Origin of the sequence: Methylobacterium sp. J-067 (assembly GCF_022829465.1) — a bacterium.
Lineage (GTDB): Bacteria > Pseudomonadota > Alphaproteobacteria > Rhizobiales > Beijerinckiaceae > Methylobacterium > Methylobacterium litchii.
Map to the genome: position 1 here is coordinate 112023 of NZ_JAKSXZ010000133.1, position 50696 is coordinate 162718.

42 protein-coding genes (1 of these 42 only partly in view) are annotated in these 50696 nt (G+C 68.8%); 20 read left to right on the top strand and 22 right to left on the bottom strand.

Features of this window, described 5'->3' with window-relative positions; all coding sequences use genetic code 11:
- Nucleotides 1–157, bottom strand: the beginning of a protein-coding gene (locus MKK52_RS19655) for a fumarylacetoacetate hydrolase family protein (RefSeq protein WP_243956654.1). 704 nt of this gene lie to the left of the window's left edge; 157 of the gene's 861 nt are visible here — the first part of the coding sequence; its start codon is at nt 155–157; its stop codon lies off the left edge, out of view.
- 91 nt (nt 158–248) lie between these two features.
- Here MKK52_RS19655 and MKK52_RS19660 point away from each other — a divergent pair, with 91 nt between their 5' ends.
- Nucleotides 249–1004 carry an IclR family transcriptional regulator gene (locus tag MKK52_RS19660; RefSeq protein ID WP_243956655.1) on the top strand — a complete coding sequence of 252 codons (756 nt, stop codon included), beginning with the start codon at nt 249–251 and terminating at the stop codon, nt 1002–1004.
- Between the two features lie 4 nt (nt 1005–1008).
- Here MKK52_RS19660 and MKK52_RS19665 read toward each other — a convergent pair whose 3' ends face one another.
- A complete protein-coding gene (locus MKK52_RS19665) occupies nt 1009–2082 on the bottom strand; it encodes a catalase family protein (protein ID WP_243956656.1) in 1074 nt (357 codons plus the stop codon).
- A gap of 157 nt (nt 2083–2239) precedes the next feature.
- Between MKK52_RS19665 and MKK52_RS19670 the strand changes: the two genes are divergently transcribed.
- The gene (locus MKK52_RS19670; RefSeq protein WP_243956657.1) at nt 2240–3322 is read left to right on the top strand and encodes a catalase family protein; all 1083 of its coding nucleotides are present in this window, start codon (nt 2240–2242) and stop codon (nt 3320–3322) included.
- A 6-nt stretch (nt 3323–3328) separates the two neighbouring features.
- Here the strand turns inward: MKK52_RS19670 and MKK52_RS19675 are convergent, their stop codons facing one another.
- Both MKK52_RS19675 and MKK52_RS19680 read right to left on the bottom strand, forming a co-directional pair.
- On the bottom strand, nt 3329–4669 hold the full coding sequence (locus MKK52_RS19675; RefSeq protein WP_243956658.1) for a sigma-54-dependent transcriptional regulator: 1341 nt from the start codon (nt 4667–4669) through the stop codon (nt 3329–3331).
- Nucleotides 4666–6483, bottom strand: a complete 1818-nt coding sequence (locus MKK52_RS19680) for an ATP-binding protein (RefSeq protein ID WP_243956660.1) — start codon at nt 6481–6483, stop codon at nt 4666–4668. Before MKK52_RS19680 ends, MKK52_RS19675 begins: the two co-directional genes overlap by 4 nt.
- A 299-nt stretch (nt 6484–6782) precedes the next feature.
- Here MKK52_RS19680 and MKK52_RS19685 point away from each other — a divergent pair, with 299 nt between their 5' ends.
- Entirely contained in the window at nt 6783–8120 is a 1338-nt protein-coding gene (locus MKK52_RS19685) for a dicarboxylate/amino acid:cation symporter (protein WP_243956662.1), read from the top strand.
- A 67-nt stretch (nt 8121–8187) separates the two neighbouring features.
- Here MKK52_RS19685 and MKK52_RS19690 read toward each other — a convergent pair whose 3' ends face one another.
- Both MKK52_RS19690 and MKK52_RS19695 read right to left on the bottom strand, forming a co-directional pair.
- Entirely contained in the window at nt 8188–8622 is a 435-nt protein-coding gene (locus MKK52_RS19690) for a BON domain-containing protein (protein ID WP_243956664.1), read from the bottom strand.
- Between the two features lie 87 nt (nt 8623–8709).
- A complete protein-coding gene (locus MKK52_RS19695) occupies nt 8710–8952 on the bottom strand; it encodes a hypothetical protein (protein WP_243956666.1) in 243 nt (80 codons plus the stop codon).
- A gap of 427 nt (nt 8953–9379) precedes the next feature.
- On the opposite strand from MKK52_RS19695, the gene MKK52_RS19700 reads away from it, so the two are divergent.
- Nucleotides 9380–9814, top strand: a complete 435-nt coding sequence (locus MKK52_RS19700; RefSeq protein ID WP_243956668.1) for a GlcG/HbpS family heme-binding protein — start codon at nt 9380–9382, stop codon at nt 9812–9814.
- A gap of 62 nt (nt 9815–9876) precedes the next feature.
- Here the strand turns inward: MKK52_RS19700 and MKK52_RS19705 are convergent, their stop codons facing one another.
- Nucleotides 9877–11040 carry an MFS transporter gene (locus MKK52_RS19705; RefSeq protein ID WP_243956728.1) on the bottom strand — a complete coding sequence of 388 codons (1164 nt, stop codon included), beginning with the start codon at nt 11038–11040 and terminating at the stop codon, nt 9877–9879.
- 383 nt (nt 11041–11423) lie between these two features.
- Between MKK52_RS19705 and oxlT the strand changes: the two genes are divergently transcribed.
- From oxlT to MKK52_RS19730, 5 genes are all read left to right on the top strand, one after another.
- Nucleotides 11424–12734 carry an oxalate/formate MFS antiporter gene (gene oxlT, locus MKK52_RS19710; RefSeq protein ID WP_243956670.1) on the top strand — a complete coding sequence of 437 codons (1311 nt, stop codon included), beginning with the start codon at nt 11424–11426 and terminating at the stop codon, nt 12732–12734.
- A gap of 96 nt (nt 12735–12830) precedes the next feature.
- Nucleotides 12831–13838 (top strand): 2-dehydropantoate 2-reductase, encoded by a 1008-nt coding sequence (locus MKK52_RS19715; RefSeq protein ID WP_243956671.1) that lies wholly within the window; start codon nt 12831–12833, stop codon nt 13836–13838.
- An 18-nt stretch (nt 13839–13856) separates the two neighbouring features.
- Nucleotides 13857–15389: an acyl--CoA ligase gene (locus MKK52_RS19720; RefSeq protein WP_243956672.1), complete on the top strand. Its 1533-nt coding sequence runs from the start codon at nt 13857–13859 to the stop codon at nt 15387–15389.
- A 143-nt stretch (nt 15390–15532) separates the two neighbouring features.
- On the top strand, nt 15533–18988 hold the full coding sequence (locus MKK52_RS19725) for a PAS domain-containing hybrid sensor histidine kinase/response regulator (protein ID WP_243956673.1): 3456 nt from the start codon (nt 15533–15535) through the stop codon (nt 18986–18988).
- 72 nt (nt 18989–19060) lie between these two features.
- A complete protein-coding gene (locus MKK52_RS19730; protein WP_243956674.1) occupies nt 19061–19801 on the top strand; it encodes a FadR/GntR family transcriptional regulator in 741 nt (246 codons plus the stop codon).
- Nucleotides 19802–19810: 9 nt separating this feature from the next.
- On the opposite strand, the gene MKK52_RS19735 is transcribed toward MKK52_RS19730, so the two are convergent.
- Together MKK52_RS19735 and MKK52_RS19740 are read right to left on the bottom strand one after the other, a co-directional pair.
- On the bottom strand, nt 19811–21604 hold the full coding sequence (locus MKK52_RS19735) for an IlvD/Edd family dehydratase (RefSeq protein WP_243956675.1): 1794 nt from the start codon (nt 21602–21604) through the stop codon (nt 19811–19813).
- Complete coding sequence (locus tag MKK52_RS19740) at nt 21601–22734, bottom strand: aldose epimerase family protein (protein ID WP_243956676.1); 1134 nt, start codon at nt 22732–22734, stop codon at nt 21601–21603. Before MKK52_RS19740 ends, MKK52_RS19735 begins: the two co-directional genes overlap by 4 nt.
- A 344-nt stretch (nt 22735–23078) precedes the next feature.
- On the opposite strand from MKK52_RS19740, the gene MKK52_RS19745 reads away from it, so the two are divergent.
- On the top strand, nt 23079–23738 hold the full coding sequence (locus MKK52_RS19745) for a hypothetical protein (protein ID WP_243956677.1): 660 nt from the start codon (nt 23079–23081) through the stop codon (nt 23736–23738).
- A 33-nt stretch (nt 23739–23771) separates the two neighbouring features.
- On the opposite strand, the gene MKK52_RS19750 is transcribed toward MKK52_RS19745, so the two are convergent.
- From MKK52_RS19750 to MKK52_RS19785, 8 genes are all read right to left on the bottom strand, one after another.
- Nucleotides 23772–25655 (bottom strand): TniQ family protein, encoded by a 1884-nt coding sequence (locus tag MKK52_RS19750; RefSeq protein ID WP_243956679.1) that lies wholly within the window; start codon nt 25653–25655, stop codon nt 23772–23774.
- Complete coding sequence (locus MKK52_RS19755; protein WP_243956681.1) at nt 25652–26722, bottom strand: ATP-binding protein; 1071 nt, start codon at nt 26720–26722, stop codon at nt 25652–25654. Before MKK52_RS19755 ends, MKK52_RS19750 begins: the two co-directional genes overlap by 4 nt.
- A complete protein-coding gene (locus MKK52_RS19760; protein WP_243956683.1) occupies nt 26719–28962 on the bottom strand; it encodes a hypothetical protein in 2244 nt (747 codons plus the stop codon). The genes MKK52_RS19755 and MKK52_RS19760 overlap by 4 nt, the downstream gene beginning before the upstream one ends.
- Nucleotides 28963–29049: 87 nt before the next feature.
- On the bottom strand, nt 29050–29775 hold the full coding sequence (locus MKK52_RS19765; protein WP_243956684.1) for a hypothetical protein: 726 nt from the start codon (nt 29773–29775) through the stop codon (nt 29050–29052).
- Entirely contained in the window at nt 29768–29938 is a 171-nt protein-coding gene (locus tag MKK52_RS19770; protein WP_243956685.1) for a hypothetical protein, read from the bottom strand. The genes MKK52_RS19765 and MKK52_RS19770 overlap by 8 nt, the downstream gene beginning before the upstream one ends.
- Nucleotides 29939–30195: 257 nt before the next feature.
- Nucleotides 30196–30426: a hypothetical protein gene (locus MKK52_RS19775; protein ID WP_243956686.1), complete on the bottom strand. Its 231-nt coding sequence runs from the start codon at nt 30424–30426 to the stop codon at nt 30196–30198.
- Nucleotides 30419–32401, bottom strand: coding sequence for an AAA family ATPase (locus tag MKK52_RS19780; protein ID WP_243956687.1), 1983 nt, complete (start codon nt 32399–32401; stop codon nt 30419–30421). Before MKK52_RS19780 ends, MKK52_RS19775 begins: the two co-directional genes overlap by 8 nt.
- A gap of 139 nt (nt 32402–32540) precedes the next feature.
- Nucleotides 32541–32828 carry a hypothetical protein gene (locus tag MKK52_RS19785; RefSeq protein ID WP_243956688.1) on the bottom strand — a complete coding sequence of 96 codons (288 nt, stop codon included), beginning with the start codon at nt 32826–32828 and terminating at the stop codon, nt 32541–32543.
- A 582-nt stretch (nt 32829–33410) separates the two neighbouring features.
- Between MKK52_RS19785 and MKK52_RS19790 the strand changes: the two genes are divergently transcribed.
- From MKK52_RS19790 to MKK52_RS19815, 6 genes are all read left to right on the top strand, one after another.
- Nucleotides 33411–34082 (top strand): DNA-binding protein, encoded by a 672-nt coding sequence (locus tag MKK52_RS19790; RefSeq protein WP_243956690.1) that lies wholly within the window; start codon nt 33411–33413, stop codon nt 34080–34082.
- 243 nt (nt 34083–34325) lie between these two features.
- Nucleotides 34326–34694 carry a hypothetical protein gene (locus MKK52_RS19795; protein ID WP_243956692.1) on the top strand — a complete coding sequence of 123 codons (369 nt, stop codon included), beginning with the start codon at nt 34326–34328 and terminating at the stop codon, nt 34692–34694.
- Entirely contained in the window at nt 34691–37186 is a 2496-nt protein-coding gene (locus MKK52_RS19800; RefSeq protein WP_243956693.1) for an Hsp70 family protein, read from the top strand. Before MKK52_RS19795 ends, MKK52_RS19800 begins: the two co-directional genes overlap by 4 nt.
- Nucleotide 37187: 1 nt before the next feature.
- Nucleotides 37188–38606, top strand: a complete 1419-nt coding sequence (locus MKK52_RS19805; protein WP_243956694.1) for an ATP-binding protein — start codon at nt 37188–37190, stop codon at nt 38604–38606.
- A complete protein-coding gene (locus tag MKK52_RS19810; protein ID WP_243956695.1) occupies nt 38603–39247 on the top strand; it encodes a hypothetical protein in 645 nt (214 codons plus the stop codon). Before MKK52_RS19805 ends, MKK52_RS19810 begins: the two co-directional genes overlap by 4 nt.
- 52 nt (nt 39248–39299) lie before the next feature.
- On the top strand, nt 39300–40316 hold the full coding sequence (locus tag MKK52_RS19815; RefSeq protein WP_243956696.1) for a hypothetical protein: 1017 nt from the start codon (nt 39300–39302) through the stop codon (nt 40314–40316).
- 10 nt (nt 40317–40326) lie between these two features.
- Here MKK52_RS19815 and MKK52_RS19820 read toward each other — a convergent pair whose 3' ends face one another.
- Nucleotides 40327–41985 carry a hypothetical protein gene (locus MKK52_RS19820; protein WP_243956697.1) on the bottom strand — a complete coding sequence of 553 codons (1659 nt, stop codon included), beginning with the start codon at nt 41983–41985 and terminating at the stop codon, nt 40327–40329.
- Nucleotides 41986–42419: 434 nt separating this feature from the next.
- On the opposite strand from MKK52_RS19820, the gene MKK52_RS19825 reads away from it, so the two are divergent.
- Complete coding sequence (locus MKK52_RS19825) at nt 42420–42959, top strand: hypothetical protein (RefSeq protein ID WP_243956698.1); 540 nt, start codon at nt 42420–42422, stop codon at nt 42957–42959.
- A gap of 84 nt (nt 42960–43043) precedes the next feature.
- Nucleotides 43044–43403, top strand: coding sequence for a hypothetical protein (locus MKK52_RS19830; protein WP_243956699.1), 360 nt, complete (start codon nt 43044–43046; stop codon nt 43401–43403).
- Nucleotides 43404–43437: 34 nt separating this feature from the next.
- Here MKK52_RS19830 and MKK52_RS19835 read toward each other — a convergent pair whose 3' ends face one another.
- The 3 genes from MKK52_RS19835 to MKK52_RS19845 form a co-directional block, all read right to left on the bottom strand.
- Entirely contained in the window at nt 43438–44166 is a 729-nt protein-coding gene (locus MKK52_RS19835; protein WP_243956700.1) for a toll/interleukin-1 receptor domain-containing protein, read from the bottom strand.
- A 213-nt stretch (nt 44167–44379) separates the two neighbouring features.
- A complete protein-coding gene (locus tag MKK52_RS19840) occupies nt 44380–45666 on the bottom strand; it encodes a Y-family DNA polymerase (RefSeq protein ID WP_243956701.1) in 1287 nt (428 codons plus the stop codon).
- Nucleotides 45663–46091 (bottom strand): LexA family protein, encoded by a 429-nt coding sequence (locus tag MKK52_RS19845; protein WP_243956703.1) that lies wholly within the window; start codon nt 46089–46091, stop codon nt 45663–45665. Before MKK52_RS19845 ends, MKK52_RS19840 begins: the two co-directional genes overlap by 4 nt.
- 258 nt (nt 46092–46349) lie before the next feature.
- On the opposite strand from MKK52_RS19845, the gene MKK52_RS19850 reads away from it, so the two are divergent.
- Nucleotides 46350–47540, top strand: a complete 1191-nt coding sequence (locus MKK52_RS19850) for a metallophosphoesterase family protein (RefSeq protein WP_243956705.1) — start codon at nt 46350–46352, stop codon at nt 47538–47540.
- 9 nt (nt 47541–47549) lie between these two features.
- Here the strand turns inward: MKK52_RS19850 and MKK52_RS19855 are convergent, their stop codons facing one another.
- Nucleotides 47550–49136, bottom strand: a complete 1587-nt coding sequence (locus MKK52_RS19855) for a sigma-70 family RNA polymerase sigma factor (protein ID WP_243956707.1) — start codon at nt 49134–49136, stop codon at nt 47550–47552.
- Between the two features lie 968 nt (nt 49137–50104).
- Between MKK52_RS19855 and MKK52_RS19860 the strand changes: the two genes are divergently transcribed.
- The coding region (locus tag MKK52_RS19860; RefSeq protein WP_243956709.1) for a DUF3658 domain-containing protein at nt 50105–50696 on the top strand (592 nt) is incomplete at its 3' end.

Below are 50696 nucleotides of genomic sequence, written 5' to 3' on the forward strand. Positions count from 1 at the left end.
TCTCCGGCGCCAGGGCGGCGAGCTTGGCGAGCCCGTCCGGCCCAAGGCTGCGCCCGTCGATGTCGGGGACATGGCCCGAGAGGTCGCGGATGCGACCCTCGCCGTCGAGCAGGCCGGGCTTCTCCTGGCCCGCCGGGCCGTAGCGCAGAAGCTTCATGGTGCGTCTCTCCCTCGCCCTTGCTAAATCCCATATTGTGGGATAGCGTTTTCCTATATGGGACGTTAACGGCGGGAGAGGAGCGGCGTCAATGTCCAAGCCCGTATCGGGCAGCCAGACCCTGCTGCGCGGGCTCGACGTGCTGGACGCGGTGGCGGCGGGGGCGAGCGACCTGCCGTCCCTGTCGGCGGCGCTCGGCACCACCCGCTCGACCACGCACCGTCTGGCGGCGGCTTTGGTGGAGCGGCGCTTCCTCACCTTCGTCCCGCGCGAGGGCTACCGGCTGGGGCCGAAGCTGATGGAACTCGGCTTCCGCGCGCAGGCGACGATGGCGGTGGCGCAGGTGGCCCGGCCGCATCTGGAGCGCCTGTCGGAGACCTGCGAGGACACGATCCATCTCGGCGTCCTCGACGGCGAGTGGGCGCTCTACCTCGACAAGATCCCCGGGCGGCGGCGGGTCGAGATCAGCTCGCGGGTGGGCGAGCGCCAGCCGGTCTGGTCCACGGGGCTCGGCAAGGCGCTGATCCTCGACCTCGGCGAGGCGCGCTGGCGCGATTTCTACCGGGTCGGCGAGGCGCGCGGCGCACATCCGCCGCGCGACCTCGACACGTGGCTGACGCGGATGCGCGACTACGCGGAGCGGGGCATCGCCTTCGACCACGAGGAGAACGAGCCGGAGGTGCGCTGCGTCGCGGCGCCGATCCGCGACGCCTCGGGCGCCATCGTCGCCGGGCTCAGTGTGTCGAGCACGGCGCAGTACATGGATGCCGGGCGGATGGAGCACCTGACCGGCGAGGTGCGCGCCACCGCCCGGACGATCAGCCGAGCGCTCGGCTGGTCCGGGTAGGGATCTATCGCCCGGCGGGCTCGTGGATCGGGCAGCCGTTGAAGCGCTCGCGGAACTGCGCGGAGTGCTTGTAGGGCGCGTTGCGGGCGCGGTTGATGTTGCCGAGGGGCCTGTGGGCGTCGAGCCCGGTCCAGACGCTGAAGCGCATCTGTTCGTCCACCGCCTGGACCCGCGCGGGATCCCAGCTGTCCTGCGGGCCGACGGTGATCGTGGCGACCGTCTGGAACGGCGCCTCCTCCTCGTCCCACTGCACTGTCGGGTCCTCGACCGGCTGGCGCTCCAGGTCGCGACAGAGCTGCACGCGGAACTCCCAGACGCCCTGGATGCCGCGCATCTCGGATTGCACCGTCTCGCGGATGGCGTTCGGGCGGCCGGAGGCGTCGATCTCGGTGCCGGTGAGGGCGGTGAGCGCCGGGGCGACGGGACGCACCGAGAACTTGGCGATGTAGTCGCCGTAGCGGAACGGCGTGACGCTGTAATAGGTCTCGCCGAGGGGATCGACGTTGGGCGCGCCGCCGAGGGAGGCGAGGGTCGTGCTCTCGACGCCCACCGCCTGCAGCGCCTTGTTGACCCCGCGCAGCACGGTGGAGCCGAACACCTTCAGGCCCTCGGCCCGGTCGGTGGTGGCGGCCAGCAGCTTCAGGCTGCCGAGGAACTTGTCGGCGCTCGGCGCCTGGAAGACCGGCCCGTTGACCATGATGAAGTTCTGCGTCGTCCCCTCCGCGTCCGGCAGGCGCGGGCCGGCTGCGTCGAGCACCTTGAGGGCGAGGCCGCGCGGCAGGGAGACCGAATCCGGCAGGATGTCGCCCGCGTTGGTGGACATCCGCAGGTAGACCTTGTGATCGCCGGGGGTGGCGAACAGGCCCTGCGCCAGCTCGGGCGGCAGACCGGCCTCGACGCGCATCGTCCCTTCGAGGATGCCGTGCGACTTGGCATGGACCGAGCGGACGGCGTGGCCGGAATCGTCGGCGACCCGCTGAAGGATCGTGTCGAAGGTCTGGCACAGGCCTTCGATGGTCTTGTCTTCGTCGGGCTTCACGGTCTCGACGTCCGGGCTATAGCGAACGGGTGCTTGCAAGGTCCGTCTCCAGGATAGGCTCGGAGAGAGAACGACTTGAGGAACGGCCCCGTTCCGGGTTGTGCGGCATTCAATCGCCCTCGTGTCTTTCGCCGGGAACGGGGCCGCATCGGCGGGTTTGTCAGCGAAAGCGACCCGTCCGTCCCCGTGAGGTCCCATGAGCTACCTGCGCTACGCACCCGACATCGAGACGCCGGCCCCGGACGAGCAAGACTCCATCGACGGCATCATCCAGGGCATGACCCAGCAATCGCAGGTCGTGGAGAAGCGCGAGCATCATGCGGTGCGGGCGAGCCACGCCAAGAGCACTGCCTGCGTCACGGGCGAGCTGATCGTTCCCGAGGGCCTGCCGGCCGAGCTGGCGCAGGGCCTGTTCGCCAAGCCCGGCCGCCATCCGGTGGCCGTGCGCTTCGCGCAGGGGCCGGGGGAGACCCTGGGCGACCGGGTCTCGACCCATCGCGGCCTGTCGCTCAAGGTGTTCGACGTGCCCGGCGAGAAGCTGCCGGGCCATGCAGCCGAGACGCAGGATTTCGTGCTGGCGACCGGCACGACCTTCCCCTCCGGCACGGCGGCGGGGTTCCTGCGCGACGGCACGGTGATCGGCAAGGCGACCGGCCTGCCCGAGGGGGTGAAGAGCGCGGTGGCCGCCACCGCCCGCAACCTCAACCGGGTGTTGCACGCCTTCGGCACGGAGAGCGCGCGGGCCGGCTTCTTCGGCTACCCGTTCAGCCATCCGATCGCCGACAGCTATTTCAGCCAGGCGCCGATGCGCTTCGGCGATTACGTCGCCAAGCTCGGGGCGGTGCCGGTGGGCGAGGCGCAGCGCGCCCTCTCGGATTGGCGCCTCGATCCGCACGCGGACGAGGACGGGTTCCGCCATGCCGCCACGGCGTTCTTCCGCGAGCATGAGGCGGTGTTCGAACTGAAGGCGCAGCTCTGGGCGGATGCGGAGCGCCAGCCCATCGAGGATTCCTCCGTCGACTGGCCGGTGGAGATCAGCCCCTACCGCACCGTGGCGACGATCCGCCTGCCGCGCCAGGATGCCTATTCCGCCGAGCGCGTCCGCTACTTCGATGAGGTGATGACCTTCCGGCCGGCGCACAGCCTCGCCCTGCACCGGCCCCTCGGGTCGATCATGCGGGCGCGGCTTCAGGTCTACCGGGCGCTCAGCGATTTCCGGCACCGGGAGAACGGGATCCAGGCCGAGGACACGGCCGCCATCGACCGCATCCCGGCCTGAGGCGCACTACCGGTAATCGGTGGGCACGAGGCCGTAGCGGGCGATCTTGTCGTAGAGCGTCTTGCGCGGGGCGCCCAGCGCCTCGGCGGCGAGGCGCACGTCGCCGCCCGCGACGATCAACTCGTCGCGGATCAGGTCGCGCTCGAACCGCTCGACGCGCTCGGCCAGCGTCGGGGTCGGCACGGCCTCGGCCGCCTTGTCCTCCGGCGCGAAGCCCAGCGCGCAGCGCTCCGCGAAATGCCCGAGCTCGCGCACGTTGCCGGGCCAGGGGTGGCGCTGGAGATGGTCGCGCACCGCCCGCGTCACCGGGGGCGGCTCGCGGCCGAAGCGGGTCGCGGCCTTCGCCAGGAAGTGCTGGAACAGCAGCATCACGTCCTCCCGCCGGTCGCGCAGCGGCGGGATGGCGACCGTGATGACGTTCAGCCGGTGGTAGAGGTCATCGCGAAACGTGCCCTGAGCGGCTTCCAGGCCGAGATCGACCTTGGTCGCGGCCACGACCCGCATGTCGATGGGGCGGACCTCGTTGGTGCCCAACGGCTCCACCGTCCGCTCCTGCAACACCCGCAGGAACTTCACCTGAAGCGGCAGCGGCATGCTCTCGATCTCGTCGAGGAACAGCGTGCCGCCCTGCGCGTGCTCGATCCGTCCGATCCGGCGCTTGAGGGCCCCGGTGAAGGCGCCGGCCTCGTGGCCGAAGAGTTCGCTCTCCACCACGCTGTCGGGCAGGGCGCCGCAATTCATGGCGACGAAGTTGCGCTCGGCCCGGCGGCTCCAGCGGTGCAGGGCGCTCGCCACCACCTCCTTGCCGGAGCCGGTCTCCCCCAGGACCAGCACGTCCACATCCGCCGCCGCCACGTCGCGCACGAGGCGGCGCAGGCGCACGATCTCCGGCGAGAGGCCGAGGAAGGCGGGGTCCTCGTCGAGGGCCGCGTCGAGGCTCGCCCGCAGGCGGCGGTTCTCCACCACGAGCCGCCGCCGTTCCAGCGCCCGGCGCACCGAGGCGACGAGGGCGTCGGCCGGGTACGGCTTGGCGAGGAAATCCACCGCCCCGCCCCGCAGGGCCGCCACCGCCATGGAGATGTCGCCGTGGCCGGTGATGAGGATCACCGGCAGGTCGGGGTCGATCCGGTGCAGCCGTTCGAGGAGGGCGCGCCCGTCCGCGCCGGGCAGGCGCACGTCGGTCACCACCACGCCCGGCGCCTCCGCGAGGATCGCGGCCAGCGCCGATTCGGCATCCCCGAAGGTCTCGACGGCGAACCCGTCGAGTTCCAGGCTCTGCCGGTTGGCGCGGCGCACATCTTCCTCGTCGTCGATGAAGACGACGCGCTCCGCTCCGTCCCCGCTCATGCGCTCGCCTCCGTTTCCTCGGCGCGGCTCTCGGCCGGCGCCGCGCGCACCAGTTCCACCCGGAACACCGTGCCGCCGCCGGGGGCGTCTCGCACGCTCAGCGCGCCGCCGCACTCCTCGACGATGCCGCGGCTGATGGCGAGGCCGAGCCCCAGCCCATCCGCCTTGGTGGTGAAGAACGGCTCGAAGATCTGCCCCCGCGCCGCCTCCGGGATGCCCGGCCCGTCGTCGCGGACCTCGATGCCGACGCGCTCGCCCTCCGCCGCGACCGACACCGCGACCCGCCGGGACGGCCGCGCGGCCACGGCGTCGAGGGCGTTCTGGAGCAGGTTCACGAGCACCTGTTCCAGGCGGGACGCGTCGCCGATCACCGCGAGGTCGGGCACGGCCTCGACGGTGATCGGCGTGCCGTCGGCCTCGGCCCGCGCCGCCGCCACCTCGAGAGCGCCGCGCAGGAGCGCGTCCACCGGCACCGGCTCGCGGCGGCCGGAGGCGCGGCGGGCGAAGCCCTTCAGCTGGCGGGTCAGGCCGCCGATCCGGTCGGTGAGCCGCCCGATCGCCGCGACGTTCTCCGCCGCGTCCTGCACCCGGCCGCGCTCCATCAGCTTGCCGGTGTTGTCGGCATAGGAGCGGATCGCGGCGAGCGGCTGGTTGATCTCGTGCGCCATGCTCGCGGCGAACTGGCCCAGCGCGGCGAGGCGCCCCGCTTGGGCGAGTTCGCGGCCTAGCCGCTCGCGCTCGGCCATCTCCTCGCGCAGACGCCCGTTGGCGGCGCTGAGGGCGCGGGTCCGCTCCTCCACCCGCGCCTCCAACTCGGCCCTCCGCGCCGCCGACTCGGCGAGGCGGTTGCGGGTGCGGGCGCGGCGGGCGAGCCAGACGGTGAGGCCGAACCCGGCGAGGCCCGTCGCCAGCACGGCGATCAGTTGCGCCTGCGCCCGTTCCCGCGCCACCGCCTTGGGGATCGGCGTGAGGCTGTGGATGCGCCAGGGCGTGTCGCTCACGGGGGCGTCGCGCAGCAGGGCGAGCGTGGCGGGCTGCGCCCCCCGGCCGACCCGCACGAGGCCGTCCTGCGCCGGGAAGAGCGGCAGGAGGCTCAGCGGCGCATCGCCGAAATCCTGCGCCGCGCGGATTTCGGCCTCCGCCTCGGCATCGAGGGGGCGCAGGCTGCGCAGGCGCCAGGCCGGGTCGCTCGCCACCAGCACGATGCCGCGCGGATCGGTAACGAACACCGCCTCGGACGCCGCGCGCCACGCGGCCTCCACCCCGTCGAACTCGATCTTCACCACCACCACGCCGAGCCGGTCCCCGACGCGCCGCGAGAGGTAGAAGCCCGCCCGCCCGCTCACCGTGCCCAGCGCGAATTGCGAGCCGGAGCCCCCGGCCATGGCATCGCGGAAATACGGGCGGAACGCATAGTTGCGGCCCACGAAGCCTCGCTCCTCGGTGGCGTTGCTCGCCGCGACCGTCAGGCCATCGGGGCGGATCACGTAGATCACCGCCGCCCCCGTCGCCGCTGCGATGGTCGCGAGGCGGGTGCTCACCCGCTGCGCGATCTCGGGGGCGGCGCCCTCGCGCAGGGCGTCGGCGATCTCGGGATCGGAGGCGAGGGCGAGGGGCAGGGCGGTCTGGCGCTGCATCTCCGCGTGCAGCGCCCCGGATTGGAGCGTCAGCGTCGCGCGGGCCTGCCGGGCGAGGTCGGCAAGGGCCGAGCGCTCGGCCGCCCGGCCTGCGAGCCACGCCGCCAGGACCATCGCTGCGAAGCCCAGGACGAGGGCCAGCACGCGCCCCGTCCCGGTGCTGCGAACGGCACTCACCGGAAAGTTCCCGGTGCGAAACCCCGGAAAGGTTTCGGGCCGCCCGTGCGGGATTTCGGAACGGGGGTTTCCGGCCCATCAGCCGTTCGTGCGGAAAACGCTGCCATCACAATGGTTTATGAATTCCTTCCGCGCGTCCGGCGAATGGCACAGCGGTTGCCATTCCTCGGACGTAACGCAGTCCTGCCATCCGCGCATGACTGCCGCCCCCGGGGCCAAAAGCAAGTGCGACGGACGCCGCGGCATTCCACCGGGGCCCACCTGAGCGTCCCAATTCTCGTTCTGGAGGAAATGCCTCGATGGTTGCCGTCCCGTCCCCGCTCACCGCGCCGCATCCGCCGGCCAAGCCGAAACCGTTCTACCGCACGCTGTACTTCCAGGTGCTGGTGGCTGTCGCGCTCGGCATCCTCACCGGCCATTTCTACCCGCAGCTCGGCGCGGACCTGAAGCCGCTTGGCGACGCCTTCATCAAGCTCGTGAAGATGATCATCGCCCCGGTGATCTTCCTCACCGTGGTCTCCGGCATCGCCGGCATGACCAATCTCGAGAAGGTCGGCCGGGTCGGCGGCAAGGCGCTGATCTACTTCCTCACCTTCTCGACGCTCGCCCTCATCGTCGGCTTGATCGTCGCGAACGTGCTGCAGCCGGGCAACGGCCTGCACATCGATCCGAAGTCCCTCGATCCGAAGACGATCGCCACCTACGCCGGCAAGGCGAAGGAGCAGAGCATCGTCGAGTTCCTGATGAACATCATCCCCACGACGGCGGTCGGCGCCTTCGCGGGCGGCGAGATCCTTCAGGTGCTGTTCTTCTCGATCCTGTTCGGCTTCGGGCTGGCCTTCCTGGGCGAGCGCGGCAAGCCGGTGCTCGACATCGTCAAGGTGCTGTCGGAAGCCATCTTCGGCGTCGTCAACATCATCATGAAGGTCGCGCCCCTCGGCGCCTTCGGCGCGATGGCCTTCACCATCGGCAAGTACGGCATCTCCTCGCTCGCCAACCTCGCCTACCTCGTCGGCGCGTTCTACCTGACCTCCGCGATCTTCGTGTTCGGCGTGCTCGGCCTCGTCGCCCGCTACAACGGCTTCTCGATCATCCGCCTCATCCGCTACATCAAGGAAGAGCTGCTCCTCGTCCTCGGCACCTCGTCGTCCGAGTCGGCGCTGCCCTCCCTGCTGGAGAAGATGGAGCGGGCCGGCTGCTCGAAGCCCGTCGTCGGCCTCGTGGTCCCCACCGGCTACTCGTTCAACCTCGACGGCACCAACATCTACATGACGATGGCCGCCCTGTTCATCGCCCAGGCGACGGACACCCCGCTGTCGCTCGGCGAGCAGGCGCTGCTCCTCCTCGTGGCGATGCTCTCCTCGAAGGGCGCGGCCGGCGTCACCGGCTCGGGCTTCATCACGCTTGCCGCGACGCTCGCGGTGGTGCCCTCGGTGCCGGTGGTCGGCATGGCGCTCATCCTCGGCATCGACCGGTTCATGTCCGAGTGCCGCGCGCTGACGAACTTCATCGGCAACGCGGTCGCCTGCATCGTCGTCGCCCGCTGGGAGGGCGAGGTCGACGAGGCCAAGCTCGCCGCGACGCTGGGCAACAAGCCGGTTCCGGCCACCGCCCCGGTGATGCACGCGGCGGAGTAAGCCCCGCCCGCCAGGACCCGCCCGACCCGATCCGCCCCGGCCCCGCCGGGGCGGATTTCGTTCGCGCTCACGCCACGTCGATCAGGTTGATGAGGCCGAGGAGGCCCGGAATCGTCGCCACGGCGGCCTGCGCCTCGCTCTTCTGGGACGGCCCCGCCACCGTGCCGGTGAGCGTGATCCAGCCCTCCCGCGCCTTCACGCGGATCGCGTCCGGCGGCAGCGTCATGGTCCAGCGGAGGACCAGGTCGGCGCGGCGGGCAAGGTCTTCGTCGCGGGGGCGCTGCGCGGCCGGGAGGCGCACCGCCACCTGAACCACCACGCCGCGCACGCCGCAGACCCCGCGGGCGGCGGCCTCGGCGGCCTCCCGCGCGGCGTAGCGCGCCACGTGGCCGGTGAGGGTGACGATGCCGTCATCCACGGCGACGCCGACCTGGGGGGCGTCGATGCGCGGGTCGGACGCGAGCGCGTCGATCACCGCCTGCCTCACGGCGCGGTCGGTCATGGATCCACTCCCTGCGGGGCCAAAGCCCAGGCTTGCCCGGCTGCGGGAGGGAGCGCCTTGATCCAGCGCAAAGCGCGCTGGGGATGTTCAGGAGACCAGCAGAGCCGCCGATTCCATCATCCGCCGCACCACCGCCTCGCGGCGGGCCTGGGCGAGGACGAGCCGGGCCGCCTTGCGCGCGTTCGCCGCCCGCTGCGCGGCGCCGGGGCAGCCATCCCGCAGGGCGCGGACGGCCAGCTTGCGAAACCAGTTCGCGTTGGCGCGGGCGATCGCGCGGCGTTCGGCAAAGCCGTTCGCCCTGGACGGCGCTGCCTCAGCGAGGCTCGACATGACGGTGACTCCCCATACGCTTCCCGTGCGGTGCTTGCCTGCCGCCGTCCGACTCACGGGAATACGCTATACGAACCATCTACCCCATGATCTTGCGGATTCAAAGCAGCAAAATCGAACTCAGTAATCAGCATGTACGCACAGGTTCAGCATTGGGTTCCGTGAGCGCTCACGGCCACGACTTGGTTGACGGACATGGTGGACGAGACTTCACCGGATTAACGCCGAAACGGCGGTATTCATCCCTGCGGCATAAGGTTTCTGCCGCGTCGCCGCCTTGCGGGAATCTGCGGATCACTTGCGTCAAGCTGAGATTCGACGGGGCTTCGGCCGAAGGAGACGGCGGGGCAAGCCCCGGCCTCACCTCTGCGTTGTCGAGCGTGAGAGCGTCCGATAGCCTCGCCGGCCCCATCAGAAGGAGAACGCCATGCACGTCACCATCGACCAGGCCCTCACGGCCATCCGGGCCGCCGAGGCGAAGGCGAAGGACCTCGGGACGCAGATGTGCATCGCTGTGGTGGATTCGGGCGGCAACCTGAAGGCCTTCCACCGGATGGACGATGCCTGGGTCGGCTCCATCGACATCGCGCAGAAGAAGGCCAAGACCTCGGTCTTCTTCGGCATGATGACCGGCCAGATCGGGCAGCTCTCGCAGCCCGGCGGCCCGCTCTACGGCATCGAGCATTCGAACGACGGGCTCATCACCTTCCCCGGCGGCATCCCGATCGTCGATTCGGAGGGCGTGATGTCCGGGGCGATCGGCGTCAGCGGCTCCACCGTCGAGAACGACCACGCCGTCGCGGAGGCCGGCGCCCGCTCCATCGGGCAGACCGAACTGCCGGCCCATCCCTGGCGCACCTGACCGGGATTCGGTCCCCCCTCCTCGTCATCCTGGGGGGAGGGGGGCGCCGTCCCTGGAAAGCCTTACCGCGCGGGCCTGATGCGCGGCAGGAACGCCGCCAGCAGGCCGATGGCCGGCAGGAAGGCGCAGAGGCGATAGACGAAATCGATGCTCGTGTGGTCGGCGACCTCGCCCAGCACCGCCGCCCCGAGCCCGCCCATCCCGAAGGACAGACCGAAGAACAGGCCGCCCACCAGCCCGACGCGGCCGGGCAGCAATTCCTGCGCGTAGACGAGGATCGCGGGCATGGCCGAGGCCAGGATCATCCCGATCGGCACCGTCAGGGCCACGGTCGCCCAGAACCCGGCATAGGGCAGGGCCAGGGTGAAGGGCAGGACGCCGAGGATCGAGCCCCAGATCACCGCCTTGCGGCCGATCCGGTCGCCCACCGGGCCGCCGACCAGGGTGCCCGTCGCCACCGAGCCGAGGAACACGAACAGGCAGAGCTGCGAAGTCTGCACCGAGACGTGGAAGCGGTCGATCAAGTAGAACGTGTAGTACGAGTTGAAGCTCGCCATGTAGAAGAATTTGGAGAAGATCAGCACGATCAGGATCCCGATCGTCCCGACGATCTTGCCCCGGCCGAGGGTCTGCAGGGCCGCGCCGGCCTTGGCGCCGCGCTTGCCCGCCGCGAGCCGCGCCCGGTACCAGCGCCCGACCCAGGCCAGCACGCCGATGCCGGCCAGGGCCGCGAGGGAAAACCAGATCACGCTGTGCTGGCCGTTCGGCACCACGATGAAGGCGGCGAGCAGCGGTCCGAGGGCCTGCCCCGTGTTGCCGCCGACCTGGAACACCGATTGCGCCAGCCCGTAGCGCCCGCCGGAGGCCGCCCGCGCCATGCGCGAGGATTCGGGGTGGAACACCGACGAGCCCATGCCGACGAGCCCGGCGGCGACCAGCAGCGCGGCGTAGGACCACGCGCTCGCGAGCAGCACGATGCCCAGCAGCGAGCAGGCCATCCCCACGGTGAGGGAGAACGGGCTCGGGCGCTTGTCGGTGCAGTAGCCGACCACCGGCTGGAGCAGCGACGACGTCAGCTGGAAGGTGAGGGTGATGAGACCGATCTGCCCGAAATCCAGCGCGAAGCTGTTTTTCAAGAGCGGGTACATCGCCGGCACGAGGGATTGGATCAGGTCGTTCAGCAGGTGCGAGAGGCTGAGCGCGGCGAGGATGCCGTAGGTCGTCATCTCGGCGCGGACCGGGCTCGGCGGCGACACCGCCGGCGAAGCCCCGTCGATCGCCGCCACCGGCCCCGCAGCCGCCAGCGCGTCCTCGACCCTGTGCGCGTCCATCTCGCGAACGTCCTTCTTGCGTCCAACCCCCGTGCGCGCGGTTTATGCGCCGGTCGTTTCGGCCCCGCTACACCCGATGGCGCAGGGCGGGTTTGCTTTCCGCTTCTGTTGCAACGCACACAAAGCCTGCCGCACCGCCGTTCAAATTTTTCAAAGCGGACACCAAATATTTTGCCGCTCTACAATCGAACATCTGCCGCACTGGCATATTGTATCGTTTATTTACTGCTTTAGAACCTGAACCCTTAGCATTCAGGTTGCATAGGAGCCTGCCTTACATGGCCATGCCCGCCGCAGATCCAGCGCAGGGTTCCACCGCCCTCGCCCCCGCCGGGGTGCGGGCTCCCGCCCTCGGTCGCTGGGGCCAGCTCGCCCTCGGCGTGCTGTGCATGTCGATGATCGCGAACATGCAGTACGGCTGGACGCTGTTCGTGAACCCGATCAACGACAAGTATCAGTGGGGCAAGGCGGCGATCCAGGTCGCGTTCACGATCTTCGTCGTCACCGAGACCTGGCTGGTGCCGATCGAGGGCTGGTTCGTGGATCGCTACGGCCCGCGGATCGTGACGCTGATCGGCGGCGCCTTCTGCGCCATCGGCTGGACGATGAACGCCTATGCCGATTCCCTCACGATGCTCTACGCCGCGGCGGCGGTGGGCGGCATCGGCGCGGGCGCGGTCTACGGCACCTGCGTCGGCAACGCCCTCAAGTGGTTCCCCGACCGGCGCGGGCTGGCCGCCGGCCTCACCGCCGCCGGGTTCGGCGCGGGCTCGGCGCTGACCGTCGTGCCGATCGCGGCGATGATCCGCGACAGCGGCTACGAGCACACCTTCCTCGTCTTCGGCCTCGGCCAGGGCATCGTGGTGATGATCGCCGCGCAGCTCCTCGCCGCCCCGGACGCGGGCTACAAGGACCGGATGCTCGCCGGGCGCACCGTCGCCAACGCCGTCACGCGGCGGCAGTACAGCCCGTCCGAGATGGTGCGCACACCGGTCTTCTGGCTGATGTACCTGATGTTCGTGCTGATGGCCGCCGGCGGCCTGATGGCGACCGCCTCCCTCGCCCCCATCGCCAGGGACTTCCAGGTCGACGGCGTGCCGGTCTCGATCCTCGGCCTGACCCTGCCGGCCCTGACCTTCGCGCTCACCATCGACCGGATCCTGAACGGCGTCACGCGGCCCTTCTTCGGCTGGGTCTCCGACCGGATCGGGCGCGAGAACACGATGGTCATCGCCTTCGCCATCGAGGGCACGGGCATCCTGGCGTTGGGCATGCTGGCGCACCACCCCATCGCCTTCGTGCTGCTCACCGGCCTCGTGTTCTTCGCCTGGGGCGAGATCTACTCGCTGTTCCCCTCGACCTGCGCGGACACCTACGGCGACCGGCAGGCCACGGCCAATGCGGGCCTGCTCTACACCGCCAAGGGCACGGCCTCCCTGCTGCTGCCCGCCTTCCTGCTGATCCAGACGCAGACCGGCAGCTGGCAGATGGTGTTCTACGTCGCCTCGGGCATGGCGTTCTTCGCGGCGTTCCTCGCGATGTTCGTCCTGAAGCCGATGCGGGCGCGCTTCGTGGCCCGGAGCCATTGAGGACGAGGGCGCCGCCCCCCCTGGCAAGCGGGGCGGCGCTCCCCTACCGTACCCTGAAACCTCCCGTAGAACTCCACGAGTGCTGAGCGAAGAGTCATGAGCATCGCGATCGTCGGCGCCGGGGCCATCGGCGGCTATCTCGGCGTGAAGCTGGCGGAAGCCGGCGAGGACGTCACCTTCATCGCCCGCTCGAATGCGGAGGCCATCGCCCGCGACGGCCTCAAGCTCATCGAGGAGGATGGGAGCGAGGTTCACGCCCGCAACGTAAAGGCCACCCGCTCGATGCAGGAGGCCGGGCCGCACGACCTCGTGCTGCTCACGGTGAAGGCGCATCAGGTCGGCCCCATCGCCGCCGACCTCAAGCACCTGATCGGCCCCGAGACGAGCGTCGTGACGATGCAGAACGGGATCCCATGGTGGTACTTCACCGGGGGCCATGGCGGCCCCTACGAGGGCACGCAGCTGGAGACCGCCGATCCCGGCGGGCTGATCGCGCAGCATCTCGACCCCCGCCGGGTCATCGGCTCGGTGGTCTACCCGGCGGCGGTCCTCACCGACCCCGGCACGGTGAAGGTGATCGAGGGCAACCGCTTCGGCCTCGGCGAGCTCGACGGCTCCAAGTCAGAGCGCGTGCTCGCCATCTCGCAGCGCCTGACCAAGGCCGGGTTCAAGGCCCCCGTCACCAGCGACATCCGGGCCGAGATCTGGCTGAAGCTGTGGGGCAACCTCAGCTTCAACCCGATTTCCGCGCTTACGCACGCAACCCTTGAGGACATCTGCCGCTTCCCCGACACGCGGGCGCTCGCCACGGCGATGATGAAGGAGGCCGAGCAGATCGCGAACACGCTCGGCATCACCTTCCGCGTCGGGATCGACCGCCGTATCGCCGGGGCCGAGAAGGTCGGCGCGCACAAGACCTCGATGCTGCAGGACGTGGAGGCCGGTCGCCCGATCGAACTCGAGGCCCTGGTCGGCTCGGTGATCGAACTCGGCCGCCTCGTCGGGGTGGCGACGCCCCATATCGACAGCGTCTACGCGCTGATGCGCCTTCTGGCGCAGAGGCTGGAGCGGGCGAACGGTCGCCTCTCCATCGTCTCTGCCTGATCATCCGAGGATTCCGACGTGTCCGCTTCCGCAACCACCCTTCGTGATCTCATCGGTGCGGGCGCGGACGAGGCGCCCGCCCTCACGAGCCCCGGCGGCGTGCCGCTGACCTTCGGGCATCTGCGTGCCCTGGCCGACCGCACCGTCGCCGACCTCAACGCCCAGGGCATCGGCCGGGGCGAGCGCGTTGCCATCGTGCTGCCGAATGGCCCCGAGATGGCCGCCGCCTTCATCGCGGTGGCGGCGGGCACCACCTCGGCCCCGCTGAACCCGGCCTACAAGGCGGACGAGTTCGAGTTCTACCTCACGGACCTGCGCGCCAAGCTGCTGGTCGTGGCCGAGGGCAGCGAGTCTCCGGCCGTCGCCGTCGCCGAGAAGCTCGGCATGGCGGTGGCCCGGCTGAAGCCCACCCCCGAGCAGGGCGCCGGCAGCTTCACCCTGTCCTTCTCCGGGGAGGCCGGAGCGCCCCCCGCCCAGGGCGGCCTCGCCGAGGAGGGCGACATCGCCCTCGTGTTGCACACCTCCGGCACCACCTCGCGCCCGAAGATCGTGCCGCTCAGCCAGGGCAACGTCTGCGCCTCGGCCCGGCACATCCGCACGAGCCTTGCCTTCACGGCGGAGGATCGCGGCCTCAACATCATGCCCCTGTTCCACATCCACGGACTGATCGCGGGCACCCTGGCGCCGCTCTCGGCGGGCGGGCAGATCTGCTGCACGCCGGGCTTCAACGCCCTGAAGTTCTTCTCCTGGATGGAGGAGGCCAAGCCCACTTGGTACACGGGCGTGCCGACGATGCACCAGGCGATCCTCGGCCGCGCGGGGCGCAACCGCGAGATCATCGCCGCGACGCCCCTGCGCTTCATCCGCTCCTCGTCCGCCTCGCTGCCGCCGCAGGTGCTCCGCGAACTGGAGGAGACCTTCGGCGCTCCGGTGATCGAGGCCTACGGCATGACCGAGGCCGCCCACCAGATGGCCTCGAACCCCTTGCCGCCGCGGAAGAACCGCCCCGGCGCGGTCGGCCTCGCAGCGGGCCCGGAGATCGCGGTGGTGGGCCTGGACGGCGAGCCCCTGCCGGTCGGCGAGACCGGCGAGATCGTCATCCGCGGCCCCAACGTGATGGCGGGCTACGAGAACAACGACAAGGCCAATGCCGAGGCCTTCACCCGCCAGGGCTGGTTCCGCACCGGCGACCAGGGCACCCTTTCGGAGGACGGCTTCCTGACGATCACCGGCCGCCTCAAGGAGATCATCAACCGGGGCGGCGAGAAGATCAGCCCCCGCGAGGTCGATGAGATCCTCCTCGACCACCCGGCCGTGCTGCAATGCGTGACCTTCGCCCTGCCGCACGACAAGCTCGGGGAGGAGGTGGCCGCCGCCATCGTCCTGCGCGAGGGCATCTCCGCCGAGGAGAAGGAGATCCGGGGCTTCGCCTCCGAGCGGCTGGCGCCGTTCAAGGTGCCGGCGAAGATCGTCATCCTGCCGGAAATCCCGCGCGGCGCCACCGGCAAGCTCCAGCGGATCGGCTTGGCCCAGAAGCTCGGCCTCGCCTGACTTTTGCGTGACACGGGGAGCGCGTAAGAAACAATTATGAGTTGCGCCTGACCCATCGGCGGCCCGACACGCTATGACGGTCGGCCTCCGGTGTGGTGAGATCGAAGCCCTTGGACCGAGCGGTATCCGTCCCGCCTTTCTCCTTGAGCGAAGGCGTCGCGCTCCTCGATTCCGCCTGTGTCGTCGCCAGGGCGATGCTCGGTGCGCCGGCCTGCTTCGCCGTCCTCGACGGGGCGGAGGGGCTTCGGATCGCCGGGCTCAGCGGGCTCGACCGCGCCCGCGCCGAGGCGATCCTCGCCGACGGAGCGTTCCGCGACGGGCTCGGGCGCGGGGCGGAACCCGTGATCCTGCGCGCGGGGGCCGGGGATGTCGGCTTCTGCGCCTGCCTGCCCCTGCGCGCCGCCGATGGCGGCTGGGCCGGCGCCCTGTGCGTGATCGACGAGGCCGGCCGCGCCGACCCCGACGCGGCGACGTGGGCGCGCCTCGCGGAGGCCGCGCGGCTCGCGGCGGGGGCGTTGCGCGCGGAGGTGGCCGAGCGGCACCTCGCCTGCAGCGAGAGCCGCCACGCCCAGGCCCAGGCGGCCCGGCGGGTCGCGGAGCAGACCGCCTCGTGCGGGCATTGGCGGCTCGACGTGGCCACGCGCAAGCTGGCGTGGTCGGCGGGCATCGCGGCGATCTTCGGCCGTAACACCCTCCTCGAACAGGTCCCCCTCGCAACCCATTGCAGCTACTATCACCCGGACGACCGGGGCGAGGTCGAGCGCCGCATCCTGAACGCCCTCGACGGGCGCGGGCGCCTGCCGCGCGGGGGCTACGAGCACCGGTCGCGCATCGTGCGGCCCAACGGCGAGATCCGCCATGTGAGCGTGCGCGGCATCGACGAGCGCGATCCGGCGGGACGGCTCGTCGCCATCCACGGCATCTGCCTCGACGTCACCGAGTTCACCCAGACGGTGCAGGCGGCGGAGGAGGCGGGGGCGCTGCTGCGCGCCACCCTCGCCGCCCTCGACCTCGGCATCGTCGTCACCGACCGCCACGAGAAGGTCCGCGCCGTCAATTGCCGCGCGGCGGGCCTGCTCGGCCTGCCCGAGGACGCGCTCCGGCTCGGCGAGGCCTTCCTGCCCCCCGTCGGCGCGGCGGCGCTGATCCGCCGGAGCGTCCTCGCCGGGGGCGGGGCGGTGCATGTCGTGGCGGAGGCGGGCGCGCTGCCCCCGGCCGAGGGGCGCTACCGGCTCATCACCGAGCATGCCAGCGACATCATCGTCTTCAGCGACCTCGACACGACCCGGCGCTACGTCTCGCACGCGGTGACGCCGATCCTCGGCTACGACCCGGCGGAACTCGTCGGCACGCGCCCGCGCGACTTCGTCCACCCGGAGGACATGGCGGCCTTCACCCGCTCCCTCGACGCGGTGCTGAGCGGGCGTCAGGACACGGCGCTCACGGCGGCGCGCTACCGCCACCGGGACGGGCACTGGGTATGGCTCGAACTGGCCTTCGCCCTGGTCCACGACGCCAAGAGCGGCGCGCCGGAGGGCTTCGTCTCGACCCTGCGCGACATCAGCGCCCGCATGGCGGCGGAGGCCGAGGCCCGCACCGGCGAGGCGCGGAACTGGGCGGCGGCCGAGGAGCGGCTGCGGGTCATGCAGGCGCATTCGGACTTCACCACGGCGGCGAGCGCGGCGATCCTCGCGCAGCTGGCGGAGGGGGTGATCGTCACCGATGCGACCGGGCGGATCACCTTGGTCAACGTGGCGGCGGCGGCGATCCACGGGGTCTCGCGCCTCGACGTCGAGCCCGACGCCTACAGCGAGACCTACCACCTCTTCACTGAGGATGGCGAACCCTATCCGCCCCACGACCTGCCCCTGGCGCGGGCCGTGCGGGGCGAGACCGTGCGGGAGGCCCGCTGGCGCATCCGGCGGCCGGACGGCGCGGAGGTGATCGCGGTCGGCAGCGCGCAGCCCCTGCGCGGCCACGACGACGGCGCCATCGGCGCGGTGCTGACCCTGCGCGACGACACCGCCCGCCTCGCCGCCGAGGGGGCGCTGCGCACCCTCAACGCCACCCTGGCCGAGCGCGTCGCGGAGCGCACCCGCGAGGCCGAGGCGGCGCGGGAGCTGGCGGAGGCGGGCAGCCGCGCCAAGTCGGAATTCCTGGCCTCCATGAGCCACGAGATCCGCACGCCCCTCAACGGCATCATCGGCTATGCCGACCTGCTCCTCGACGAGGGCGGCATCGGCCTGCGCATCCGCCAGTACGGCGAGCGCATCCGCTCGGCGGGGGCGGCCCTGCTCACCGTCGTCAACGACGTGCTCGACGTGTCGAAGATCGAGGCCGGGCAGGTCGAGATCGCCCGGCGGCCCTTCGCCTTCGCCACCCTCGTGGACAACGCCCTCTCGATCGTGCGCGGCCTCGCCGAAGCGAAGGGGCTCGCCATGGGCGTCTCCCTCGATCCCGCCCTTCCCGCATGGTTCAGCGGCGACGAGGACCGGCTGCGGCAGGTGCTGCTCAACCTCCTCAACAACGCCATCAAGTTCACGCGCTCGGGCCGGGTGGACCTGACCGTCGCGGTGACGGGCACGCGCGGCGACATCGTGGACCTCGACATCCGGGTCAGCGACACCGGCATCGGCATTCCCGCCGACAAGCAGGACCGGCTGTTCCGGCGCTTCAGCCAGGTGGACGGCTCCTACCGCCGGGCCCATGACGGCGCCGGGCTCGGCCTGTCGATCTGCAAGAGCCTCGTGGAGCTGATGGGCGGCGCGGTGCGCGTCGTCAGCGTGGAAGGCGAGGGCTCGACCTTCTCCTTCACGGTCGGCCTGCCCCGCGCCATCGCCCCGGCGGCCGCCGCGCGGTGCCCCGGCGACCGGCGGGTGCGCACGCCCCGCCGCCTGCTGCTCGCCGAGGACGTGCCCCTGAACCAGGACCTCGCCCGCGCGATCCTGGAGGCCGAGGGCCACACGGTCGAGGTCGTGCCGGACGGCGCGGCGGCGGTCCGGGCGGTGGAGGCGGGCGATTACGACGTGGTGCTCATGGACGTGCAGATGCCGGTGATGGACGGCGTGAGCGCAACGAAGCTGATCCGCGCCCTCGCGGGGCCGAAGGCCGCCGTGCCGATCATCGCCCTCACCGCCAACGTCCTGCCGCAGCAGATCGCCGAGTTCCGCGAGGCCGGGATGGGCGGGCATGTCGGCAAGCCCTTCGTGCGCGCCGACCTGCTCGACGCCATCGACCGCTGCGCGGACAAGGCCAAGGCCGGCGTGCCGGCCCGTCCCGTGCCGGAGCCCGCCGCCCTCGATGCCATCGCCGCCGTGGTCGGGCAGGATCGCGTCCACGGGCTGCTCGTGGCGCTGGCCGCCGAACTCGACTCCCGCTTCGGCGCGGCCGTCGGCCCGCAGCTGCGCGACGGCGTCGCCCAGAACGCCCATGCCATGATCGCCGCCGCCGCGATGCTCGGCTTCACCGACCTCGCCCGCCTGTGCCGGGATGTCGAGACGGCCTGCCGCGAGGGGCTCGACTACGACCCGGTGCTCGCCGACCTCCGGCGCTACAGCGCGGCGGTCGTCACCGAGATCGGCCTCATGCGCGCGGCATGAGGTGCGCCGCCTTGCGCTCGCCCGCGCCTGCGGCTTAGGTCGCGGTTCGGGGGGCGGAGTGCGGAGGGGGCGGTGGAACGCGGGGGCGGCGGCGAGCGCGTGGGACTTCCCCCCGCCACGGCCGGACAGCGGATCCACGGCTCGGTGGCGCGCACGCTGGGCATCGCGATCCTCGCCGGCCGCCACGCGCCGGGGGAGGTGCTGCCGGGGGAGATCGAGTTCTCCGAGCAGCTCGGCATCTCCCGCACCGCCTACCGCGAGGCCATGCGCATCCTGAGCGCGAAGGGCCTCGTCGAGAGCAAGCCGAAGACCGGCACCCGGGTCAGCGCCCGCAGCCGCTGGAACCTCCTCGACCCTGACGTCCTGGCCTGGGCCTTCGAATCGGAGCCGAGCGAATCCTTCATCCGCGACCTGTTCGAGCTGCGCCAGATCGTGGAACCCGCCGCCGCCGCCCTCGCGGCCGAGCGGCGGACGGAGGACGACCTCGCGCGGATGGGCCGGGCGCTGGACGACATGGCCCGGCACGGCCTCGCCACCCCGGAGGGACGCGCCGCCGACCGCGCCTTCCACCACGCGGTGCTGGAGGCGACGCGCAACGCGCCGCTCCTGTCCCTGTCGAGCTCCATCGCGGCGGCGGTCTCGTGGACGACACTCTACAAGCAGCGCCGCCGCGCCCTGCCGCGCAACCCGATGCCGGAGCACCGCGCCCTCCACGCAGCGATCGCGGGGGGCGATCCCGGGGAGGCGCGGGAGGCGATGTCCGAACTGATCCGCCTCGCCCTCGCCGACACCGAGATGTCGATGAAGGCCTGAGGCCGGGTCTCAGTGGTTGTCGCGCGGCAGGCCCTTGGTCTGGGCGATGCGCTGGAACGCCTCCGCGCCCTCCAGGATGGCGCCGGTGTGCATCTGGCCGACCACGGCCCGCTGCATCGCCTGCCAAGGAGTCTGCGACGCCGGATAGGCGTAGCCCCCCGCCGCTTCCAGGGCCTTGCGGCGCTCGGCGATCTCGGTTTCCGGCAAGAGCATGTCGGCCGTGCCCCGGCGCAGGTCGATCCGCACCCGGTCGCCCGTGCGCAGCAGCGCGAGGCCGCCGCCCGCCGCCGCCTCGGGGGAGGCGTTCAGGATCGAGGGCGAGGCCGAGGTGCCCGATTGCCGCCCGTCCCCAAGGCAGGGCAGGGCGAAGACGCCCGCCTTGATGAGGTTGGCGGGGGGCCGCATGTTCACCACCTCGGCGGCGCCGGGATAGCCCACCGGCCCGGCCCCGCGCATCACGAGGAGCGTGTCCTGCGTGATGTCGAGCGACGGGTCGTCGATGCGGTGGTGGTAATCCTCCGGCCCGTCGAACACGACGACGCGGCCCTCGAACGCCTCCGGGTCGTCCGGGTTCGAGAGGTAGCGGGCGCGGAATTCCTCGCCGATCACGCTGGTCTTCATGATCGCCGCGTCGAACAGGTTGCCCTTCAGCACGAGGAAGCCCGCCGCCGCCTTGAGCGGCCGGTCGAACGGGCGGATCACGTCCTCGTCCTCGATAGTCGCGCCCCGGCAATTCTCGCCGATGCTGCGGCCGTTGACGGTCAGCGCGCCCTCGCGGATCAGGCCCTGGCCCATCAGCTGCGCCACCACCGCCGGCAGGCTGCCCGCGCGGTAGTAATCCTCGCCGAGATAGGCGCCGGCCGGCTGCAGGTTCACGAGCAGCGGCACGTCGAGGCCGTAGGTCTGCCAGTCGGTGACGTCGAGTTCCACGCCCATGTGGCGGGCGATGGCCGCGAGGTGGATCGGCGCGTTGGTGGACCCGCCGATGGCCGAATTCACCACGATGGCGTTGAGGAAGGCGTCGCGGGTGAGGATCTCGGAGGGCTTCAGGTCCTCCGCCACCATCTCCACGATGCGCTTGCCGGTGCGGTAGGCGGCCTCTTGCCGGTCGCGGTACGGGGCGGGGATGGCGGCCGTGCCCGGCAGCATCATGCCCAGCGCCTCCGCGAGGGTGTTCATGGTCGTGGCCGTGCCCATCGTGTTGCAGAACCCGGTGGAGGGTGCCGACGAGGTCACGAGCTTGATGAAGCCCTCGTGGTCGATCTCACCCGCCGCCAGCATCTCGCGGGCGCGCCAGACGATGGTGCCCGAGCCCGTGCGCTGGCCCTTGAACCAGCCGTTGAGCATCGGCCCGACCGAGAGGGCGATGGCCGGGATGTTCACGGTCGCCGCCGCCATGAGGCAGGCGGGGGTGGTCTTGTCGCAACCGGTGGTGAGCACCACCCCGTCGAGCGGGTAGCCGTGCAGCAATTCCACGAGGCCGAGATAGGCGAGGTTGCGGTCGAGCCCCGCCGTCGGGCGCTTGCCGGTCTCCTGGATGGGGTGCACGGGGAATTCGAGGACGATGCCCCCCGCCTCGCGGATGCCCTCACGGATGCGCTCGGCCAGCACGAGGTGGTGCCGGTTGCAGGGCGACAGGTCCGAGCCCGTCTGCGCGATGCCGATGATCGGCTTGCCGGAGCGCAACTCCTCCAGGCTGAGGCCGAAATTCAGGTAGCGCTCCAGATAGAGCGCCGTCATGTCGATGTTGTCTGGGTTGTCGAACCACGCGCGGGAACGGAGCTTGCGGGGAGCGTCGGTCATCGGCCGGTCCGATCGGGGCTGGAGGGGGGCGGGAAGCGGTAGGTGATCACGTTGCGGAACGTGCCGCCGGGATCGAGCCGCGCCGAGCCGAAGCCCGGCTGGTTCGGCGTGTCGGGGAACAGTTCGGGCTCGATGGCGAAGGCGTCCGACTGGCGGTAGGCGAGGCCGGATTTCCCGACGCTCGTCGCGTCGAGCATGTTGCCCGAGTAGAGCTGCACCCCCGGCGCGGTGCTCGCCACCTCGAGCACGCGGCCGGATGCGGGATCCTCCACGCGGGCGACGAGGCGCAGCGCCTCCGCCGGCTTCTCCGAGATCACGTAGTTGTGGTCGTAGCCGTGCCCGCGCAGCAACTGGACCTCGCGTCCGTCGCGGATGCGCGCGCCGAGGCTCCGCGGCTGGCGGAAATCGAACGGCGTGCCCGCGACCGGCGCGAACTCCCCGGTCGGGATCTGCGTCGCGTCGACGGGCGTGTAGCGCTCCGCCGGGATCGTGACGACGTGGTCGAGGACCGGTCGGCCGGACGCCTCGCCCGCGAGGTTGAAGTAGCTGTGGTTCGTCAGGTTGACGATGGTCGGCCGGTCGGTCGTCGCGCTGTAGGCGATCCGCAACGTGTCGGGCGCCGCGAGCGTGTAGGTGACGCTCGCCGTCAGCGTGCCGGGGAAGCCGCCCTCGCCATCGGGGCTGACGTAGCGCAGCGTGACGGAGGGCGTGGTGCCGCCCTCCACGGACTCGACCTGCCACAGCCGCCGGTCGAACCCGTCCGGCCCGCCATGGAGGGTGTTCGGCCCGTCATTGGTGGGCAGCGTGTAGTCGCGCCCGTCGAGGGAGAAGCGTCCGCCCCGGATGCGGTTGGCGTAGCGCCCGACGCTCACCCCGAAATATTGCGGATGGTCGAGATAGGCGCCCAGGTCGGCATAGCCGAGGAGCACGTCCGCCGGATGCCCGTCGCGATCCGGCACGTCGAGGCAGCGGAGCGCCGCGCCCCAGGTGATGATCCGCGCGGTGAGGGTGCCGTTGGAGAGGGTCACCTCCTCCACCACCCGGCCATCGGGCAGGGTGCCGAAGGGGGTCCGCGCAGCCTCCCCCACCACGACGGCTACGTCCTGAATCGCCGGCGTCCCGTCCACCATTCCGTGTCCTCCCCGGCCTCGCCTGCGCCGGATGGACCCGTTTTATACTCAGACAAATATGCTGACAATCGCGGCGAAGTGGCCGCTCCCCGAACACGAAAAAGGGCACGGAGGAGACCCCCGTGCCCCGGTTCCGGCCAGCCCCGACGAGTGTTCCCCTCCCCGAAGTTGTGTTTTTTCCCTGAATGCAAGGCCAGGGATTTGACCCAGAGTTTGGGTGTGAAGCGTCGCTAAGTTCCGCTGGCCGGACACGACGGAGCGGCACGCGCCAAAGGACTTGTGGCTTTCGGCGCCGCGTTCGACCGTCACCAGGGACGCCCATCGGCGGGCTGGCGGAGGGCGGAATGCGATACGAACACGGTAAGCCCGAGAACCGGCGTCGTGCAGCTTTCCTGTTGGGCGACCTGAGACGGAAGCTGGGCTCGTCGGACGACGCCCTCGAAACGGTGGTCACCGCACGGGCGGAGGCGTCCATGCCGTACTGGAGGCTATCGAACGTGGCAGGGGTCCACGTTTATCGCATGGCCGAGGGCTGGCACGCCGACCTGGCGTTCAGGAACCTACCCGTGGGGGTACCGGCGCTGGTGGGCAGCGCGGTACCGTGGGGGACGCGCGAGGAGGCGCTCGCCTGCGCCGTCCGGCAACTGACCCTGTGCCAGGGCCGGGAGGAGATCCCCCTGCCTGAGACGGTCGACACGTGGCCGCTGTTCGTGTTCGACCACGTCGAGATGCCCATCGAGCCGTCGGAGATCCCGGGGATGGTCGAAAGCCTGGCGCGCGAGGGCTACGGGGACGAGCAGGTAGTCGGGCGTTTGGCGTACCTCCGCCAAGCCATCGCAGGCGACGAGCCGCTCACGCTGGAAACCTTCCACGCGGCGGACGAGGAGATGCGGCGCAAGCTCATGGTCGCCTGCATGGTCGCGATGGCCCTGGGGCGGACGCAATTCACGCCCGCCGACGGCATTTGGGCCGACCACATGCCCACGGTACCTAGAATGATGTGAGGCGGCCGGTCGCCTGGAAAGGCTGTCCACCCCTTACGACAAGCTTGACACAACGCTCCGCTCGTAGATCCACGCCCCCACCGTTGCGGTGTCGAACGCAGCCCTGACGTCGGCTTCCTGCAGCGTGCGTAGGGCGGTGCGGGCCGCGATACCCCTGGCCTTGCCGACTCCTGCGACGGTGACGTAGCGGGCGGTGAACGCCTCGACGCTCTCCCGGGTCACGACCGGGATGCGCCGCCGGTTCACCGGGCAGAACTCCTCCGCCATGGTCAGGTGTCCCCGGGCGACGAGGGAAACGACGACCTGCGGGCCAAGCCCGGGTACGATCCCTCCGATCTCTCTCTTGGTGTAGCCCGTCCTGGGCGTTTGTGTCTGCACCAAGCGCCTGACCTCGTCGGCATCCACGAGCAGGTTGGTGAACAGGCGGGTGCCACCGAGAAGGCCCTTCCAGGCGAGACGTCCGTTCAGGACGAGGGCTAGGACGTCCCCGACCTGGCATGCGGCGGTCCTTCTGGCGGCACTCACGGTGACCTGCCTCGGACCCGGCTCCGTGACGTCGACCGTTCCGGCGAACAGCTTGTCGACGAGGGCGTCGACGTCGAACCGGCGGAACCGGAGCTTGCCCCGGGCCCGCCGGACGTCGCCGTCGATGGTAGGGCACAGTCCACGCGTTACGAGTTCTTCGAGATGCTTGTCGGTCAATCCGGTCCTCTCGCTGACCTCGGTGCTACCGACCGAGTCCGCGTGCGCCGCGATGAGTTTCTCGACGTCGGCGAAGGCAATGGTCGTGCGCGTCAGACCTCCGCCGCCGAGCCCCCCTCGCGGGGCGCAATCGACCCCGTGCCGTGCCAGCATGCCTCGCATGGTCGGCCACGTGGTCCCCGCGGCACGCGCGGCCTCATGGACGTTCAGCAGCCGCTTGGTGTCGAGCGTACCCCCGAGGACGCGGGCTCCGACCGGGAGGGGGACGTTCGCGAAGACGTGTTCGCGGACGACGTCGCGGATGGAATCGAAGGCATGGTCCGCCAAGCTGCGGTTCAAGGAGACGAACAGGTAGCCATAGGTGGCTTCCAGGTCGACGATGCCGCGAGCCCTGGCCCGTCGCACGAGCGTATCCAGGAGCTCGTCGATGGCCTCGGGTCCACCGGAGGCGACCACGTACCCTTCGAGGGACGCCTCGCTCCAGTCGCGCAACGCGAGGTCCCGCACCCGGACCTTGCCCTCGTGCCGTGCGGAAATGCCGAGTCCCTCGCAGGTGGTGACCGCGGCTCGCAGGGACATGGCGTCCAGCCAGGAGCCCGAGTCCCTCATCCCGGACACCCGGCGCACGATCCAGTCCTCGAACGGGTTGGGTTCAACCGGTTCCGCCCCTGCGCGAAGGGTCGCGAGCCGCGGTAGGATATCGCTTTCGACAATTTGGGAGAAATCCATCGCGTGGCCTGGCGCGGATCGACCGCTCTCCATGAGGCGGACGCCGTGGATGCGGCAGGACCGGACTTGGTCGATCAACCATTCCAGCCGCAGCCAGGGACGAGCGACCTTGGGTACGTCGGCTTGAGCATCGTGGAGATCCTGCGCGACGCAGTGGGGGCAGTACCGGAAGAAGTTGGTATGGATACCCGCCCAGACGATCTTCTCGCCGGCGAGTTCGGCGTCGAGACGTCCAAGCAATCGCGGGGTCGAACGGGCCATTGCCTCGGTTTGGTCGGCGTCTAGGCCACCGAGGCGTGCAACCGTGCGGAGGGCCCGGTCGCCACCCTTGCGGATATCGGTCGCCAAGAGGCCCGTCGTGCTCGCGAGGTATGCGAGGTCGACGCCGTTGAGCGCCGCCATCCTGGAGGCGTAACCGTTCGCGGGCTCCCCGGGGTGGGGAGGCAGCTTCCAATCCAGCGGTGCGATGTCGAGATCGACGGTCATACCTCGCCCTCCCCCTCCGACTGGGCTTCATCGGTCAGGTACGAGCCGGGTGGCAGCGCCGCCCAGTCATCCACCATGAAGGGATTCATGGGGTTGTTGTCGCGGGCACGGGAGCGGTCGGCATAGGCCATGGCGAAGTGGCCACGGAGGAGTTGCGTGGGGGCCTTCTCGTCACGGATGGCTTGATGGATGGCGTCGCGGACGAGTTGGCAAACCCAGCCGAACTGGAACCTCGCCGCATGGGCGATGCGGCCCGGCATGTCGGTATCCGGCATCCCGCCCAGTTCCAGTCCCGCCGCCGCGGTCAGCTTTTCGAGGACGCGGACCACGAGGCGCTTCTGGTCGGGCATTACCATGTCGCCGAGGTGAACCCAGCGACTACGCCGCTCGAATTGCCTGTCGGACGCCGCGAGTTGGACGATCTCGGGTAGTCCCGAGAGGAGGAACATTACCGGCCACGCCTCCGAGATCGAGACGCCCTTGATGGCGTCCGCGAGCTTCCTGTAGTCCGCAGCCGTGCGGTTGCCGGCGACGAGATGCTGGGTCTCGTCGATATGGACGAGTTTCACGCGGCGCTTTCTCAACGCCGTGCGCATCATGCTCCAGCCATCGCCCTGCCTGGTGGACCTGCTGACGGGATGGCCGGCGGCCTCCATGATCTGGTTGGCGGCGATCCGGGGCAGCATGTAACCGGTCAGCTTGATGGAGACGTGGGGTCGGATGGTCCCGAACGACCCGTGACGTGGCTGGAGGGACGGGTCATTGGCGAGTAGCCGTTCGACCGTACGCGTCTTCCCGGCGCCGCTCGTTCCCGTCACGAAGAAGACGTCGGCTTCCGTCTGCTTCCCGTCCCGGGTCGAGAGGCATTCCTCAAGGAACGTGTCGAATGCCTTTGCCAGGAGGCCGTCGCGATAGGTGACGACGTAGGCCGCCTTGACCAGATCGAGGCGCGCCATCACTTCCTGGCTACGCGTTGGCCTGGCCGCCCGCAGCATCCGCAGGTAGGCCGCGTCGTCCTCCATGATGTTGGGCTGGGACATGTCGGGCATGATGGCGGCGGGGTTCATTCGTCGTCTCCGAAGTCCAGGTCGGGAGCGGTCGTGAGGTCACCCGCGCCGGGAATGCTCGACGTCGGAGGCGTGGCGCGGCGCGGGCCGTGGCCGGGGGCGGCCATCGAGATCCCGAGCATGCCGGGTCCGATCTCGCCGGTCATTCGCGGCCCGGAGGGGGCGGGCCGGGCCGTGACGGCCTGGACGCCCTTGCGCTCCACGAACTTGAGCATCCGCCGGAGTTGGTCCTCAGACACCACGTCGGAGGGCACGCCAGCCTTCCGGCGCGCCGCCTCGGCCTCGCGCATCAGGTCCTGGATGGCGGTGAGCCGGAACGGGTTGCCCGCGAGCTTCTCCTGCCGCTGAAACCGCAGGAGGCCTCTGTTCCCGCGCAGGTACTCGGCGAGGGTGACGCCTTCTAGGTCCGGGGCCGTGAACGGGAGGTAGGCCCCGTGATTCGGGAAGTGCGCCCGGGCCTGCTTCGGCACCCGGACGAAGACGGTACCCATGTCGTTGGGGTCGGTGACGATGCCGAACCGGACGTCGCCGATCAGCGCGTGCAGCTTGCCCATGTCCGGGCTCTTGTACTGGGTGTGCAGGTACGTGACGCCGTCGGCGGCGATGACCCGGTTCGGTACGGCCAGGCCGAAGGCGATGTGCCGGGCCGTGGGGTCCGGTGCCGGGTCCATGTCGTTGTCGGCCCGACGCCATGCCTCGTAGGGGCGCATGCCGCCCAGGCCGGAATGCGGGGTGTGGTGGTAGACGTCGACGACGTAGCGGACGACGCGCAGGAGCACGTCCTCGGCCAGGAGGCTCGCCAGTTCCTGGGACTGGTAGTCGCCCTTCTCGACGACGTTCGAGAAGCACTGGCCGGTGAACATCCGGCACAGCGCCTTGAAGTTGCGGAAGAAGGACTCGATGGTCCCGCGCGAGCGCGGGTCGCCGCCGGGCAAGCGGTGCTCGACCTGCAGCTTCCCGAGCGTGGCGTGGAAGTCGCCCTTGAAGGCGGGGCCGCCGTCCGTGGCGACCTCCAGCGGGCGCGCCCTCATCGGCCAATCGCTCGTCGTGCGCGCCAGCGCGGCGAGCGGGTTCTTGTCCACCACGATGCTGCGCAACGCCGACTTCGCGCCGGCCGCCGACGGAGGGAACGGCGTGACGTGCAGGCCGACGATGCACTTCGTGACCACGTCGATGGCGGCGGTGACAGTGCAGCGGACGGTGACCCGGTTCTTGCGCAGGCGCCGCGCCTCGTCCTTGGCCTTGCGCCCCAGGCCCGGGTGGACGCGCTTGTCCTTGAGGATGGTGAACAGGTCCATCTCCCAGTCGTCCATCTCGACGCGGTCCATGCGCGCCAGCGGCGTCAACCCGTCGACGGAATGGGTGCCCTTGCCGACCGGGGCGTACTTGAGCGCGGTGCGCTTCTCGCCGAGGTGGGCGAGGTCGATCAGGATGGCCGGCAACTTCTTGATCCGACGTCGGACCGCGGTTTCGCCGACGGTGACCTGGCATTCCGCGGGCAGGGTGCGGTTCAGGATGCGCAGGTCTGCCTCGATGTCGGCGTGCACCTCCCTGGGCCTCCGGCGTGCGCCCGAGGCGTAACGGTCGACATGCTTCTTGACGATGCCCACGGCACGGGGGTCGATCTGGCTACGGTTGCCGGAATTGGCGTATTGCGGGCGGAACACGCCGGGTTGTCCCTCGCCGGCTTCGAGCAACGCGATCCACCCGCGCAGGGTGGTGGAGCCGGGCCAGTCGTACGTCTTGCGTTGCAGTCCCTTGATCTTCCTTCCGGGCGGGCGCGACACGCCGAAGGTCTCGACGTACCACCGGTGGATGGTTTCCCGTTCGGCGGCGACGAACGCGGCCATGTCTTCGGGGGTCTTGCTCCACGTCCGCGTATGGCCATCCAGGCCAGCGAGGGCGAGGTTGTACCGGGCGCACCACTCCACCTTCCACGCGACGCCCCGCAAGGTCTCCTCGTCGAGGTCGTGGAGGTCCGACAGGTCGGTACCCTCGGCCCGCTTGGAGAGCAGTTGGTACGCCTTCGAATAGTACCCGGTCTCGATGCGGATGAGGTTTCCGGTGTCGAGGGTGACGAGTTCCTCGTCCGTGAGCGGCTTCACGGCGCTGTCGAGGATGGCTCCCTTCACCACGTGGCGAAGGAGGTGCACGCGCCCTTGCTTGCCATCGGGTCTGTAATGCACGCCCTCGATGGTGACCCGGTCGTTCCGTCCGAGCTTGTAGCGTTGCGGCGTCATGGTTTATCCCCTATGGATACGGGGCGGGAAGCTGAAGTCTCTCCTCAGCATCCCGCCTAAAGTTGATTCCCCTGTTAAGGGGGATGGTTATTGCTTCCAGGCGTTGTTTCCGGCCGCCCGGTTCTCCAACGACACGTCCAGGTCCAGCCGTTCGCCTCCGGGGTTCGCCAGGACGCCGGACTGGATGAGCGCCACCGCCGCCCGGAACCCGCGCATCCCCAGGCCCGTGGCGATGGCGACGTCGCGAAGGGTCGTCGTCGGGCCGAGCCCGGCGAGTGCCTTGCGGGCCATCTCCATTCCGACGTGGTCGTGGTCGCGACCGCAGCGGACGACGAGGCGCGCGTTCAGCACGGCGACGGGGTCCAGGGTGTCGTTGGTCACCGCACGGAAGTCGTGCGCGATTCGTGCCCCGTGCTGGACGCTGAGCGCCGCGAGGACCGTGGCGGTCGGCGTCCTGCCGCGGGACAGCGCCTCGCTCGAATGCTTGACCGCGAAGGCCTCCCGCACGCCCCCGACCCAGTCGACAATGACGTCGAGGGTATGGAGGTGGCTGGAGCCCGCGAGGTCGTAGCGGACCGAGCGTTGCTCAAGGATGCGAAGGACGCCCGGGAGCGAGATGAGGAGCGTCAGGAACGCGCGCTCGGTCTCGCTCTCATAGTGGTGGACGCACCCCCGGAACGGGTCGACGATGGTGCCGACGGACGGGCCGCGCCACTTCGGTGCGGGGCAGCGGTCCGGGTCCGTTCCGATGCAGTCGTGACCGACGAGCCCGGTGGACGCGGTCGCGGCTTGCCCGTTCCCTTCCTCAGGCAACGGCTATCGAGCAGCCCTTGCCGGTGTTCGGGATGCCGCGCAGCTCGGCGTGCCTGGCCTTGATGGCGTTCGCGATGATGTTGCCACGTGATGGCATGACGAAACTCCCGGAATGCGTGGCTGAGGTCACGCCGAGCGTTCGGTCGTGCCTGCGGATGCTCACGAAGGCGCGCGGGCTCCGGAGGAGGCGCGCACGGTTCCGGTCGTGGGGCTCGACTGTGGTTCAGACGCCGACCGACCGGGGGAAGCATATCGATATGCGTACGCAGAGCATGATCGTCCTCCTCCGATAGGGACCCGGTACGGGCCGTGGGTTGGCGGTATGGATGGAAGGTACGTTCTAACGGGACGCGCCTGCCAAGGTCTTAACGAAACCCTGGCCGCGTCGGGATTCGGACGGTCTCGGCGCCATTTCGGAACTTATCCAACGGGTGTTCGTGGAGCATGCCCGTGCGAGGTCCGGCCAGGGAAGCCGATGACGTTGCCCTCGCGCCGTCGGAGGTTCCTCTCGGTGACGAGTTCCATGCCGGTCTCGACCTCGACGGAGACGGCCCCCAGGAGGTCGGCGAAGTCCTCCGGGGGAAGCTGGCGGGACAGCCGCATCAGGTCGGCGAGGATCATCGCCAGGCGGTGGTCGGCATCCTCACGCATGGGGGCCTCCGTCGGTGGGCGGGACGTATGTCGGGACGACCTCGGCCGGGATGTCCGCGATGATCCGGCGGACCTCGTCGCCTGAGAGGACGCGGGCCTGGAGCAGGCGCCGGGCGACCCGCTCGATGCGTCGTCCGTTCTCGCGGACAGCATACAGGGCCCGCACGTGGAGGCGGCGAAGTTCCTTCTCGACCTCGTCCTGGAGGTGCCTGTCGACCTTGAGCAGGTCCCCGAGCTCGCCATGGTCGCCGCGGTGGATGAGGCGGCCATGCAATCCCCACGACGCGATCTTGCTCGCGATCAGGCCCGTGGCCAGGGCGAGGTCCGAGTGGCGGGGGCCGCCGGCCCCCGAGTTCGCGCCGCCCAGGATCTCGTCGATGGCGCGCCCGGCGAGGGTCGTGACCACGAGGTCGTCGACCTGTGCGGCGGTCATCGATTGCGCGTTTCGCAACCGCGACCTGGTCCGACCGGCGAGGTCGCCGCGCTCGACGATGGTGACGCAGGCGAGGTCACCCACGCCTAGCACCTCGGTCATCACGGCATGCGCGGCCTCGTGGCAGGCGATGGCCCGGACGAGTTCCGGGGGCCGGTCGTCCGTCGGGGCGACCACGCGGACGAGGTCGGCGACGGTCATCGACCGGTCCTCGGCGCGTGCGATGGCGCGGGCGGTCTTGGCCCAGCCCGCGATCTCGGCACCGGTGGAGCCGGCCCCGAGGACGCCGAAACCTTCGAGATCCGCCCCCGGGAGGTCGCCCTCTAGGTGCTGCCTCAAGATTCCGACGACAGCGTCGGCGTCGGGCAAGCCGATGGCGATGACCTTGTTCAGGCGGCCTGGCCGCACGAGCGCTCGGTCTAGGCGGTCGGGATGGTTCGTGGCACCGACGACGACCAGGTTCGCCGCGTTCGAGGTGGCACCGTCGAGGGCCAGGAGCAGGGATGTCACGACCGGCGTCCAGAAGTCCCGATGCCGGCTGTCCGTGGTTTCGCGATTTGGGACGGCGTCCAGTTCATCCAGCAGTAATACGCAGGGACCTACGGCATTCGCTTCGCTGAAAGTGTTATCGATTGCCTTGACGACATCGTTTAGGTAGCCGCTCCCGGCGGTGAACCAGGCGGATACGCTTGAGGTCACCAACGGCAACCCGAGAGTTGATGCCAACGAGACCGCGAACTGTGTCTTGCCGGTGCCGGGCGGACCGCCGAGGACGACGTTGCGGTCGGGAATACTGCTCCACGGCCGATGACCGGCGCGCCACTCCTCGACCGCAGCCGCCAGGGTGAGGCCCCAATCCTTTGCCTCCCCGTAGCCGTGGGTGTCCTTGAGGTGCGGGGCGGCGGCGGTCGGCGAGGCTGCGCGCCGGGCCGCCGCCATGGCGTTCAGGCGACGGACCGCATCGCGGGCGGAGCCGTTGCCGCGGATGGCCGAGCAGACGTCCAGGAACGACAGGCCGGCCAGGGACCCGAGGCCGCGGGCGACCTGGCCCGTGACGTGGCGGATGAGGGCGCGCACGACCCGGGGCGAGGGAAAGCCGAGCCGCAGGCGGATGTCCGCGGCGGCGGTGAGGGTCGCCGGCAGATAGCGCTCGGGTGCCTGCGAGATCCCGGCGGTGTTGTAGCCCCGGCACAGGAGTGAGGCGATTTGCTCACACCCGATATCGGGACGATGGGCCGACCGTTGGCTGCCGTCGCGGCGGCAGATTTCGAGGAAATCACCGAGCTCGCGCAGTGCCTCGTTCACCGGGAGGATCATCTCGGCGCTGCCGACCTCGACGACCAGGGCGATGCCGTTGCGCTTGGCGATGGCACGCCGGTCGCGGCGGGTCAGGGCCGCGTCGAGCATGGCGGTGGCGAGGAGGCGCGGGACGCTGGTCTCTTCGAGCAGCAGGTCGGCCGCGTCGTGATCGCCGGGGATGGGGTCGAGGCCGGGTGGCGGAGCCTTGGCGGGGATATGCTTGAGCGAGACGGACTTGGACATGGTGGCCTCCGTGACGGGGCCGCCGGGCGCGACTGGTCGCGCCGGTCAGGCCCCGGGGGCTGATCGGGAAAGGGGTGGCGTCGTGGCGGCGAGGCCCCCGGATATCTGTTCGGGCGGTCGGCACATGGTCATGCTCACGTCAGCGCTCCTCGCCGGTCTCGAAGGCGTCGGCGTCGTAGCGGCGGGCGGTGGAGGTGACGCGCACCCCGGGCCGCGGCGGGGCGATGCGTTCGGCGAGGTGGCGGGCCTGGGCCTGGGCCTCCTCGTGGGCGGCGCGTCCCAGGGTCACGAGCGTGGCGCGGACGGCGCGTTCGAGCGCCGGTTCGCCGTAGGTGTCGCGGACGCCGGCCAGGCGCCGGAACACGAGCCCGACCTGGCTGTCAGGGTCCTGTGGCAGCAGGGATTCAGATGGCGTGTGGATATTCATGACGGCCTCGGTCGCGGGCCGCCGGACGCACGCGCGTCGGTCAGGCCCGGCGGGAAAGGTGAAGGCGTGCGGCACTGCCGTGGGGCAGGCGGGCCTTCCGTATGAGGCGGGCGGGGATGAACATCGAAGCAGCGTGTCAGGGAAGTTGCAGTCCAGGGTTTAGGTAGGTGCGGGCCGAACCGTCAACAGCTCCCGAGAGTATTTCGTGGTTAACGGACGGTTGAAGTTGGTATCCCCGGTGGATCCCGGGGAAAGCCCGGGCGCGTGGGGGAGCTGGTCCCTCGGTTGCGGATTCGCGACTCCGAGGGTACGCGGTCCGCGGTCTTGGTACCGTGAACCCCGTACCATCCGGGAAGGCCGGCGTCCGGCGAAGCCTTTGCCTGCGTTGATGTCCCGGGCTGGCGGCACGCGGTCCCGCGCCGGCCGGGAAGGACGCGGGCGTACCATTCGTGCCGGCGCTGACCCTGGGAACGAGGCGGACGCGCTCGGTCGCGGTGATGTCCCGACCGTCGAAAGGTTGGCGAGGGCGTTCGGGCTCCGTTAGCTGGAGGGTGGCATGCTGTCCGCGACGGGGGTGACGCGATGCCGACGAAGGAACAGGTCTACGACGTCTGCGACCGCCTGCGGGCGGAGCGGACCCGGGTCACCCAGGAGAACATCCGCAAGGCGCTTCCCCGGGGTGGGTCGAACCGCGAGGTCGGGCCCGCGCTGAGGGATTGGAAGGTCGACCGGGCCTACAAGGCGCGGCTTGAGACGCGGCAGATGCCCGAGGTCGTCCAAGCGCGGGTCGTGGACTTCGTGGGCGCGGTCTGGGAGGCGGCCAGGGCCGATGTCGGGAAGGACATGGCCGAGGCCCGCGACAGGATGAAGGCCCGGGTCAAGGCGTCCGACGAGGGGCTGAACGAGATGGCGGCGCGCCTGGACGCGACGGAGGCGCTGAACGCCAGGCTGACGTCCGAGGCGGACGGGCTGCGCAAGGAGGTCGAGCGGCTACGCAAACGACTCGACCACGTCCGGGCGGAGGAGTTCTGGGACCGGGTGATGCAGGAGGTGCACGACCTGCTGCCGCCGGACGGTGAGATGCGGCCGGAGGAGATCCTGCCGCGGCTCAAGCCCTCGGTCCACCGGGGCGCGCGGCTGCACAAGGAACCGCTGGACGCCACGACGCTCAGGAAGAAGCTGAAGGTGCGGACCCTCCACGGGAAGTACGTGGCCGAGGGCTCGAACGGTGGGTTTGTTCGTCGCATAGGCTAGGCAGCCCTTCGAGCCCGTGCACGGTGCAGAGATTGGTGCGCCGGCCCTATCTCTGGCTCGGCCATACAGGGAACACCACGAAGTCCAATGTGACGAGAATGCACCGGTAAGGCGCGGCTCTGGGTTCTTACACAACCTTAAGCATTGCGGCCGCAGAGCCACCGGATACCATTCGATGCGAACCTATCGTGGATGGATTCATCCGGCTGGTCGCTGTGCGTTTCTCGGACACACGGGTGTTGTATGAGCGAGGGCATTGAACCGAGGGGAGCCGAGATCGCCCTCTTGGACTTGGCGCTTGAGGGCTGGCGCTTCCAAAAGCTTTTCGCACGGGCGATGACAAAAATGGATGCGGGAGAGACGCCCCGCTTCGCAAATCAGCATCGTTATTTCGTGCGCCGTATTGGCGAGTGCCTCCGGGATGCGGGTATCCGCCTGGTGACCCTTGAGGGCCAGCCTTACGATACGGGCTCGGCGGTGACTGCGATCAATCTCGCCGATTTTGGCCCCGAGGACGACCTGGTCGTCGACCAGATGATCGAACCCATCGTCATGAACGAGGCCGGCCTGCTGCGCGCTGGAACGGTCACGGTGCGCAAGGCAGACCAATGACCACGTATGTCGGCATCGACCTCGGCACCACGAATAGCGCGATCTGCTCGTTCGACGGCGAAAGTGTCCGGCTTTACAAAAGCCCCGAGCAGACGGACGTCACCCCGTCGGCCATCTTCGTCGACCGACGCGGCAATCGTTTCGTCGGCAAGCGGGCGTATGACAACTTAGCGCGTAACCCAGACAACGCGGCAGTGCTGTTCAAGCGCGTTATGGGCACCTCCACACCGGTGAAGCTGCCCGCTGCCAAGATCACCATGACCCCGGAAGAATGCTCGGCCGAGGTACTGCGCACTCTGTTCGGCTACCTGCCCGAGGATCTTCGCCGCGACCCCGACATCGGCACGGTGATCACGGTCCCCGCTGCCTTCAACCAGATGCAGAAGGACGCCACGATAGAGGCTGCGCGCGCAGCCGGTCTGGGTAAGGTGGCCCTGATGCAGGAGCCCGTGGCGGCCGTTATGAGCGTCATGCGCAGTAGGCGCGGCGACGGCATTTTCCTCGTCTACGACCTCGGCGGCGGCACGCTCGACATTGCCATCGGACAGAGCATCGGCGGTCGCGTCAGCCTGCTCGGGCAGGGCGGCATCCCGATGTGCGGAGGACGCGACTTCGACCGCCTCATCGTCGACAACGTCGTCGCCCCTTGGTTGCGGGCTAACTTCGACCTCCCTGAGGATCTCTGGTCGGCGCCAGAGTACCGCTCGCTGCGGCGGATGGCCGAGTTCGCCGCGGAGAAGGCCAAGGTTGCCCTGTCCGACCGGGACGAGGCAGTCGTGGCAGCCGACGAAGGCGAGATCGCGACGAAGGACCGGGCGGGCGACGAGATTTACATCGATGTGCCGGTCACCCGCGCCCAACTCGATGCCTTGTCCGAGGAAAATATCCGTCTCTCGGTAGAGGTAGCGCGCGAGACCATCGAGAAGGCCGGGCTTACGCCGCACGACATCGAACGTGTCGTCTTCGTGGGCGGTCCGACACAGTACAAGCCCTTGCGCGATCGCGTGGCCTTCGAACTCGGCATAGCCCCCTCGACAGACGTAAACCCTATGACCGCGGTCGCGGAGGGTGCCGCCATCTTTGCTGAGTCCATTGACTGGGGCTCGCAGTCCCGTGGGCGCAAGACGGCGCGCGGGAGCGTGAGCGCGGGGGCGGGCTTCGCGTTGACCGTGAATTATGTCGCGCGCACTCCTGACCAGAAGGCCAAGATCGGGCTCAAGCTCGGCCAGCCGGCCCAGCCCGGAACTGCCTTCCAGGTCGACAGTCTCGACACCGGATGGTCGTCCGGACGTTCCGCCCTGCGGGATGGGGCTGTTATCGAGGTCCCGCTCGCCAAGCCAGGCTCAAACGCGTTCAAGATCTTCGTAATCGACGCCGACGGCGGTCCGGTTGCGCTGAAGGAAGATCGGATTGTCATCACGCGGACCGCGGCGACGGTGGACGCCATCCCGGCCTCGCACTCGGTCGGCGTGGAGGCCCGGGAACGCGTTGGCGGGCCTCTCGTGCTCGCTTACCTCGCCAAGGCTGGCGATCCGCTCCCGGCCAGGGGCACTCTTGAGTTCAAGGCCGAGGAGTCCCTCCGGGCGGGGGCGGCCGGCTCCCTGAAGTTCAAGGTCTGGGAGGGCGATATCGAGCAGCCCATTTCCGACAACCGCTTCATCGGGATGTTCGAGATACACGGTAGCGATTTCGACGACGGGGTCATCGCTGCTGGCGCCGACTTGTGCATGACCTACGAGATCACCGACGGCGGCAACATCGACATCGAGATCACCGTCCCCTCGGTCGGTGGCTCGTTCCACTCGGGCCGAAACTTCTACTCCCGGCAATCGGCGATGGTAGATTACAGCCAGGCGGCAAAGCGCATCCGCGAGGAGGCGGATCATACCGCGCAACAGGTCTCTGAGATAGCTGCGCACGTTGACGGTCGTGCGCTGGCCGAGGTTCGGGCGAGGGTCGGGCGCGCCGCCGCGCTCCCGGCCGGCGAGACCGATCCCGAGACCGCCAAACGCGCAGCGGACGACGTTCAGGAGGCCAAGCGACTCCTCGCCGTCGCCAGGAAGGCGAACCTGCCGGTGATCCGTCGCCTGGAGCTCGACCGGCGGGTCGCCCATTTCGAGCACGTCAGGCAGCACGCGCGCCCGGCGGAGATCCAGTCCTTCGAGAACCTCAGGGCCGCCGCGGAACGCCTCATTGGCAACCCGCGCCAGGACTTCGAGCTGAAGCTGCAGGAGATGGCCTCGAAGACGTTCTCCATCTTCGTTCGACAGGACTGGTTCATCGTCGACCGCTTCAACCTCTACGTCGAGGAGTGGTCCCACCTTTTCCCCGACCAGGCGGCCTACGAGGCGCTACTCGCCGAGGGGCGGAAGGCCATCGAGGCGGACGACGTCGACCGGTTGCGGCAGGTGGTAGCGCAGCTCGACCTGACCCGCATCCGTTCGGCCGAGGCCGACGACCTCATCGCGACCGCGAACATCATCAGGAACTGAGATGTCCACCGGCCCCTGGCTGCCCATCGGGACGAAGCTCGCGGACGACCTCGTTGTCGGTCGCGTCGTGGCCATAGGCGAAGGCTGGCAAGTCGCCGAAGCCAAGGAAGGCGGTCGAGTGCTCCTTGCCACCGAGGAACTCGCCAGCCTCTGGCTAAAAGCAGGTACCGTCGCCAAGGGGGATCTTGCCACCTTTCGCTTTGGGCCGAGCAGCTTCCGGTTCGTTCGGGGCGGCGCTGGTCATGCGCTCGGGCCGGTGGCCGGCGCCCGTTCGCCCGATACACTCGGGGAAGCAATGGCGTTCGCCACGGCCCTGAGCGGGACCAGATCAACTGGCGAGGCAGCCTCACTTGCCGATGGTGTCTACGTCGAGCGGCTTTCGCGCATCCTCCCATCCCACAGCGTCGATGCGCCAAGCGAGGCCGACGATGCGCTGCTACTGGGAACTTGGCTGACGGGCGGCCTCAAGGTTTCGACCCTGCCCATCACCCGCCTCCAGAGCTTTCTCGGTTGGTTACCTCCCGACAAGGTTGCAGGGGTCGTCTTGGCGGCGGGCCTGAAGATCCCGGATCGCCTGATTGCCGGTCCCGATCCCAACCGCGGTGTCCAGGCCGTTAGCGCAGGTGCCGGCAGCACCGGACGCTTCTCCCTCCCCGGGCGAAAGGCCCTGGAGGAGTTTTTCAACGACCACGTGGTGGACCTCGTCCAGAACCGGGATCGCTATCGGAGTCTGGGCATCGAGAACCCGGCGGCCATCGTACTGGAAGGACCACCGGGTTGCGGCAAGACGGTCGCCGTGGAGAAGCTCGTCGCCTTCCTCGGCTGGCCGTTCCATACGGTCGACGCGAGCAGCATCGCCAGTCCTTACGTCCACGACACCAGCCTGAAAATCTCCCGGCTGTTCCAGGCGGCCATCGACACCGCACCCTCGGTCGTCGTCATCGACGAAATGGACGCGTTCCTGTCCGAGCGCGACGGCGGCGTCTCGGGGCAGCACCGGATCGAGGAGATCGCCGAGTTCCTCCGCCGCATCCCAGAGGCCGTGAAGTCGGGTGTGCTGATCATAGGCATGACGAACCGCATCGACATGATCGACCCTGCAGTTCTCCGCCGGGGTCGGTTCGACCACGTCATCCGCGTCGACCACGCCGACGCCTCGGAGGTGCTTGGTTTGCTCCACTCGCTCCTCGAAGGCCGTCCTATTGGCGCGGATGTCTCGCTCGACGTACTCGCGTCTCGGCTCGCCGGCAGGCCGCTCTCGGACGCCGCGTTCGTGGTCCGGGAAGGAGCCCGGCTGTCAGCAAAGCGCAGGAGCGACGAAATCGACGGCACCAGCCTCGACGAGGCACTCAAAAATGTGCTCGCGAGGGACAAGGGTGCCCAGCGTTCGACGTTCGGGTTCACGGGAGGCCGCGAGTGAACGGTGCGAAGGCGGATACCGCCGCGGTCGGGTTCGCGGGTCTCGCCGACCTCGCGACCACGCTTCCGCCTGAGCCGAAGTTCGAGCCAGCGCCCCCCTCGCCGCCGGAAGGCCGGGCAGACGCGCCAGTCTCAATGTCGCGGACGGTCGAGAACCCCAGGTTCTGGACAGGACAGCGCCGATGGTTCGCCTTCCTGGGCGGAGCGATGGCGTTCATCGTCGCTGTCGCGAACTGGCCAAAGGACGAAACGGCGTACCGCGCTCCGGCGCCGTCCAGTACCTACGCGCCCGCATCCCCGGCGGCCCAACCTTCCTATAACCCGACCTACACACCGCAGGCTTCTCAATCCGACCAGTTCGTAGAGAGCAAGCCCGCCGGCGGCGCGGGCCAGATCCTGTCGCGAAGCGAGATCCGCTACTGCCTGTCTGAGCGGGTGCGAATGGACGCTATGGGTGACTATGTGGATGAGACCAAACAGTCCCATATCGACCGTTTCAACGCGCTTGTCGGCGACTACAACGTCCGATGCTCGAACTATCGGTACCGGCGCTCCGAGTTCGACGGCGTCAAGGCGTCGGTCGACGCAGCGACGCAGCGCCTGAAGGCGCAGGCCGCCGCGACGGTCAGCCAATGGCCCTGAGAAATTCCCACTGCTGCCCGGATGCCAGTGGGACGCTTCTCCGCGAGGTCCGATGACAGAGGTCACCCGATTCCCGCACTACCACCAGGCTGAGAACGTGGTCACGAACCACGTCATGGTGATGCTGCGCATGATCTACAGGGAGTCCCCGAAGCTGTTCGAGGGGCTGCTGCGCGCGTTATGCGGGGATGAGGTCACGGTCGGTCCGTCATTCTCTCAGCAGGTTGCCGGGACGCATAGCATCCCCGACGGCCTGATCCTGCAAGAGCCCATGGCGGTCTTCGTCGAGACGAAGCTTGGTCCCCACCTCGACCAAGCCCAACTCGCGGCACACTGCAAGACAATCGAGGCCAGGACGCAGGGCCGCAAGGGAAACTACCTGATCGCACTGACTACCGGGGAGGCTGGACATGCCGTGCCGCCGGAGGTGATGGAAACGGCCCGCGCGCAGGGCATCAAGATCGTAGAGACCAGTTTCGGAGCGCTGGTGGACCAACTCGGCGCGCTACCGATTCACGACGTCGACCTGGGCGAGATCGTGCAGGAATTCGCCGACTTCATCTCCGCCCAGGGTTTGCTGCCCCGCAGGGACCAGTCCGTCGCCGCCATGCTCACCGGTACGTCCTGGCAAGCGAACCGAGATTTCGGCGTCTACTACGAGCCGGCGGACCGGAACCCGAAGTGGCAACGCGCCTCATTTCTGGGCCTCTACCACGACAAGCACGTCAGCCACGTCGGCCGCATCGCGGCCGTGGCGGTTGCCGTCGAGGACGAGACTGGTGAGATGGTGTTTGAGGCGCCGGAGACCGGGACACTCGACGATGCGCGGCGTGCCGCTGTCCGAGCGTGCATCGATGCTGCCCAGGCATACTACCCGGATTTCCAGGCGAACCGGCATCGCTACTACATCGTCGACGGCTTCACCCCGACCGCCCTGCGAAAGACGAGCCCGGGCGGCATGATGAACCATCGCTACCTCGACGTGGAACTCGTGGCCGGCACGCGGGCGCCAGCCGGCGCGCCGGGGTCGGCAGTCGCGGTGCTGCTGGACGGAAAGACCTACTCCTAAGACGGTCGCACTAAGTCAGCAGCTGCGAGAGGCGTGCATGCCCATTGCGGAAGCTTGCGCGGATCATCGCCTCTATGACGTGTGTGTTGTCGTGGTTCTGGTACGACAGGATGGCCTGGACCTTGCGCTCATCATCCTTGGCGAGAACGAGGTTTCCGTCTTGGTTCCAGATCCTCACTTGTGACCACGGAACCATCACTGGTTCGCCGCTGCCGAGGAACTTGCGCCGCGTGAGTAGGGCACCGTCGTCGCGGATGGCACCGCCCGGCAGCGGAATGGTCCCTCCGTCTCTAAGGCGTCGCAGGTTCTCGACCATCAACCGCACGCCGACCGTCTTCCAGAGGCGGTCCGTTAGATTCGAAAATACCGTCTGGTCCCGCATCGTGATGGTCATGGCATTCGCCGCGTCGCCGACCAGGATCATGTGGGTCGTGCCCGTCGGGATGCCGTTGACAGAGTGCCGCGTGCCACCCCAGCGGATGCGTGTGATTGCATCGAGGGGAAATCGCTTATTCTGCCACTCGATGGCCTGGATGGAGATCGCGACCGTGTCTTTAAACAACCGACCTACGGCGGCCGTGTAGTTCATTGAGCTTTCGAACTCCTGGGTCTCTTCCTCAGCCTTACGACGCTGCTCGGCTGCCTGCCGCAGATAGTCGGCATCCCCGGCGACTGCATCCCTGAACTCGCTAAGACGCGGGAAATTCTGTTCCAGGAAGCTGGTGATGCGAGCCGGAAGTTCGTGCCAGCCGTGCTCGTTGTGGAGCGTGATGGCGAGCCCGCGGATGGCAAAAGCGATTTCCAGGCTGGGTCGGTGGTCCGTCCCGTTGGCGTGGCTCACGGTCTGCACCGGCCGCAGCACGGCGTTGAAGTTGAGGGCCGCGCGCTCCACGTCGGCGAAAATTAAGGCAACGCGTGCCTCACCGTGTGCGATTGCATCTTTGGCCCGTCCGATCAGCGTCAACACGTTGCTGCACTCGCGTTCGACGAAGCCCTGGGCAGCGGTTTCATAAAGGTCGACTACGTCCTGGATGACTGCGGGTGCATGGCGTTTGCCGCCTTCCGTGCCGAGCTCGACGAGCCGGTCGACGAGTTTCACCAGCGTTTGGCTGGGCAAGCGGTCGGCGAAATCGCGCACTGCATTCCGGTAGGCGCGCTTGCAAGCCTCGAACTCCTCGATGACGAGGCCGGCGTCGCGGACGGGCTGGTATCCTGCGACCGACCTGTCTTCGTTGATGTCGCGCAGGACCTCGTCTGGATCGACCTCCTCGACGGCGGCAGCCAACCGCATGATCACGGGGCCGGCTTTTGCTGGGTCCGACCTTGGTGGCAGGCTCTCCAGGTAAGCGGCCATAGCGTTCGCCCTTGCGAGCGGCGGGAGCTCGCCAACTGCCTCGGGCAGCGCGGACGCAACCACGCCGTTCGCCATTTCGGCGGCCTTGCGCGGCGAGACGCCCGGAAACCATCCCATCTCGGCTGATAGGCGCCCGCGGAGGTTGATCAGGGCGTTTTGCGCATCCCGGCAGGCATCCTCGTCTGCAACGAGGCTACGCTCTTCGGCGAGCTCAACGATGCGGCTTCGCCCGTCCCGTGTGGTCGCGCCAAGCACATGGAAGGGATTGCGCAGAAGGGTCACGTCAGCGTCGACCGTGCTGTGCTCGACCGTCATCGGGCTTGGCTTCCGAATAGAATTTCAAGAATCTGATCTGCCGCCAGCTTAACATCGGCATCGCCGAACCGGACCACTGAAGAAGGCATTGCCGCGTGGTTTTCAGGACGTTTCGAGCGGGCCCCCGTTAGCCGGCCCCTGCGCGGGCCTGTCGGCCGGACGGCTGGGGGGACGACGAAACGCTACGAGCAGATTGAGCTCGGGCCCCTGCGCCAGAAGCTGCGCGAGCGCATCGGGAACAAGCGGCACCCGGAGAAGCTTCCGAGCAAGGTTTTCGCCGTGACGGGACGCTGGCCGGGCAGCAGGACGCTCGACGATAACGAAGAGACGTGAGCCGGGCGTCGTCTAACCGACCGGATGCAGATCCGTCCGGCCCAGGCATCGCCACACAGGCCTAAAGCACTACAGTTCGGTGGACCCGAGAGGAGACGACCTTGCGCCTGTCCCTGTTCGCCGCCCTTCCGATCCTCGCGTCGGCCGCGTGCCTCGACGCCGCCGGGGCGGCCGAGCTCCTGCGCGGCCGGTGCCACATGGACGTGTGCTCGTGGTTCAGCATCGAGCAGCGCGATCTCGTGGCGTCGTCGCCGGCCGGGGCACTGTTCAAGATGACCGTGCGGACCTGGACGAGCACGCACCCGAACGGGTCCTACGACAAGCGCACCCGGCGGGTCGGCGGCGAGGCGGGCGATGAGTACGTCTTCTGCTCGAAGTCGCCCCCCGCGGTGATCGACCCGGGCGACAAGCCGGGGACGTGGGTCGGGGCCGTGCTGGTGCCCATCGCGCAGCCGGCGGGCGCGACCGAGTCGGCGACCGCCCGGTATTTCGCCGCCTGCCACGGCGTCGCGCTGAACGGCGAGGCCGACCTCGACCGATACGCTCAGGCATTCGGCTACAAGGCCGACGGCGAGGGGGAGCAACTCGACCTGAAGCGGCCGGAGGACATCCTAAGGCCGGCCGAGCCCGTCCGTCGCTGAACCGCACCCGCCGGTCGCCCCGGGGAACGGCCGACATCCGCCGCCGTTTGTATGGCCGGTGACCCGCGTTCGGGAGGGCAAGCCGTGACGCCCCAGGAGATCAAGGCCAAGGTCCAGGCCGCCCATACGGCATCGTTGCAGAACCGGGCCTTCATGTACGGCATGAGGACTTCCCCCCTCGACCATCAGTTCCGTGACCTGAAGCTGTACGGGCGCGATGCCGGTGCGGATTTCGCCGACACCAACGTGGACCGGATCGTCGACGAGGCGGTCGCCGTGGCGGGGCGCAAGCAGCCCTTCATGGAACTGCAGGTCTACGGTTGGGGGCGGGCGGCCATCGACGGCATGGCCGAGACCCTGCGCCACCGGACCGACCTCAAGGTCGAGGCTGACGGGACGGTCGTCCGGCTGATCTGGGCCGTGGACACTCCTGGGCTGGTCTAGTAGCGGTCCCGATCCGGTCCCGCCGCCATCACCTTCAGGACTTGCGCCCGCGGGTCGGCTTGGGGCGTGCGTTTGCGACCGTCTTCGCCCCGGTGTGCGCGCTCCTGGTCTTCGGACCCGGCTTCGCGGCACGCTTCGCCACGGGCTTGGGGACCGGTCGCTTCCGCGGCGCCGGCTTTGCGGGGGCCGTCGCCATGTCCTTGCGGACCGACGCCACGACCCGCCGGATGCCCTGGGCGACGTCGAGGAACGCGTCGTCGGCGCTGCGCCAGCGAATAACCTCGCGCCCGTCCTCGGGCAGCAGCTTGAACCCGGCGGCGAGGGTCGACTTCCAGTCGCACGGGCGGACGACCACGGCGACGACCCGCACGTGGCCCCGCGCGCGCCGGCCCATGGCGCGCTTGTACTCGATCTTCCAGCAGTAGTTGCTTGCGAGGTAATCGGGGCTGAGCAGGGCGACGAAGACATGGGCTTCGCGGAGGGCACGCGCGATCCCGGTGTCGAGCTTGTCGCCAGCGTTCAGGTCGCCGTCGAACCAGGTCGTGACGCCCTCGCGCTTCAGCGGGGCGAGATGGGTTTCGAGCCTGGCCTGCGCGTCGGCGTCCCGATGCGAGTAGGAGACGAAGACCCGGACCTCGGGCTTCTCCGGCTTGATGCGCGGGGTCGCCGGCCGGGCCGCGGGTCGCGGTCCAGACTTCGCCTTGGCCGGCGTCTTGGACGCAGGGCCGGCCTTCTCGGTTCGCGTGCGAGCGCGGGCGCGCATGGAAGCCCCCGTCAAGTTGCCGGCAAGTTCCGGATTCATGCGTCCCGAACCCGTTTTGTTCCCCAGGGCGAAGGGGATAACCCTGGACGCCCGTCGGCGGCCCGGGACGGACGCCGCTCGACTCGGCGGGTGCCGCGTAGCGCATAACGCTATCCGTGACGCGTTACGACACGGCGTGCCTGGACGCCGGCGCCGTGACCACGATGGCCCGGCCTAGGCCGCCGCCACGGTCGGGAGTTCGTCGATCCGGGTGGTGTAGCGCGGCGAGCGCATGTCGAACTTGGTCGACCACTCGCGTTTCGGGGCGAGCCCCGCGCTCCCCGGGACGACCGCCCCACGGCCGAACCGGCGATTGCAGGCGTCGAGGGCGCCCATCAGGGCTGCCCCGTGTTCCCGGTCGAGTTGCCCCAGCCCCGGGAACGCCCGCTGCGAGGCCGCCAGGGGTACCAGGTCCGTGGTGACGACCCCGGCCTTGGAATAGCGGTAGCCGTCCCTCCAGGTCTTCCGGACGCCGTGCAGGCACGCCTTCACCAGCACGAGGGTGTCGTTCGACGCCTCCGGCAGGGTGACCACCGACGAGACCGACCGCTGCGGCCGGTCCCGGTCGTGCTCGGAGGTGTGGAAGAAGACCGTCACGTGGTCCGTACCGAGTCCCCCCGCCCGCAGCTTCTCGCCCAGCCGGGCGGCGTGGGTCGCGACCGCCTGCTCCATGGTCGCGAGGTCCTCGACGCGGTCGGAGAAACTGCGGGTCACGGCACAGCCCTTCCGGGTCGGGGCGACCTCCTCCAGGTCGAGGCACGCCATGCCGCGCAGTTCCTGCACGAGGCGCTCGCCCACCACCGTCATGGCCTTGCGCACCGCCCGGGTGTCGAGGTCGCGCACGTCGGCGACGCTCTCGCAGCCCAGGGCCTCCAGCTTGCGGGCGTTGGCCGGTCCGACGCCCCAGATGTCCTCCGGCGGGATGCGGGCCATCCAATGGTCGTACTGGACCGGATCGGTCAGGTCGCAGACCCCGCCGAGCTCGGGCACCTTCTTGGCCACGTGGTTGGCGAGCTTGGCGAGCGTCTTGGTGGCGCCGATGCCGACGCAGGTCGGAATGCCCGTCCACGCCCGCACCGTCTCGCGCATGTCCCGGCACAGGGTCACGCGGTCGGCCTCGCGCACGTCCGAGAGGTCCAAAAAACTCTCGTCGATGGAGTAGATCTCGATGCGGGGGGAGAAGCCCCGGTAGACCGTGTTCACCCGGGCCGACATGTCGCCGTACAGGGCGTAATTCGAGGAGTAGACCCGCACGCCCTGCGACTTGCACATGTCGCGGATCTTGAAGAAGGGCTCGCCCATGCGGATGCCGAGCGCCTTGGCCTCGGGCGTCCGGGCGATGGCGCAGCCGTCGTTGTTGCTCAGCACGATCACGGGCAACCGGGCCAGCCGTGCGTCGAACACCCGCTCGCACGAGCAGTAGAAGCTGTTGCCGTCCGAGAGGGCGTAGGCCCGGCTCATTCCGCGCGGCGCCTCGGGTTGATCGACCCGGACACCACGCCCCAGACCTCGACCAGGGCATCGGGGGCGAGGCGGAACTCGGGGAAGCGCGGGTTGGCGAAGGACAGGATCACCCGCGGGCCCTGCCGGCGCCAGACCTTGAACGAGCGCTCCCCGTCGATATCGACGACCACCACGTCGCCGTTGCGCGGGGTCAGCGACCGGTCGACCACCGCGAGGTCGCCGTCGTGCAGGCGGGCCAGGAGCATGCTGTCGCCCGCCACCCGGACGAGGAAGGTCGCCGGCCGGTTCGCGATCAGCAGGCGCTGAAGGTCGATCTCGTCCTCGACGAAGTCGTCCGCCGGGCTGGGGAAGCCCGCGCGGACCGCCCTAGCGAGGATGGGGACCGGGGTCGGCAAACCGACCGTGACACCCAGGACCTGCATGCGCGCGCTCCACGAATCCGCAAAGAACAAAAGTGGAACACAAGCTTGTGGTTCCTCCAAGCCGTTAAGCTTGCGGCGAAGGGCGCACGGGACAACCTGTGGAAAACGTGTGAAGCCGCTTGATGCGACAGGGGGCCTGGCCCCGCTCGCACCGACGCAGGCTCTTTATGCCGAGGACTCGCAACTTTCAGTAAGGAGTGTTGGAACCCGACCCCATCGCCTGGTCGTTTGCCCTTGCCCGGCCAAGGTACCTGCGACATGTCTCGCACCCCGGGCTTGTTCGCACAGTTCCGGGACAAGGCCGCGGCGGCCCAAGACAAGGCGGGGGAATGGTCGATGCCGCTGGCGGGTAACCCGACGTACCGGTTGCTGCACGTCTCGGATCTGCATATCGGCGACCTACCGGTCACCCGGGTGCCTATGGCCCTGAACGCCCCGACGTCTAGATGGCTTCGAAACTTCCCGGTCCTGGAAGGTCAGCTTGGGCATCACGCCAGGGCACTGGAAGGCCTTCACGAGTTCCACGAGGACCTTGTGAAGGACAATATTCCCTTCGACTTGGTGGTGTCGGGAGACCTGACGGCGAACGGGGCCGTGGCGCAGTTCGGCCTGGCCGACGCGTACCTCGGCGCGGGGCCGACACCGTTCGGCTACTTCCTCGACCGTCCCGATTGGGTCGAACTTAGCGTCACCGGCAATCATGACAACTGGCCGGGAATCAACAGCATCATCGGACCTAGGACGACGGGGCCATCGACCTACCTGCCCGGTCCCTGGCCGAAGGAGGTGGTGCGCCAACTAACCGGTGGGCGTTGGATACGGTACATCCTGCTCGACACCGACGCCGAGGTCGCGGCCGTAGGACACAATCGACTGATGGGACGGGGCGCATTCACCCAGCAATTGATCCAGTTGGAAAACCTCCCACGGATCGAGCAGGGCGAGATCCGTGTGATCGTCATGCATCATTCCATCCTGGGGCCGGAGACGGCCGGCCCCCATCCGCTGGCTCCGGCACCTTTCAGGCATGCCCCCGTTCCGAACGGTCGGATACGACGACTGGAAATCGACCATCCTTCGGCCAGGCTTATCCGCCAGTTCATCGTCGACCACTCGATCTCGGTCGTCCTGACGGGACACATGCACGAACCCCAGTTGTCGTTGCTCGCAACGACGAACGGACGCCACATTGGGCGCTTTTTGGAGGCCCGATGCGGTACGACGACCCAGCGCGACCGGTATCCCTACAAGGATGCGCGCAACATGCGGGCAATCCGTACGCTGCCACCCAACACTCTAATCATGCATGAGATCGTTGAGGAGAATGGGCAGCACCTGTGGACCGCTCAACTCTATTGGCTCGACCGTCAAGGTCGGTTCGTCACGCAGGTCCCGCACATTCCCGGCGTACCGCAGGGCTATGCCTGGAGTTCCATCAGCCTGCCCTGACCACGTTCGCTATGACGGGAACGTCTCGCCCTCCGCGCGGCCTTCAAAGACGCCGACGGTTCCGTTCCAACGCACGTAAAGGTCGTTTTCCCTCCGGTCCGTCAGTATAAGCCGTACTCCGTTCTGGATTGGCTCCGACCTGAACATGTCGAAGAGGAGGGGCACGTAGGCGGCCACTTCTAACAGCCAGCATGCAAGGCGGTCGGATACATCTTCATGTAGATCCGTGACTGTCGCGACCGCATCTCGGAGCTCGTCCCTATTGATGGACAGAGGACCGCCATCGGGGCGCGCGCCGAGGGTCAGCCAGACTTCCGAAGCGCCTCCGGCACGACCGACCTTGCGCCGCGCCAACCTCGCGATGGAGAGGGACGCCTCAAGCACGTTGGCCGGCGTTACGCCGTACATGGCCAAGTCGCGTGCGAACGCCCCTCCGTTCTCGACTGACGCATTTGATATCAAGTGCCGATATTCGGAGACATCCAGTTTTGGTAATCCCTCGAACACCCGGTCGGCATCGAGCAGATCGTTATGCAGGTTGGCGAGCAGGGCCTGCTTGAATGCCTGGCCGATGACAATTTCTTCGTCGGAGATGGCCTTCAAGTAGGCATCCACGACGGGGGACGGCTCGACATCCATCTCCCTCTCACCCGCCAGGGCGAGGTAGATTTGGGCTAGGAGTTCCTCGTCACCGCCGGGGAATGACTCATTCCAATCGGGTGACTCCAGAAAATCAAGGATGGCGGCCGCGTTTCGACGGACGTCGGCAATTGCTCGATCCCTGTCCTCGGGACCGGCTGCGATGGCGCGTCGAAGCAACTGTTCCGCATCCGGGGTATCCATCTTCGGGGTGCCCGAAACGTAGAAGCTGATTGGCTCCATCATCTCTCCTCCCTTAACCGCAGCGACGAGGATGCTGTACATCCTAGTTCGAGCGGCTTGAACCTCAGGAACTGGAATACGGAGGAAGCTTGCGGCTTCCTTTGGCGTGCGATGCCGATGCCAGATCGCGTCGACGACCAGGTTGTTCGCCATCGGCGCGTTGCTGAGATGGCCGAACCGGGCCGCGAACTCCCCGAACAGATCGACCAGCCTCGACCTGAGGGCGTACCGCGTCAGCCCGAACCGGGTCGCGATCTCCCGCTCGGAACCGTCACCGCTCAGGTAACACTGGAACAGCTTCCGGTCTTTCGGTGCCATCGATTGCACCACGGCCCTGACGAGAAGGATTTGCTCGACGTGCTCTCGTTCGGCGACGACCACGTGTCGGACGTCCTGCAATCGCGCCATGTCGGCAGGGTCCAGCAACGTCGTCCGCCAGCGTTTGAGACGGATGATCCTCGGACGTGCGAAAGCCAGGAACGTGTGGTTCAGGAACGCCGGGAACGGCGACTTGTGTGGATCGTGCCGATGGACGACCCCCGTCCATGCCTCGATGAAAAAATCGTGGACCAAATCGAGGCCGTCGTCCGGCGAGACCGCGTAACCGTTACGGGCCAGCGAACTTAGCATCCTTAACAGGACGGGCCTGTAGGCGAGGTAATCCACGTCGCGCAGCCCTTGCATCGGACCCCGCGTGGGTTCGGCATCCTTCATATGGTCCGGGTGTTGCGCAGAGTGCATATCCGTTCCCAATGGTGGTCCGCAGGCGCTCGCGAGTCCGTTCCTCGTTCCCCTAGTCGTGTCCCGATGAGTCGTTCTGGTCGAAAAATCGGGGAAAAATTTGTCCGCGTCGTTTCGTGGTCAAAGCGCGAGGTCGCGACGTCCCGCCACTCGATCCCCGTCTGTGCCAGGACGAATGTGCGCGCGGAGAATTGGAATAGCCAGCACCTTCGAGCACTCTCCCATCGCACCAAAACGAGCGGACCGAGACGCGTGCCTCGCATCCCGATTAGTTAGGCGTAGTGCCACCGCTTACCCAGGCTCATGCCGCAGAGGTGTTCAGTCGCGGCTCTGGACGACCGTGTCGCGCCACCGGGGATGGCGCCCCGCGCCGAAACGCCGAGGAAGGACGTCAAGCATCACGTCATGGAGCCCAAGCCTCCGCCAGTCCGGACTTACGGACAGCCACGGCGCAATCACTCAGGTTCGCCTCTCGAACTGTCCTCACGCACTTGGTCGCGGGAGCGCTGCGGTTACAATTTGAAAATCCTGCGACTCCGGCGGTCACATCCGGGAACGGCTTCGGACAGATCCTATCGGACGAGTTCACTGGTCCGGGCAGTCCGAGTCGGATGTACCCGAAAACGGTCAAAATCCGACGACGTAGTCATGAGGGCCTTTTTGGCGACAGGGGCATGCCTCGCGATGGTCGTGGCCCCCGTAACTACCTATTTCGGTCAATCCCCGGCGAACGGAGGGGACCTCGCGTGCCGCGACGAGATCGGGCCGGCTGCCGCCAAGCGCCTCGTCGCGCAGTGTTGGGATGCATCGCCTGCCACGCACCCGCCGTGCAACGCCGTGAACCCTTGCGCGATGATCCGCGAGGAGATCGCACGCAGTTGCAAGCTGTTTGAGGCGTCGAGCCCGCTACCAGCGGACCTGTGCGCCGCAGGCCGCACGCCGTGACCGGCGCGTCGAACATAGTCCACGTGGCTTGGGGCGCGGCCAGGGCGGACTCCGTCAGGCAAGCCTTGCGGTTGCAGGGCCGCGCGGAACGGGTGCTCGGGCTGACGCATGTCCTCGACGTCGGGCCCATCGAACCGTTCGACCCCGACGCGCGCCGGATTTGGTTCGAATCGAACACGCGGCCGGACGACGAACCGGAAGGGGAGCCCACCGATCCGGAGGCACCCTGGGCGGAGGCGACGGACCCCGGCGTCCATCCGGTCTACTGGGTCTGCCTGACCGACGCGGCGGAGCACGCGTGCTTCCTCAGGTTCGTCACCCGCATGGCCTCGCGCCCCTTCGACATCGTCGAGGTGATCGGCTCGGATTTCCCCCGAGCGGGTACCGCCTCACCGGTCTGGTCGTTGGCCCAGTTGCGTCCCGAGGAGATGGTCGCGGCCGATCTCGGGGGCAGGAGAAAGCCGTTCACCGAGGCCGAGAACAACGCGGCCGTGGCCCGCTGGGCGGAGTTGCGGCGGGAGAACGCGCCGCTGCGCATCGTGCGAGAAGGGATCTTGGTTTCGGCGCCCCTGACCCATTTCGACGATG

What these genes read in the sequence shown, in the direction of transcription:
- MKK52_RS19660 (WP_243956655.1), top strand. Translation starts at nt 249, where the DNA reads ATGTCCAAGCCCGTATCGGGCAGCCAGACCCTGCTGCGCGGGCTCGAC.
- MKK52_RS19670 (WP_243956657.1), top strand. Translation starts at nt 2,240, where the DNA reads ATGAGCTACCTGCGCTACGCACCCGACATCGAGACGCCGGCCCCGGAC.
- MKK52_RS19675 (WP_243956658.1), bottom strand. Translation starts at nt 4,669, where the DNA reads ATGAGCGGGGACGGAGCGGAGCGCGTCGTCTTCATCGACGACGAGGAA.
- MKK52_RS19685 (WP_243956662.1), top strand. Translation starts at nt 6,783, where the DNA reads ATGGTTGCCGTCCCGTCCCCGCTCACCGCGCCGCATCCGCCGGCCAAG.
- MKK52_RS19690 (WP_243956664.1), bottom strand. Translation starts at nt 8,622, where the DNA reads ATGACCGACCGCGCCGTGAGGCAGGCGGTGATCGACGCGCTCGCGTCC.
- MKK52_RS19695 (WP_243956666.1), bottom strand. Translation starts at nt 8,952, where the DNA reads ATGTCGAGCCTCGCTGAGGCAGCGCCGTCCAGGGCGAACGGCTTTGCC.
- MKK52_RS19700 (WP_243956668.1), top strand. Translation starts at nt 9,380, where the DNA reads ATGCACGTCACCATCGACCAGGCCCTCACGGCCATCCGGGCCGCCGAG.
- MKK52_RS19705 (WP_243956728.1), bottom strand. Translation starts at nt 11,040, where the DNA reads ATGACGACCTACGGCATCCTCGCCGCGCTCAGCCTCTCGCACCTGCTG.
- oxlT (WP_243956670.1), top strand. Translation starts at nt 11,424, where the DNA reads ATGGCCATGCCCGCCGCAGATCCAGCGCAGGGTTCCACCGCCCTCGCC.
- MKK52_RS19715 (WP_243956671.1), top strand. Translation starts at nt 12,831, where the DNA reads ATGAGCATCGCGATCGTCGGCGCCGGGGCCATCGGCGGCTATCTCGGC.
- MKK52_RS19735 (WP_243956675.1), bottom strand. Translation starts at nt 21,604, where the DNA reads ATGACCGACGCTCCCCGCAAGCTCCGTTCCCGCGCGTGGTTCGACAAC.
- MKK52_RS19740 (WP_243956676.1), bottom strand. Translation starts at nt 22,734, where the DNA reads ATGGTGGACGGGACGCCGGCGATTCAGGACGTAGCCGTCGTGGTGGGG.
- MKK52_RS19745 (WP_243956677.1), top strand. Translation starts at nt 23,079, where the DNA reads ATGCGATACGAACACGGTAAGCCCGAGAACCGGCGTCGTGCAGCTTTC.
- MKK52_RS19750 (WP_243956679.1), bottom strand. Translation starts at nt 25,655, where the DNA reads ATGACCGTCGATCTCGACATCGCACCGCTGGATTGGAAGCTGCCTCCC.
- MKK52_RS19755 (WP_243956681.1), bottom strand. Translation starts at nt 26,722, where the DNA reads ATGAACCCCGCCGCCATCATGCCCGACATGTCCCAGCCCAACATCATG.
- MKK52_RS19760 (WP_243956683.1), bottom strand. Translation starts at nt 28,962, where the DNA reads ATGACGCCGCAACGCTACAAGCTCGGACGGAACGACCGGGTCACCATC.
- MKK52_RS19775 (WP_243956686.1), bottom strand. Translation starts at nt 30,426, where the DNA reads ATGCGTGAGGATGCCGACCACCGCCTGGCGATGATCCTCGCCGACCTG.
- MKK52_RS19780 (WP_243956687.1), bottom strand. Translation starts at nt 32,401, where the DNA reads ATGTCCAAGTCCGTCTCGCTCAAGCATATCCCCGCCAAGGCTCCGCCA.
- MKK52_RS19785 (WP_243956688.1), bottom strand. Translation starts at nt 32,828, where the DNA reads ATGAATATCCACACGCCATCTGAATCCCTGCTGCCACAGGACCCTGAC.
- MKK52_RS19790 (WP_243956690.1), top strand. Translation starts at nt 33,411, where the DNA reads ATGCCGACGAAGGAACAGGTCTACGACGTCTGCGACCGCCTGCGGGCG.
- MKK52_RS19795 (WP_243956692.1), top strand. Translation starts at nt 34,326, where the DNA reads ATGAGCGAGGGCATTGAACCGAGGGGAGCCGAGATCGCCCTCTTGGAC.
- MKK52_RS19800 (WP_243956693.1), top strand. Translation starts at nt 34,691, where the DNA reads ATGACCACGTATGTCGGCATCGACCTCGGCACCACGAATAGCGCGATC.
- MKK52_RS19805 (WP_243956694.1), top strand. Translation starts at nt 37,188, where the DNA reads ATGTCCACCGGCCCCTGGCTGCCCATCGGGACGAAGCTCGCGGACGAC.
- MKK52_RS19815 (WP_243956696.1), top strand. Translation starts at nt 39,300, where the DNA reads ATGACAGAGGTCACCCGATTCCCGCACTACCACCAGGCTGAGAACGTG.
- MKK52_RS19820 (WP_243956697.1), bottom strand. Translation starts at nt 41,985, where the DNA reads ATGACGGTCGAGCACAGCACGGTCGACGCTGACGTGACCCTTCTGCGC.
- MKK52_RS19835 (WP_243956700.1), bottom strand. Translation starts at nt 44,166, where the DNA reads ATGCGCGCCCGCGCTCGCACGCGAACCGAGAAGGCCGGCCCTGCGTCC.
- MKK52_RS19840 (WP_243956701.1), bottom strand. Translation starts at nt 45,666, where the DNA reads ATGAGCCGGGCCTACGCCCTCTCGGACGGCAACAGCTTCTACTGCTCG.
- MKK52_RS19845 (WP_243956703.1), bottom strand. Translation starts at nt 46,091, where the DNA reads ATGCAGGTCCTGGGTGTCACGGTCGGTTTGCCGACCCCGGTCCCCATC.
- MKK52_RS19850 (WP_243956705.1), top strand. Translation starts at nt 46,350, where the DNA reads ATGTCTCGCACCCCGGGCTTGTTCGCACAGTTCCGGGACAAGGCCGCG.
- MKK52_RS19855 (WP_243956707.1), bottom strand. Translation starts at nt 49,136, where the DNA reads ATGAAGGATGCCGAACCCACGCGGGGTCCGATGCAAGGGCTGCGCGAC.